This window comes from Legionella jamestowniensis, assembly GCF_001467745.1.
Lineage (GTDB): Bacteria > Pseudomonadota > Gammaproteobacteria > Legionellales > Legionellaceae > Tatlockia > Tatlockia jamestowniensis.
Genome location: NZ_LNYG01000013.1, coordinates 506,310 through 563,980 on the forward strand (window position 1 = coordinate 506,310; position 57,671 = coordinate 563,980).

Here is a 57,671-nt window from a genome sequence, read left to right on the forward strand (position 1 = left end):
GGTAAAAATGAACTTAAGGATTCTTGTTCTAAAGCATTAAATTATCTTGCCAACGAAGGATATATTGCTTGTGAAAGAACGATGAATGAGATTTATGAATATCAACTCACCGCAGGGGTTCATGATAAAGACACTGCTGATGTAGAGGATATTTCTACCGCACAGGAAAGCACGCCTCAAACTACTACTAAGGTTGAAATAGAATTAAACTCCACTCCCAATGCCGCAACTACTCTTAAAGTGATGGTCGATACCTTGGCAAAGAGTATTGAGAAGAAGGCTGGAACACGCTCCTCCTGGTTTACCTTGAATACAGAAACTAAAGTTGAAAAATTAAAGGCCATTTCACGATGGCTAGAAAAACATCCGCTTAATGAACAAGAGCAAGAGGCCATCGTTGCACTGATTAGAGATACATGTGCTATCAAACGCAATATCTTTGGTTTATTTGAACCTCACAGCCTGCAAGAGTTTCATACGCTACTGAAAACCTCTAATCTAAAACCTGCTTCTGCAAAAATTTCTTTTACCTCCAAAGAACTAGCGCAGATAAAAACCCATACTCAAGTGGCCAAATTAATTCAAGAAAAAATTACTCCTCAGCATGCAGAGAAATATAGTCTATGATCATTATCGTTACAGGGATTAGACGGGGATGCTTAAGCTATCATACTTTGCACTTTGTTCTTCTAAGACATCTATCTCATTATTACAAATATACTGCTTCAAGCCATTAAATTTCTCTCTATTCCATGAATAGATATCTAATTTTAGAAGACGTTCGATCACACTGTCAGCAAATCTTTTTTTAATTATTTTAGCTGGGCTACCAGCAACAATACTGTAAGGTTCAACATCCTGTGTAACCACGCTATTAGTCGCTATGACTGCACCTTCCCCGATTGTAATGCCAGGCATAATCACTGAGCGCATACCAAGCCAAACGCCATCTTTAATAATTGTATTTCCTTTTCCTTGATAAGATTGGACATAATTATCCGCAAATGGATATAGGCAGAACCAATCCATCCGATGATTATGATTACCTCCAAGCATGATAATCACCTCCGCAGCGATGCAAACGTAATCACCTATATAAAGTTGATCAATTTCCCACTGGGGTTCCCAATGTTTTAAACTGTACTCATCCCCATACAGATATCTCACCACCGTTTCTTCAAAACTTCCGGTCCAGGCATTGCTGTAATAACTATGTGTACCTTTAATGTGAATATTGGGATTTTTTACGTGTTCGTGAAGGTATTCCACGCGAGACCAATGTTTTTCAAAACCATTCATACAATTTAATTTCAAATAAACAACATTTTATTGGAAAAAAGGTAAAATTTGAATATAAATCCAATGGCAGCGATGCGATGAAGGTTTAGCAAACCTATTTTTATTAATGATTTGACATATTTACTATTGGTAAATAGGATTTAATCAATTTTTAAACGCAATAAAAACTAGCAACACGTAGAAGTAAGCAAGGAAGATTATGCTAAGCAAACATGAACAAGCTCCAAATGATATCAAACCAAGCGTGACAGCGTTATCGGTAGCAATGGCGTTCGTGCGTTCGCTTGATACTGGATATCTTTATTTATTCAGTAAGCAAGAATTAGAATTAATCAGGCATTTCGTTAATATTGGAAAACAGTCACTTTATGGCTTCAATTGGATTTTGTCTGAGGGTTTGTCTCGTATGCCTTACTCCATTCAGCAATCATTTTTTAATGCAGTCGTCGTTCCTGGCTATGATCATATTATCATGCTACGAAAGCTGATGATAAAGAATAAAATTGAAAGTGCGATTAAATCAGGCATAGAGCAAATTATTTTTCTTGGTGGGGGTTATGATATCCGTGCGTTAGTTACTTCTCTGACACATCCCGATATTAGTATTTATGAGTTGGACCGTGGACCAACACGCGAACATAAAATAAAAGCATTGAAGACACTTCCAGAAGACCTCAACCTAGGGGGTAAGAATATCACCGAACTTTCCGATGGCACAATCTTACTAGGCGAAAATCTACGGTACATTGAATGTGATTTAAGTGAGAACAATTTACTGGATACTTTAGAATCCCATGGGTTTAAACAAAAAAGAACCTTCGTTATAGGTGAAGGTTTAACCATGTATCTTAGCCAAGACGAAAATAAAGAATTACTAAAATCTATAGCGAAAATACTCAAAGAGAATGACGAGTTATTATTGAGCTTTCGCTCAGGAGTAATAAAACCCTCAAAAATTGCGGAAGCTTCTTTGGAGCGTTCAAAAGAGACTTACCGCTTTTCTTTGGCACCTCAACATGTTATTGCATTCGTTGAGGAATCGGGATTTACCGTGAGTGGAAAGTTTTTTGCAGCCAGTCTGTTAGAAGAAATAGGTGATTTCTCGGCTGCAGCCTATCATAAGAAAAATAAAAATAGCCCAAAGGAATACTATTATTCATTACAAAAATCTTCGTTAGAATTTAATGAAGACAGAAAAATAGAAGATGTAGCAGACATTAAACTGGAGATCCCCGTAAAATCAGAAGTTACGGAATCACCGTCAGAGTGTGTAACGATGTAGGACTAAAACGAGTTCTTGGAAAAACCCGCAATTGTCTAACCAAGGTTTTGAATTTGTGGTAAGTGTTTAGTGCTCAACCAATTCCTTAATATCTTTTTGATTGAATTTACTAAATGAAAGTTTTACTTCCGAAGGTGTTTTATCTGCTTTCTTAATTATATGCAAAATTTTATTTCACATATAATTCTCGCCACTCTATTTACCAGCTTGCTGCCAACTGGCTTTGGCACGAAATAAAGCCGGTAAGTCTGCTTGCGTTTTTTTAAAAGGTTTATTTAAGGTAAATAGGTCCCGTTCTTTTTGATAGTAAACCCCCAAAGGTACTGGAAAATCGGGAAATGTGAGACGAGCCAGGCGCATGGCGGCTATAAAATTACTTGAATCATGACAATAACTTGTTTCTCCGGCGGCTTTTCGTAATAACATTTCATTCTCTAGATCCAATGCCCATTGCTGTTCAGCGCCAAACACTAACGGTTGGCCATCATTCAAAATCACTGTTTGTTCCGCACGGTTTGCTTTTATCGCAAACGCATCAAAAGCACCGTTATTGAAAATATTGCAATCCTGATAAATTTCAACAAAGGAACACCCTTTATGTTCGTAAGCTTTTTTAAGTACACTTGCTAGATGGGCGGGATCTTTATCGACAGCACGTGCTACAAAACTGGCTCCGGAAGCAAGGGCAATGGTCAATGGATTAATGGGTTCATTATTTACGCCCTGTGGAGAAGTTTTTGTAACCTGCCCTTTTTGCGAAGTCGGTGAAAATTGTCCTTTGGTTAATCCATACACCTGATTGTTAAATAGTAAAATATTGACGTTGACGTTTCTTCGCAGACAATGGATTAAATGATTGCCACCTATACTCAATGCATCACCATCACCGGTGATTACCCATACGGTTATATCATCCCGCATGGCTTTAAGTCCTGTAGCAACGGCAGTGGCCCTACCATGAATCGTATGGAAACCGTAAGTATTCATGTAATACGGTAATCGCCCCGCACAGCCTATACCAGAAATAAACACATGCTTTTCAGGGGGTAAACCTAGCTCGGGTAACACTCGTTGTAATGCAGCCAGAATGGCATAATCACCACACCCAGGGCACCAGCGAACTTCTGTTGAATTGGCAAAGTCGTCACGTTTATAACTATTGTTCATGATTAATTTCCAATTTAATGGCGTTAACCAAATGACTGGCTGTAAAAGGTTGGCCATTACACTGATTGATTGATTGAGCATCTACCAAATAAGTAGCACGAAGTAACTGGCATAATTGGCCGGAATTTAATTCAGCCACTAAAACTTTGTTAAATTGACCCAGTAGTTCCCCTAATCCATGCGGTAAGGGGTTTAAATGTCGTAAATGAAGCAAGGCCAGGGGCAAACCTTCAGCATGGATCTGCTCAAGCGCCGATTTTAAACTACCATAAGTACTGCCCCAACCCACAATCAGAATGTCAGCGTTTTCATCACCCTCAATCTGTAATGCATCGTATTCACGTGCTATCCCAGCAATTTTATCGGCTCTAAGTTTTACCATCTGCTGATGGTTTTCAGCATCATAACTAACACGCCCTTCCTCACCCTGCTTTTCCAGGCCACCCAATTGATGGATAAAACCTGGCGTGCCAGGCACATTCCAACTGCGCGAAAGGATTTCATCACGCTGGTAAGGCTTAGGAAAACGGTTAAACGGAATTGTTGGGATATCCAAGGATTCCAATGACGGGATTTTCCATGGCTCTGCAGCATTGGCAAGGTAAGCATCGAGTAAGACAACTACCGGTGTCATGTACTTAATGGCCAAACTGAATGCTTCCAAAATTGTATTAAAGCAATCAGCAGGCGAACTTGCAGCTAGCACTGGCAGAGGTGCCTCCCCATGTCGTCCATAAAGTGCCTGACGCAAGTCACTTTGGCCGGTTTTAGTAGGCAAGCCAGTTGAAGCACCTGCTCGCTGTACATCAACCAATACCAAAGGCAATTCTGCCATCACGGCCAGCCCTAAACTTTCACTTTTTAAATCAAAGCCCGGACCTGAGGTACAAGTCAGTGCAAGACACCCTCCATACGAAGCACCTATACAGGCACAGATAGCAGCAATTTCGTCTTCCGCTTGCAGCAACCGCACCCCATAATCCTCCAAACGGGCACACTCATGTAAAATTGCCGAGGCCGGTGTAATTGGATACCCTGAAACCAGCAAGGGGGTTTTAGTGCTGGTAGCGATAGTGGCTATGCCCAGTGACAGCGCTTCAACGCCAGTTATCTGCCTGTATTCGCCATCAGCGCGATTCACTTGTCCTAACATGAATTGGCGCCTTGAAAGTTCTAACGTCATTGCATAATTAAATCCCGCCAGCAAAGTGAGTTCATTGGCCTTGGCAATGGAGGGATTGGTTTTAAATTTTTTTCGAATAAACTCAATGCAGCTATCCGTTGGTAAATCAAATAACCAAAGGACCAGTCCCAATACGTAGAAATTTTTCGCTTTCTTTGCTTGAGCATGGTTAATCTCTACGGAAGTGACAGCTTCCAATGTTTGAGTGATTAACGGCAAGGAAAGCAGTTGATAATGTCCTGCAGCATTATCAAGGAAGTCCTTATTTAACCCAGCCTTTTGCCAGTCTTTTTCCGTGAAGCTATCCTCATTGATAATCAACAAGCCTCCGACATTTAAGTATTGCAGTGAGTTTTTTAAAGCGGCTGGATTTAATGCAACGAGGACATCAAGTGTCTCACCCGCTGTAAATATAGCCTGTTCTGACATCGCTAATTGAAAACCGGAAACGCCTGCAACTGTCCCAGCAGGCGCTCTAATTTCTGCAGGAAAATCAGGGAGTGTTCTTACATCTTTACCGGTTAGAGCTGCAGTAATCGTCAGCTGCTCACCAACAAGTTGCACGCCGTCCCCTGAATCTCCGGTTAATCGAATAACGATTGCGTCAGTATTAGGCATAAGTTCTCGCTTCCAACATGAGTTGACGCATGTGTCTTACCGCCTCCTTTAACCCGCTAAACAAAGCACGGGCGATAATAGCATGGCCAATATTAAGTTCATGGAATTCTTTAATTGCAGCAATCGGTTTAACATTATGATAATTCAAACCGTGACCAGCATTAACAATTAAATTAAGACTGGCCGCATATTTTGCCGCTTCTGTAATGCGTTGCAATTCATGTGCCTGTTCTACTGGATTGGTAGCATCGGCATAGCAACCCGTATGGATTTCAATGGCTGGTGCCCCAGAAGCAGCTGCTGCTTCAATTTGTTTCATATCCGGATCAATGAATAAAGACACTTCGCTTCCTATCGCTTTTAAACGCTTGACCGCAGTGGCGACACCTTCATAATGTCCTACCACATCCAAACCGCCTTCCGTTGTCAGCTCCTCACGTTTTTCAGGTACAAGGCAGGCATGCTCCGGCTTAATCTCTTCGGCAAAATCAAGCATAGCATCGGTTACAGCTAACTCTAAATTCATACGTGTTTGCAAAACTGCTTTAATTAGTCGCACATCACGTGCCTGGATATGACGGAGGTCTTCGCGCATGTGCAAGGTAATTCCATCGGCACCAGCTTCTTCTGCTTCCATCGCTGCTTGTACAGGATCAGGATAGCGGGTACCGCGCGCCTGACGAACTGTCGCGATATGATCAATATTAACGCCTAGCAAAATGTTATTTGTCATACTTCACCATTAATAAAAATAAAGTGCAGGAATTATGACGTGAAACGTATTTTGCATCTATCATTTTTCTATAATTGTACAAATATAAGCGATTTATATGCCAAATTTTGGAGTATTTTATACCTGTCAGAATAAAATTTAAGAAATCTGTCGCTTCCAAGAATTTCCCTCTAAACAGAGTAAGTAAGAAGCTCTGCGGGATCGAGCTTTGCTTTGCAGGAGATCCTTCATGCAGCTAATGCTGCATTCAGGATGACGGGATTTAAACAACGCTCAAAAGGTTTCAGTACGTCATCCTCAAACCCAGTACGTCATCCTGAAAGCGACATAGGCGCTTGAAGGATCTCCTGAATAGGGCTAAGAACCATTCCTGTAAGCTTTTATTGATATAGCCCTAAGAGGCTGAGATGCTAAGAATAATGGGTTGGAGAGGCAACGACCCCATAAAAAATTTTGTTTGTGCCAAGCATACCTTTAACTGTCTTTTAAAGACAGCTGTCACGCGGTATAGTTGATTAAAATTAGTAACGTGCCAGAGTATGTCCTCTTTCCATCCCAAATTACCGCAACCGACCCCATGGCTTAAAAAGTCTGTAATTGCTGCTATTACATTATTTATCATTCTCCTTTGTAACCTGCAAAATATCAAAAACCTAGTTCATCATCAGTATTATGTCTATGAACAAGATGCTTACATGCATCTTGTAATTGCTTCTGATTTACTAAAAACAGGGGACTGGTATCAACATTTTAACCCACGCCTTAATGCCCCATGGGGAACGGATACGCATAGCTGGACACGGGCTATCACTGCCCTACTAGCCAGTGGCGCTTTGTTATTAAGTTTATTCATGCCGCTGACCACAGCCCTTTATGTGTGGAGCTTTTGGCTGCCTCTTATTTTTTATGCCCTCGCAGCCTGGACAATGCTATGGGTTCTTAAAGCATTAAAGCCATCCACATCACAGCAGCTTTTTGTGCTGCTTGCTTTCTTATTTAATCCATTTATCAATACTTTTTTTATACCTTTACGCGTTGACTATGATTTTTTACTCATTTTTCTCTCTATTGTTTATTGGGGGGTCTTGTTAAGATTCATACAAACAGGAGGAAGAAATTTTGCCATAATAACGGCAGTAGTTGCCAGCCTTGCCACATGGACTAGCATCAGCTTTCTATTGCCTTTATTTATTGGAATAGGTTTTCTTTTTTGGTTAGTGCTTGTTAAACAGAAAATTGCCCCTCAACCTGTCGCTATCCTACTTCTTGGCATTTGTATTGGTTTTGCCGTTGTTATTCGTCTTGAGCACCGACAGTTTATAACAGTAGCCTATGACATTATTTCCATTGTACACCTGATTTTTTTCCTTTTTCTAACCTTGAGTTTTACGCTCTATGTTAAATTTTTTAATGATAAAAAAATGACTTCTAAATTACTTTTTATCCTTGTCAATACAGTTATTTTTTTTGGCGCCATGAATGTTATATTTCCAGGATTTTATCGAGGACCCTACAATCAAGTTGATCCTTATTTGTTACAACATTTTTTTCCTACACTTTCTGAGTTTTATTCACCCTTTAGTATCGATCCATCCCTTACGCTGGCGATTATTAGTTATTTTTTAATCGGTGGGGGCTATTGCTATTATCTCTATTTGTCACGCCCACTTAGTATCGAAATATTATTTTTTTTGTGGGCTACCATAGTGACCACTTTACTTACGATTTACATGTACCGATGGGTTGGCTTTGCTATTCCTGTAAGTATTATTTTAGCTTCTTTGGTCATGAATGAGGTTAAGGATAAATCTCGAGGTATGCAATTCATATGGGTTGCCATAATGAGCCTTCTTCCATTCCTCATTTCTCTGACGATTAAAGACTACTTCATAGACCCACAGCAATTATGCCTTCAACAATTCCACTCAATGCTCAAGGATAAATTTTTAGAAAACCCCAGGTTCACTAATGACAAAACTATTTTTATCCATAGCAACTATGGTCCTTTATTACTTTATTCAACCCAATACTCTATCGTTGCAACCAATGACCATCACAATCCGCAAGGATTAAAGGATACTATTCGTTTTTTTAAAGCGAATGAAAAAGAAGCAAGACAAATCATACAACGAAGAAAAATAGATCTAATATTACTCTGCCCTTTAGAACATCCCACTCAATTTAATCCAAAAACCAGTCCCTGGCTTAAGCGAATTTCTCTGCCACCGACTTATTCGCAGTGGCAGTTATATCAACCGATAAGCTCTTCCAACTAGTCTGCTAGCTTGGCGACCTATGTTCAAAAGGACAAACCATTCCGGTCAGTTAAAAATTGGCCGGCCTGTATGCCGAAGCTTGGTTTTTTGCGAGGAAATACTATGACAGACACGACTCCTTCGCCCACTTAAGAATAAGAACTACCTGGCTCTCCATTCTGGAGAGCCATCGAGTAGATTGTCTCTTAACCCGAATTCTTCAATGCATACAAAGTACGTGACTTTAAAACCCTTCCATCCAATAAGGCCTCGATGGCTTGCCGCATAATATATTTGGCTGTTTTTAGAACAGAAACACTATTAAAGCATCCTTGGGACAAGGCTAATATATCTTTTCCTGACAACCCTGCTTCTGCAGGGATAAATCCTTCATTCACTTGAAAATGATAATATCTAGCTGCATCAATTAGTCTTCCTGAATGTGCTTCTTCAGTCAGTGAGATGGCCTGGCCACAAGCGATTAGTAATGACCATTCAAAACGTCTTAATAATGCTTCCATTACTAAATTATCAGTGACAGTTACCAAGCCTCGAAGCGTTTCGAGATAGACATCAAATAGGGCAGGATGAGGATCTGCAGGACTTAAACTGTAATAGAGTAATTCGTTAAGGTATAAACTGGCAAAAAGCGTATCCCCCTTAAGATTAAAGGTGCAGGAGGCAGTTTCAAACTGTCTCACATAATTACGGTCTTTTTTGCTGTCTACCGAAATCCATAAAGGCGTAAATGCTTGGAGGATGGCTTGCTTTTTAGGCGTTCTTCCTCCCTTGCATAAGCACTTAATGATCCCTTTTTCCCGAGTAAAAAAAGTAATGAAGACACTGGTATCCCCTGAAGGTTGTTTATGCAACACCCAGGCTTCCAGTGATTCAGTCGCCATAACCTAATTGCTTTAATAAACGCTCATCATCTGCCCAGCCTGATTTCACCTTGCACCAGCATTGCAAGAAAACTTTTTTCCCTAATAAATTTTCCATGTCCAAACGGGCACTGGTTGCCATTTCTTTTAGTTTTTTCCCTTTATCACCAATGATGATGCGTTTGTGATTATCTTTTTCAACCAATATTAAGGCATGAATACGTACCAGATTTCCTTCATCTTTATAAGACTCAATTTCTACGGTGGTTGCATAGGGTAATTCTTGTCCGCAAAGCCTAAAAACCTTTTCCCTTAATAATTCTGCGCACAGAAAACGAATAGGACGGTCTGTAAATTGATCGTCTGCAAATAAATGGGGGCCTTCAGGCAGATAATCTTTTATTGTATGTTCGAATTCATCCACTTGTGTTCCTGTCTTGGCGGAAAGAGGGATAATTTTAGCAAATTGGTGAAGGTTGCTTAATTTTTCGATAAAAGGCAATAATTGTGATTTATCAGCCATTTTATCCACTTTATTAATCAACAAAAGACAGGGGACGTCCGTCTGTTTAATCAAATGCAAAACATACTCATCTTCTTCCGTCCAATGGGTGCCGTCGACAATAAATGCAATCACATCCACATCTCGTAACACATTCTTAGCCGTTTTATTCATCATCCGGTTCATGACTTTCTTTGAACTTTGGTGAATTCCAGGAGTATCGACGTAAACATATTGATATTCATCAATTGTTTGTATTCCCAAAATACTATGTCGGGTAGTCTGAGGTTTCCTGGAGGTAATACTCAATTTTTGATGTAAGATACGGTTTAGTAGTGTTGATTTACCAACGTTTGGCCTTCCTACTAACGCAATATAACCGCAATAGCTTGTCATTAATGATCATTCCTGTTTATTTTTAAAACATTTTACCAGCCCGCCTGCCCAATTGCCAGCCACTGAAAATCACACTAACCAATAGTAAACTTGCAATCCCGTGTATTTTGCAAGCTAACAATGCAGATGTCCACTTGCAAAAAAACTATAAAGTTATGTAGTCTTGCTAAAGGATGAGCAAATTACAGTAGTTACTATGTATCCAGTGAAATTAATTGATGACCGGCTACAAACCATTATCCCCTTGCAAATTAAACCTTATGCTCATGAAGAAATACCTACCATTACCGGCTCGGCGATTAGCAGTCAGGCAGGGACAGTATTGTATGGCTACTACAATATGGAATATAAATTGCCAGGGAATGATTGCCTTCGTATTTTTGCTAACCACAATAAAAAGAATGTGCAGCTATTGTTATTAACCCGGAATCCTAATAAATTAAAAGCCTTACCCGGAACCCGCCCCTCTTCTTTAGTCGCGAATACTATTCAGCAAATAAACCGTTATCGCATTCGCTCTGATCATTATCAACGCCCGCGTACTAAAGCCCAGGTGAAAAAATATAAATTAGCGACTGCTTGCATCAACCAATTATCCCAACTTCTTGCAACAGAACGTAATCTAAACAGAAATGATTGGGAAGGACAAGAACAATTGCGTGCCAAAGTTATTGCCATTCTTAATGATGCACGTGCAAAGAATATACTGCTTGCTACAAATCCCCTTGTTTCCGAGGGAACCTTAGACACCCTGATTTATGAAAGTTGCCAAGCTGCGCAACATTATCAATTTAATCGCCTGCATCCTGTATGTAAAATGGATCAGCTTGATTTTAGTGAAGAGAAGACTGGAAAAATTTTTGTATGGGATAGTGAATTGCATATTGGGCAAAATGAAGAAGCATTAAATGATACTATTAGGATTATTTGCCAGCAATATGAACTTGTTTCTCCTGTCTCGCTAAGCAATATCCCGGCAAATCGTTTTAAACGGTTACAATTGTTTTTGCGAAAACTCTGGCTCGATGGACGCGATTGGATGAATCATTTAGCCTATCCGCAAAAAGCAAGCCCAGAAACAAAAATTGAAACGAGAGCCGACGGATTATCTATTACGAAAATTAAGCCTTATTACCACCTTGACGGGCTTGCTCAAATTGGCTATTCAACATTGGAAGCCTTAATAACCGGTATCAGCAAACACCAAAAAGCCATGTCTACCAAAGCTTCTTCAACGCAGGAGGCAGTGCAATGGTTAGTATGTCGTCCAAATGGTAGCTGGGTTGAGTTAAACAACCAGATATTGTTGCGATTAAATAATGAAATAGTTACCGTTTCTTTTTTTGAAGAGCAAGGTTTATTTTTCCCACTCCCCTGCGGGGAAGATTTATTTATGCTAAGCCAGTTAGGAAAGCATCACCTTTACCTGCCTGAGCGGGCAAGTCTGCAACTAAAAGCCTTTTTTTCACGTTTGCCTGTTTTCTTTAACGCTTTATTTTATAGTATCAAACAATTTATTCAGGATTTGTCCCAAGAATTTATTAACCATATTCATTTAAACCATGGTCAACCGCCCTTCTCCAAATTATTCGTTGCTGATAAAAAAATTCATCGCTTAAGTTACTTACAAAAAGCCCTGCATGAACACGGTTTATTAACGAATGGATTAACATTAGAAGAATTTGTTAGAACTGAACTTCAAAAAAATAAATATATCCTTGTTCGTGAAAAAAATCTTCCCAGCCCTCCGCCCTATGAAAATCCACTTCATCGTTTTTTAGGGGTACTACGCCATATTGGGGGTTTTTTTGTGGACACCAGTGAAAAAAATCCAATACTTGGTACTTTAGCGATAGCAGCTTATCTTTATGGCGCGGGCGCTGTGATTGCACCTGAAACATTGAGCTCTGTTTTAATGAAATTACGTCTTGGTGGACTTATTAAGGGGATAAAACCCACGCAAGAAATGGCTAAATGGATGAGCCACGGTACAACTTCAGAGGCTATTTCTGCAGCAATGACTTACTGGCAAGGCATTGTTGTTGGAGGTGACCTGGATAAATTTTTTATTAAAGCGGTCGACTTATTAAAGGAAGAACCTGCTGAGGTTGCCATCGTCATTTCCCTGGCAATTATCCTAGGCTATAGTCTTTGTGAAACAGTACCGCCCCTTGCAGAAGAAATAGGACAGTTCCCTTATATTAATTATGCAGCACTCGGAGCAAAAGGCGGTGCTGCCATTTATGATACTATTATGCATCCCGGAGAAGACTGGTTGCTTGGATCAATCAAATGGTTTCTTCGGGGAATGCTTAACCTTGTTAAGTTAGTGGGTGGTCCATTTGTTGAGGCTTATTTTTATGGTTATCACAATGGCTTTCTTTCTGGTTTAAAAAAAAGCCAGAATCTTTTTATCAAAACCACTAAACAATGCTTTGCCGCCCTTACTGATCTTCTTTTAGAAATCATCACCATTCCTTTGCTAGAGCTTAGTTCTTTATTAATCCATGTCCCCTTTCGAGGAATCACCAAACTTTTAAGTAAGACTTTAGCTGTCTGCGGAAATTGGGAGCTGTTTGGCAATCATCTAATGAGATTTGCTACCCGTGCCAACAGTTGGGGTTATTTGCCTGGCTTTCGGTTATCACCCTTATATGGTTTTAGTTCGCCTTTTGGAGATTATGCAAAAAATAAATGGGCTAATTTAGCATTGAATTTGCTCATGCTCTTTCTTCTACCTCCTGTAATGCTTCTTAAAAACTTGATTATATTGCCTGTTGCTGATTCGGTATCATTTTTGTTGCGATGTCTATTAACGGTGCTTGATCCTTTAAGCCGAGGCGTCGCTTATGGTATTGGATTGTTTTTAAAAGTTACTGGTATTTTTTGGGATAATTCTATAGGCCTCTTATTTAATCTGACCGCTTATACCATTACTTTGGGTTGCAATAAATTGGATAACTGGGCTGGGCACTTTAAGCAAAAGGCGGTAGCAAAAATACAAGTAGGGCGGCGAAGTTTGTATCATTGGGCTTTTTCTGAGGAAGAAGAAGCTTTCCATAAAACCCATAATGATGTAGAGCATTTTCTTGACCCAATGAAATTTGAACGTCTACCCCACACATCAACAGGTTGTGTACTTGAGAATCTGTTAAGCAACGTGGTACAAAATCTACCAGATGAAGAAAATCCTAAACATACCACTTTATTTCATTCAATACCTGGTAAACATTTAGGAAAGGTAATACCATCGCAAGAAGATGCTGTTTTGTATAAACAAACACTTACTCATTAGACTATGTTAAACAAAGGTTTTACATTATTTGAGTCACTTCTAGTACTTTTTTTGTTAGCTATTTTTACCTGCCTAGGTTACCCAAGTTACCTTTCTCATTTGCAGCATGCGAGACGGTACGACGGACAAGCCGCATTACTGGATTTAGCTAACCGGATGGAGCATTTTTATGCGGAAAATCATACTTATGAAACCGCCACCCTCGCTACTGGACAAACCACTGATATAAAAGAAACCAGTCTATCCAATGAAAAATGGTATCGTTTAAAAATAATGTCACAAACTCCCCACGGTTTTATTCTCCATGCCATTCCTCGCGACGCACAAAGCAACGATAAAGCATGTCAAACCCTCTCCTTTGACCAGGCAGGCGTTAAGGGAATTTCTGCAGGACCTATAAATAAGCCTACTGCTACTGTTATTAAATGTTGGCAATAAATGACCAACTCTAAGCACCTTCATGATGTCCAAAATCGAGATAGTATTAAACTGTGCTATTTTAGTTCTTTTGGAGCTCATTTTGGCTATTGTATAACCAATCAAATGGTGTATACTTAAGTATTGTTTTTACTTGAGGGATGGGTTATGGCAAACAGCACTAAAGTTGATTCAAAAGATATATTAGAAGCATCCTCTGAAATAAATAAAGAGCGCTTTGAACCAACAAAAGAACCTGTTCTTACAGCCAAATCCACCAATAAATCTGATGAATCCATTGAGATTAGAACCAGCCAAAATAAAATAGCTAGTCTAACAGCATCACATCTGGAACAATGGTTTGCCAACCTTGAAGCAAGAAACCAAAAAGAGAATCAAAAGGACAAACATGTGCCTGACCCGCACGATCCAGAAGTTCACCCTTCTTATCTGGCAACTATTTATCTAAGTCGTTACGGTCTTAAAACGCCAAAAGATGTGATTACGTTCCTTAAATCGCCTGCGGGCCGTGATGTTGTTTCCATGATTGGTCAACAATTGGCAGAAATCGAATCAATTAAAGAAGCTATTCAGCTAGAACAAAAAGATCATGAAATTCGACGACATCGCGCTTTAGCAGCTTTGCTTCTAGGATTGCTCTATGAAAAGGAAGCCAGGGCCAAAGAAAAAAATACCGAAATACAAAAAGAAATCGATAAAAAATTACATAAATCCTCTGATAATGCTGCATCTGATGTCAATTCAGACTTAGCCAAAGCTCAAGCGCAACATGCTGCCTATACAGAATCTATCAATGCCCTGCAGAAAACTCTCTCAGATAAACTTGAGGCATCAGAAAAGCTTGAAGAAGAGTTGGAGTTGGAGTTACAGACACTAAATGAACAAGATGTCATTATTGAAAATCGTTACGATCTTTTTGAAAATAATCTCGATGCGCTCGATCAATATGCCCTTCTTCTTAGATCACCTTCCATGAGCCCCGAAGAGCGAAACCAAACCTTAGTACAGTTGGAACAAAAAATAGCCCAGTTACAAGAGCAACTATCTACAACAGATGATAAAAGCATTAAACATCAACTGGACAGCTTACAAACAACCTATTCCATTTTGCAAAAACAAACCGAAGCGCCTGAATCCACAACTGAACATTTAGAATTCAAAATTAATAAAATTGAAGAAACCCTGAAAAAACAGGCTGGAAAAATTAGTGACTTAATTGCAGGGGGACAAGAGGAAAAAGCAAGAGCACTACTGCACAAGCATAATGGGTTGCATGTTCAATACGAAGGCCTTAGAGATATGGTTGCTGTTTTAAAAGGGAAAAAAGTACTTTGGAGTGTGGATGGTCAACCCATGTCTACCACTGATTTTGGCGAATCTGGTTTTATTCTTTCTAAAGAACAATCAATCGTATTACATAATGGGAAATATTATTTGTTGGGGAAAAATCAGTCGCCTGAAAATTTTCCTTTTATGAAAGAAGAAGAAAAAAGAGAAGCGCAAAAGAATTTTGAACGTGCACGCCCCAGTATTAGCAACTTAAAAACATTAGTTCATCATAATAAAACCCTTGAAAAAGGGTTACAGTCTGAAAAGAGAGAGGCTATCAATGCCCGTAGCGAAGCAATGCAGAAGGAGATTTTACTCATCTCCAACCAACTTACAAAACTTCAAGCTGCACGAGCTGATACAGAATTGGCAATAAAACAGTTAAATAAATTGGCGCCAGAGATAGCTACAGATCCTCGCTCAACTACCCCGGTTCCTTCACCTAAACCCAGTACGAGTAAAAGCACTCAGACAGCCAATACACAGGTTATCGCACAAAGTTACAGACATATTTTATTATTGATGAAGGCGAATCCTACACCTCAATCTGTATCTCGATTGGAATCTATTCTAAGAAGACCTGACGGTACAATTGATTCTTCAACACAAGCTGTTCTAGCTAGCATTCGCTATGGCCAGCCTATACCACAACAAACTATGAATAGTTTGTTAAAAAACATGGAACGACTTGGTATATCTGCTTATAAACCTAACGTAACAAGAATTCCACGTCCTAGGGAAACAGCTCACGACGATCAGCCGGCGCCAACTCCTTTTTCAAAAACACCCTATCCAAAACCATAATCAATACTTGCTAAGCGGCTTCAACTCTTCTAACATGGACAGATATTGCAGCCGTTAGCGAATGAAACTATGATGACTGACAAATTGTTTGATAATCAATCAATTATTGTAACTTTAGATGTTGATGCTTTTTTATTTGACAGGCTAAAGCAGATTGCCAGTGCGGGCTTTGCTGTGGTTGAAATTAATACCAGTGAACAGGACATTCTGAAAAAAGTTTTGCAGGATTTTCCATCTTTACGTATTGGTGCCGGAAATATCACGACAACCCAACAATTGGAAGACGCTTATCAAGCGGGCGTCCATTTTGCTTCAAGCCCTGGATTTCTACCCGCCATTGCTCAGACAGCAGCCATTTATTCCATGAATTACCTTCCTGGTATTGCTACAATTTCTGAGGCAATGCAAGTCATGGCTCTCGGCTATCATCAAGCAAGACCTTATCCTGCAAATCTAACCTTCTGTGCCTCATTAAATAAATGTTTACCGATGCTTAGATTATTTCCCGCTGAAATTGAATGGGATGAGGCTGAACATTACTTAAGCTTACCTGCAGTTGCAGCAGTTAGCATTGTTAATCCTGAGAGCAAACAACTTCAGGCATTATCGGCTGGGGTTCTTGCATAAATCAACCAGTAGCAAAAAAGCCCCAATGCAAATTGCGCTATCAGCAAGATTAAATACGGGCCAGTGGTGATTTTTATAGTAAAAATCAATAAAATCAGTTACTTGACCAACAACCGCTCTATCGTATAAATTTCCTACCGCACCCCCTAGAATCAAACCCAAAGCGCAAGATTGCAGTTTAGCTTTTGCAGGTAATCGCATCAGCCAAACGATTAAGAAAATACTCATTAATAGGCTAAATCCTGCAAAAAACCAGCGATGCCATTCACCAGTACCACTAAGAAAACTAAAAGCAGCCCCTGAATTATAGGCCAGCGTAAAATTAAGCATGGGAAGTAACGGAACAGGTTGGTAAGGAATCAAATTTGTAGCAGCCCAGTATTTAGTTAACTGATCAGCTACAATGATTGCAATACTTAATAAAAACCAGGGCCATTTCTTCATGCGTAGTGTCTCACTTCATCACGACCGCTGATATTTCCTACACACCGTTGGCATAATGTTGGATGGGCACTGTCCTGGCCGACATCTTCTCGTCGATGCCAGCACCGCTCACATTTTTCATGACTACTGGGATGTACGACAATAACCACGCCCAATTCAGAGTCAGCCTTAGCTTTTTCAGGACAATTTTCCAAATGCTCTATGTTCGCTGCAGACGTTATTAAAATAAACCTTAATTCATCACCTAATTTATGCAATAGAGAAAACATTTTTTCATTTGCATAAATGGTTACTTCCGCTGCCAATGCTGAACCAATTAAGCCTTCTTTTCGCTGATTTTCCAAAGCCTTGTTCACTTCATCTCTGACTTCCTGCAAACACTGCCAGAATTGCATATCAACATCGGCTATTGCCGACCATTTTTCATACCACCGTTCTTCAAACACGGAACTACTTGTTTTACCAGGAATAACTTGCCAAATTTCTTCAGCGGTAAACGATAAAATGGGGGCTAACCAACGTGTCAAAGCATGAATAATGTGAAACATCGCTGTTTGGCAAGAGCGTCTGGCAATGCTATTGGTTGCCGTTGTGTATTGGCGATCTTTAATGACGTCAAGATAAAAACTCCCCATGTCCACTGCGCAGAAATTATGTATTTTTTGATAAATTACATGGAAATTATAATTTTTATAGGCATCCAGAATTTCTTCCTGCAGCTGCTGGGTACGCTTAATCGCCCAACGATCTAGCTCAACTAACTCTGTTACATCAACAGTATGTTGCTCTGGCATAAAATCAAACAGATTCGCCAATAAGAAACGGGCTGTATTACGTATGCGCCGATAAGCATCCGAATTACGCTTGATAATTTCTTCGGAAATACTCACCTCATGGCGATAATCCGTGGAGGAAACCCATAAGCGTAAAATATCAGCTCCGTGTTGATTGATAAGTTTGTCCAGTGCAACATAATTACCCTTGGATTTTGATAATTTTCGCCCCTCTGCATCAACGGTATAACCATGCGTCAATACACTTTTATAAGGCGCATGGCCGTAAATAGCGACCGCTGTGGTCAATGAAGAATTAAACCAGCCCCGATGTTGATCTGATCCTTCAAAATAAACATCAGCAGGAACGCCTAATTCTTCATTTTGTTTTAACACACAATAATGGGAAACACCCGAATCAAACCATACGTCCAGTGTATCTGTTACTTTCTCATAATTGACAGCGTCTTTCCCTAAAAACTCTTCAATCTTTAAATCAAACCAGGCATCGATACCATGCTGCTCGACCCTTGTTGCAATTTTTTCAATCAGCTCTACCGAGGCTGGATGCAATTCGCGTGTATTTTTATGCACGAACAAAGTCATCGGGGTACCCCAGGCACGCTGGCGAGAAATACACCAATCAGGTCGGGTTTCTATCATGTTGGCTATACGAGCTTTTCCCCACTCCGGAATCCAGTTTACTTCGTTAATAACCGCAGATATTGCATTGCGTAAGCCATTTTTATCCATCGCGATAAACCATTGTGGCGTGGCTAAAAAAATCATCGGGGTTTTATGGCGCCAACAATGTGGATAACTATGGCGAATTGACTCACTATGCAAAAGTACTTGGCGTTCATTTAAAACTTCAAGGATTTTGTCGTTGGCTTTTAATACGGAAAGCCCCGCAAACAATGGCACCTCTTCACTGTAGCAACCATTCGTTAAAACAGGGTTAATTAATGGCAAATTATAGGCTAAGCCCACTTGGTAATCATCAGGACCATGGGCAGGGGCAGTATGAACACAACCTGTACCGGCATCAATAGTTACATGATCCCCTAAAACAATGGGAACTAGTCTCGCATTGAAAGGATGCTTTAAGGAAATCTTTTCGAAATTTTTGCCCTTGGCTTTTCCAGCAATGGAATAATTATCTATTCTATAACGACTCATTACTGATTCTGCAAGCTCAGCGGCAATCAAAAAATAGCGATCCGAGGTCTCTAATAATAAATATTCCAATTCAGGATGGAGACAAACTGCCTCATTAGCGGGTAAGGTCCATGGCGTTGTAGTCCAAATGGGTACAGTTATGGGCTTAACCGCTAAATTATCCGCCATTTTGTCTAAAATAATTTGTGGATTTTCCGCAACAAAAGCCACATCAATCGAGGGGGATGTTTTGTCTTCATAATCCACTTCTGCTTCCGCCAGTGCAGAACCACAGTCGATACACCAGTGAACCGGTTTAAATCCTTGTTGTAAATGGCCATTCTCAATGACCTTACCTAGTGCGCGAATAATATTGGCTTCATAAGAATAATCCATCGTCACATAGGGATGCTCCCAATCACCAAATACACCTAAACGTTTAAACTCATCTCGCTGGATATCAATTTGACTTGCAGCATATTCTCGGCATTTTAAACGAAACTCGCTGGCAGTAACTTTAACACCCGCCTTGCCTATCTTTTTCTCTACATTCAATTCAATGGGTAAACCGTGGCAATCCCAACCAGGTACAAAGGGGGTATCATAACCACTGAAGGATTTGGATTTATTAATAATATCTTTCAAAATCTTATTAAGTGCATGGCCGCAGTGCAAATGTCCGTTCGCATAAGGAGGGCCGTCATGAAGGACAAATCGTTCAGCACCCTTGCGAGCTTGTCTCATTTTGTGATAAATACCTTTGGATTCCCAATCCGCCAACATCTGTGGCTCTCGCTGTGCAAGATTAGCTTTCATCGGAAAAGTTGTATCTGGTAAATTTAAGGTATCTTTATACTCTGCCATTTCATCTACTCTGTTAAAGCGTTAATTTTGTTCAATTAAGCGTGACTAGCAAAAAAAACTCTAGCTGCATTAATATCATCATGAATTTGTTTTATTAAAGCATCTACTGAAGGAAATTTAATCTCATCTCGCAGCTTGTGCAAGAAAAATACTTGTAAAATTTCCCCATATAGACTTTCATCAAAATCAAAAAGGTGAACCTCTAAAACATTTTTCGTTCCATCTAGGGTTGGCCTACTTCCAAGGTTTGCTACACCTGTCAACCACACATTCTTTCTTTTAACCTGGATACAGAATACGCCTTTTAATGGCAAAGCCAGTCTGTGGGTGCTTAGATTAGCCGTAGGAATTCCCCATTGCCTTCCTCGTCCATCGCCTCTTATAACTCGCCCACAAAGACTATAATCCCTACCCAACAATAAAGAAACTTGGGCGAGGTCATCATTCGCTAAAGCCGTTCTAATTTTTGTGGAACTTACTCTTTCACCTTCAATGGAAACGTCAGGAAATGTTTCAATCCAAGCCCCATAATCTTTAGCCACTTTCTCAATTAAATGGATATCACCTTGTCGCTGTCTGCCGAAACGAAAATCTTCACCGACCAACAAATATTTTACTTTCAATAGGGAAAAAAAATAACGTCGTGCAAAATCTTCCGCTTCCATTAAAGCAAGCTTTTTATTAAATTTTAAACAACAGACATAATCAACATTACATTGCTTAAGTGCTTCCAGCTTTTCGCGCAGTGTTGCCAGCCTTGCCGGCGCTTGCGAGCCACGAAAAAATTCACCAGGTTGCGGCTCGAATAATAAAACGACCATCGGTAATTGCATTCGGTCAGCCTCAAGACGTAATCTGGCTAACAATGCCTGGTGGCCACGATGTACCCCGTCAAAATTACCAATCGTTGCAACAGTGCCGTGTGAAAAATAAGGAGTGTTTTCTAATCCACGTAGCAGCTTCATGCGTTATTAATAGTAAAAAGAAATAATTATACCGAGTTTACAAGCAGATTGCGAAATTAATCTAGGTTATTCACCGAATGGTGTGATTTATCGCCTCCTCTTAATTCATTAAAATACTATTCTTTGGTATCTCTAGCCAATCGCCGGTGAATAACCACAAAAAATACTGGGACAAAGAAAATGGCGAGTACTGTAGCCGTAAACATTCCGCCCGCTACCCCAGTACCCACAGCATTTTGGGCACCCGAACCTGCCCCTGTACTCAACACTAAAGGTAGCACGCCGAAGATAAATGCCATCGAAGTCATTAAAATAGGGCGTAAACGCATCCGTGACGCTTCCAAAGTTGCTTCAATTAATCCCTTCCCTTCTTTTACCATTAAATCTTTGGCAAACTCTACTATCAAGATAGCATTTTTGGCCGATAAGCCGACGGTTGTTAACAATCCGACCTGAAAGTAAACATCATTGTTTAAGCCGCGGAAATAAGTTGCCAATAAGGCACCGATGACTCCTAAGGGAACCACTAGCATCACCGAAAAAGGAATAGACCAACTTTCATATAACGCTGCCAGGCATAAAAACACTACTATGAGGGAAATGGTATAGAGCAATGGGGCTTGAGCGCCTGATAATCGCTCCTGATAAGACATGCCAGTCCAGTCATAACCAATCCCTTTAGGTAATTTGGCAGCTAACTGTTCCATCAAATTCATTGCTTCACCAGTACTTTTCCCAGGAGCAGCTTCTCCAAGAATTTCCATAGATGGCAAGCCATTGTATCTTTCAAGACGAGGCGAGCCATATTCCCACTGCGATTCAGTAAATGCTGAAAAAGGTACCATCTGACCATCTTTTCCACGGATATACCAGGTCTTTATGTCATTAGGTAGCATACGGAATTTGGCATCAGCTTGCACATATACTTTTTTGACGCGCCCTCTGTCAATAAAATCATTGACGTAGGTACTACCGAGATTAGTGGCGATTGCCTGATTAATATCCGCTATAGAGACACCTAAGGTTTCAGCTTTTTCCTGATCAATTTTAAGTTTAAATTGTGGCGCATCCTCCAAACCGTTAGGCCGTACACGAACAAGTGTCTCAGGATGCTTGGTAACCATTCCTAAAAGTTGGTTTCGCGCTTCCGTCAACTTTTCATGCCCAAGATTTGCTCTATCGATTAGCTCAAAATCAAATCCTGTCGCTGTACCCAGTTCGATAATCGCAGGCAAGTTGAAAGGAAAAACTAGGCCGTCCTTGATTTTTGCGAAGGCTTTAGTTGCCCTGTTAATGATACTTTCGACTTTATTTTGGGATCCTTGCCTCTCATCCCAATTTTTTAAGGTAATAAAAGCAATACCATTATTTTGTCCTTGGCCATTAAAACCAAAGCCAACTACGGTAAAGATTGAAATAACATTATTTTTTTCTTGAGTGAGATAATAATCCGTGATCTGATCAGCTACTTTTTGCGTTCTCTGTTGCGTCGCTCCGGGAGGTAACTGAATCATAGTTAACAACATCCCTTGATCTTCCTCAGGCAAAAACGAAGAAGGCAATGTGAAAAACAAATAGCTCACCCCTAAAATAATTGCTAAATAAATAAGAAGATAACGTCCTGTTTGAAATAAAATTTTCTTAACGCCATCATGATAAAGATGCTGCGCGCGCTCAAAGTTACGATTAAACCAACCAAAAAATCCTTTCCGATGACTTACTTCGCTGGGTGACATCGGTTTTAGCATGGTGGCACACAATGCAGGCGTTAATATTAATGCAACGAGAACAGACAAAATCATTGCCGAGACAATGGTAATAGAGAATTGACGATAAATTGCACCCGTTGACCCTCCAAAAAAAGCCATCGGTACAAAAACCGCCGATAATACGGTTGCAATTCCCACTAAAGCGCCTTGAATTTGCCCCATAGAACGGCGGGTCGCCTCTTTGGGATTTAAGCCTTCTTCAACGATGACGCGCTCAACATTCTCAATGACTACAATTGCATCGTCAACCAGTAGGCCTATCGCCAATACCATGCCAAACATGGTAAGCGTATTAATGGTATATCCAAAAACCGCCAATATGGCAAAAGTTCCTAACAAAACAACAGGGATAGCTATCGTTGGGATTAACGTAGCACGAAAATTTTGAAGGAAAAGATACATCACTAAAAAAACAAGTATCATTGCTTCAAATAGCGTTTTTACGACCTCTTCAATCGAAATTTTTACAAAAGGCGTCGTGTCATAAGGGTAAACAATTTTGAAACCCGTTGGAAAAAAGGGCTCCATTTCAGCGAGTTTTTGCTTAATCGCTGCCGCAGTATCGATAGCGTTTGCGCCTGTCACAAGTTTTACACCCAAGCCTGCGGCTGGCTTTCCATTGTAACGAGAAATTGTAGTATAATTTTCACCACCTAGTTCTATGCGGGCCACATCACGCAAACGCACAAGTGAGCCATCTTTATTAACCTTTAATAAAATGTTGCCAAATTCTTCTGGGGTTCGTAAACGTGTTTGAGCAATAATCGGGGCATTTAGTTGCTGACCCTCTACAGCGGGTGTTCCCCCTAACTGTCCTGCTGCAACCTGGTTATTCTGTGCTCTTATCGCCAGAATTACGTCACCCGGTATTAGTTGATAATTATTTAGTTTATGAGGGTCTAACCAAACCCGCATTGCATATTGTGCACCAAATAATTCAACATCACCCACACCATTAAGACGGCTAACTGGATCCTGAATACTTGAAGCTATATAATCAGCAAGATCATATTGATCCATGCTTCCATCTTCTGAAATAGCGCCGATCACTAACAGATAACTGCTACTTGATTTTTTGACATTAATTCCTTGAGTCTGAACTTCCAGAGGGAGCCTAGGCATCGCCAATTGCAACTTATTCTGGACTTGAACCTGGGCAATATCCGCATTAGCACTTGCGTCAAACGTAAGCGTAATGGTCACCATACCTGAAGAATCGCTTTGAGCCGACATGTACATCAAGTTATCCAGGCCACTCATATTTTGTTCAATAACTTGAGTTACTGTATTCTCTACTGTTTGTGCATCAGCGCCAGGATAGGTTGCTTGAATTTCAATGGCTGGTGGTGCAACACTTGGGTATTGAGCTATCGGTAAATTAAAGATAGCAATAATGCCTGCCAAACTGACAAGAATTGCCAAAACCCAAGCAAAAATAGGTCTGTCTATAAAGAAATTAGACATCTTTTAACTTACCTTGTTTTCTTTGGTTGGATAGCAGCTGAATTGTCTTTTTCATCAGCCTTAACCTCAATGAATGTAACCGTCATACCCGGCTTAACCTTCATATGTCCAGATACGATAATTTTATCCCCTTCTTGCAAACCACTTGTAACAAGCCATTTATCGCCCACAGCCTGCACTGCTTTAACATCACGTAATACTACTTTGCTATTGGCATCAACGACTAAGGCAGTGGCGTCGCCACGAGGATTACGCGTAATCCCCTGCTGCGGAGCAAGAATTGCTTTTTCTTTCACGCCCTCTTTTAAACGGGCACGAACAAACATACCAGGAAGAAGCTCATTTTTGGGATTAGGGAAAATAGCCCGTACAGTAATTGTTCCTGTCGTTTCATCAACAGTGACATCGGAAAACTCCAGGGTACCCTTTTCATTATAAAGCGTGCCATCTTCCAGGATTAATTCAACTGCCACATTATCCTTGCTTTTTTTAAATGTCCCTTGGGCGTAATCTCGCCTTAGGCGCAAAAAATCTGTAGTTGATTGAGTCACATCAACGTAAATAGGGTTAAGTTGTTGAACCGTAGCTAAAGGGGATGTCTGATTTTCCGTCACCAAAGCACCTTCAGTAACATTTGATCTACCAATGCGCCCGCTAATAGGAGAAATAACTTTCGTATAAATAAGATTAATGTGAGCAGTTTTTAAAGAAGCCTTGGCCGCTATTACTGTTGCATCAGCCTGTTTGGCATTGGCAACGGCAGTATCATAATCCTGACGGCTTACAAATTTGGATCCCAACAAAGGTTTATAGCGTTTTACTGTTAGATGGGTAATTTCTGCGTCCGCTTCGGCTTTTGCCAAATCCCCCTGGGCACTATCATAAGCGGCTTGATAGGGGGCAGGATCAATTTGGTATAAGGATTGACCTTCCTGTACATCACTCCCTTCAATAAATTGTCGTTTTAGTATAATACCACTCACCTGCGGTCTTACTTCCGCTACGCGAAAAGGACGAGTTCGCCCTGGTAGTACTGCTGTTAAAATAAAAGGTTCAGCCTTTAATGTTACAACACCCACCTCGGGCACGGTTGGTTTTGATTCTTTTTTGTCACTGCAACTGAAAAGTAGAAGCGATGTACTAATGAATAGTATTTGAATGACGCTACTTTTTATATTCATCGCCTCTAGGGTTCCTGTCTTCAATCCACTTATACATTTTCTTAACTATAGCATTAGAACAGTCAATTTGGAGTACAACGCAAGTTTATTATTAGATAGCAAAAAAATACTAATAGTTGGGGTAAAGGCTATGTAAAGTCCACCTTTGCGCTCGCAACAACTCCATAAAAAATCTGTCCTCTTAAATGAGATGCTCACGATAGCTACACGAATCTAATAGTATTAATCTATCGACAAATAACTTTAAACAAGTAAAAATGAAAACCCATCTATTTTAAAGGATTATTATGAAATTATATTTTACAAAAGGAGCCTGTTCTCTTGCGGTGCGAATTCTTATCAATGAACTTGGTGTTGAATGTGAATATGAATCAGTCAATCTAAAAACGAAACGCACTGAAGAGGATCAAGATTACTTACAAATTAACCCTAAAGGTGCCGTACCAGCTCTGGAATTGGAAGATGGACAAATACTTACTGAAAATGCTGTAGTTCAACAGTATTTGGCTGACAAATTCAATAACCGAGAATTGCTGGCACCTGTGGGCGACTTTAAACGCTATCGAATTCTTGAGTGCATGAATTTCATCACTACAGAATTGCACAAAAATTTTTCAAATTTATTTAATTCTACCATTCCTCAGGAAATGAAGGAGAAAGTGTATATTCCACTCATCAAAACAAAATTAGGATTTATTGACAAGCAATTAAAATACCCTTATCTCATGGGTGAGCAATTTACGCTACCTGATGCTTATATGTTTGTCATGTTGATGTGGGCAAAAAACTATAAGATTGACTTGACAAGATGGGATCACTTACCCCGTTACTTTGCGACCTTACAGAAGCGTCCCGCTATTATAAAATCGCTTGAAGAAGAAACGCTGGAAATTGCTTAAAAATTTATGCCTACCTCTCATGAAAGTTAGTTGGGCCAAGGCCCAACTAACTTTCAATTAATCAACCTTGGGTCGAACAATAAGAACATCACATTCGGCGCCATGCAAAATAGCGTTTGCTGTTGAGCCCAAAAGAAGCGCCAACCCATGTTTTCCGTGGCTTCCAGTAACAATTAAATCAATTTTCTTTTCTTTAGCGACGCGCAAAATTTCATTTTTAGTAGAACCAAATTCAATCATGCAATGTGCACTGTCGACACCGAGTTTTTTTGCTAAAGCTGCTAATTCTTTTTCAGCCTGCTCCCGAATTGAAACTTCAACCTCAGCAAATCCGGCAAAACCAGGATACGCATAAGCAGGAATGGGCTCGACCACATGGACTAAGAGTAAATCCGCTCCATTTTCGTCAGCAATTTTTTTCGCTTTATGAGCTGCTTTTATCCCTACCTCATCAAAATCTGTCGCGAATAACACTCTTTTGTACATAACTCTCTCTCCTTGACCACATCAGTTCTAAATAGTGTAAAATTCTATTTTCCATAACTAGCAGTTTACTATAAAATTTGTTTCTCTTAAATTCAAATTACTTGAATTATAGGACAGGGCAAAAGCATACTCCATTCAAATAACTAAGTTATTATCTCTGTTTCTAAAAAGTTCTTTATTCGGGACAATACCATCATTCTGAACAAATGAAGAATTCCAATAAGTATTTCCTATGTTTAAGGAGGGGATCCTTCGCTATGCTCAGGATTGACGTGAAATAACACATGAGGCATGAAATATCTCAGACACCGTTAAATAGTCCACGATGACGCAAACTAATTCAGAAGATGATGTGAATTTCATGTTGAGGTAATTTTGTGCATATGGGCGGTATTAAATTAAGTCAAAATAGTGTAATCTTGTCCTGGATTATTAAGAAATTAGGGGTGCCCTTTTAAGACGAACTTCATATTTGTCTCGAAAGGGCTGAGAAAATACCCATTGAACCTGTTCGGGTAATGCCGTCGTAGGGATAATTTATGTTTTTAGATGTCTTAGGAACTGTAGCCTCCTTATTGGCTACTTATTATTTTATTCAAATCAGCAATAGAGCATGGCCTGTTAGCCTGTTAGCAACCTTAGTTAACGGTTCACTATATTGGCAAAAGGGAATTTATGCAGACATGGCGCTTGAGTCAGTTTATTTTTTAAGTACTTGCTACGGTTGGTATTTGTGGCGAAACCCAACCACCAGTACTACTCAAGTGATTACCAGATTAACACCAAAGCAGTGGTTAACACTTGTAAGCAGCACGTTTACTCTTTTTTTGCTAATTTTAAACTTACTTAACTTTTTCACCCCTTCGGATATAGCAATTCTCGACAGTCTGACAACCGCATTAAGTTTGGCTGCACAATGGTTAATGTGTTACAAGAACATAACAACATGGATTTTCTGGTTTTTTACAGATGCAATTTACAGCTATATGTATTTTCAAAAACAACTGCCATTTCATAGTATGTTAATGCTTTTGTATACAATAATGGCCATTATAGGTTATCGCACCTGGGCTAAGCAGCAAGATAAAACGCCACTTAGCCTGAATAAAAATCAATTACCCCAGAGCTGCAAGCCCTGATGTGGAACGAATCCAGGGTTTATATTGGGTGAGATTAGTAGGTAAACTGCTGGCAGCCTGCTGTGCTTGTTCAAAACGACCAAATTCTCCCATTGTCAGCACATACCAATTGATGCCTTGCCGTTTAGCAAGGCGAATTTTTGTATTCGTTAAATGATGACTGTTTATAAAACGTTTGATATCTTCAAGGTTCTGGCTTGCCAATAATTGTACAGTATATTGTCCACGTGGGATTTCATACTTCGATGCTTTTGAGGCGATCGCCATGTTCGTGGGAGAAAAAGCAGGCTCCAGCAGGGGTTTGGGCGCCTCTCGGATTGACACAACATCTCTTTCTAAATTAGCAACTGGCTGTGTAGGAGGAAGTTCTTTCCCAATAGCTTTTGGAATAACTAAAACCCTATCCATTACCACCAGTGAACTATTTTCTTGGCCTTCTTCATCGAGAACCACTTCCATCGCACGTTTTAAAGGTGATGGCTGTGTATCCTGTCTTATAGCTGAAATGGTTAAGGCAGGAATATAACTTTCCATGCGTTCGCTATAACTGGGTATTTGACTAATTAAAGCGGATTCCTCACCCGATATTTGCGGTACTGTTGCGAGTTGTGAAGGTAATTGTTGATCGACAGCAATCAACATCTCAGGTTTTTTTTGAGGATAGTTTTTCTTATTTATCAATAAATCCTGGTTTTGCCAAATGTATACTGAAGCCAATAAGGCTACTGCACAGGTTGCCCCTAGACCAATGTATTTTGAATGGGAAGACCTCTGCAAATCTTTAGAACGAAGTGATTCAGGACAAAAATAACTCATCATTTGTTTATTGATGCGCGCAATATTACCACCAGTTAATTGATAAAATTGCTCTAATCTTTTATCAGACATGGTGAGGTCGATACGTTTTGGTGAAGAAAGTTTACTTAATACATAAGTCTTGGTTTCCATCTCTGTTAAAGCACCTGGCTCTATGCGATGAATTAAATTGTCCAAAGAAGCAGCTTCTAGTTTATTTAAGCTGGCTACCAGTGAAAAATCAGAAACCAAACAAAGATGAAAAAAGCATTGCTCCCCTTGCTGTTTTAATTCTGTTAAGAGTTCATATAAGAAATTATCTGCCACATGCTGCGCATCGTCAATAATAACGACAACATGCGCTTTTCTTTCATTAACTTGCTGTATTAGATTTGCAAAAGAAAGTTCCGTATCAGTTCGCAAATGCAGTAACGTTGCTAGTTGGGCTAATACGTCAGTTTGAGAGAAAGGCGGCGTTGCTTTTAGTAGATGGGACTTTATTTGAGAATCCAGACTAGTTTGCAGCAACTCACAAAAAGTTGTTTTTCCTCCGCCTTCTTCCGTTAAAACTGTTATTAAGGCATTGTTAAATAAAATCAAGTGATTGATAAAATCAATTTTGGTAAGCCAGGCGCTTGGTTTAAAGATGTTTTGGCTGCTTGCTGTTTCTTTATTTTCTGATTCTTGCACTGAGTTTTGCATCGGTTAATCTCCTTCAACTGCAGCTTGCAATATTGAGCGCAACAAGTCTTCTGATACCTTATCTTCAATGTAACAATTTCCTGGTGCTCTCATTAATATGAAGTGCAAATTTTTGTTTTTTATTTTTTTATCCTGGGCCATTGCTGTACGCAAGCGATCAAGATCGATATCTTTTGGAATTCGTCGTGGCAATTTAGCCTTTAACAACATCTTATCAACTAAATCAACTGTTCTTCTATCAAGTTGAGCGCACTGTTCCGAAAGTAGTGCAGCGCAATAAAGTCCAATCGCCACTGCTTCACCATGTAACCATCGATTATATTGAGTATACGCTTCAAGTGCATGCGCAAAAGTATGTCCCAGATTTAGAAAAGCACGCAGACCACTTATTTCCTGTTCATCCTGCTCAACATAATCTCCCTTAATCCGACAACAGTAGCCAATGACAGTTGCCAGATCAGGGGAACTGTTCATTCCATCTTGCAAGACATTGTACACCAGTTCAAGAAACTCGCCCCCTGCCAGCAACGCATATTTAATAATTTCAGCGAATCCGGCACGAAACTCACGATCTGGCAAAGTATTTAATGTATTTAAATCAATAATTACTGCAGCAGGTTGATGAAAACTGCCAATCATATTTTTGGCAAAGGGGTGATTGATAGCTGTTTTACCACCGATGGAAGCATCAACCTGCGCTAACAAGGTCGTAGGTATTTGTAAAAATCTTACCCCTCGCTGATACGTTGCCGCAGCAAAACCAGTAATATCACCAATTACACCACCGCCCAAGGCGATTAAAGTTGTATCTCGATGATGACGCTTTGCAATTAATGTATCGTAAATAACAAATAAACTTTGCTGATTTTTAAACTCTTCGCCATCTTGAAGAACAACTACATCACACTGTTTATCCGCAAATGCTATTTGTAAATAACTAAGGTAAAGCGATGCAATCTTTTCGTTGGTTACTATAAGAACCTGCTCGCCCGCTAAATAACGATTCAGTATTTCCTTATCATTTAGAGCATTATACCCTATAAGAATAGGATACGCCTGACTCGGTAAATGAATTACTACTTCCTTATATAAGTCAAACTTCGCCATAAATGTATTTTATAATATTATTTGCTACAGCTTTGACAGTTAATTTATCCGTTTCAAAACTGATGTCAGCCAACTCATCGTAAAATGGCTCTCGCTCATCCCGCAGCATTTCTAATCGGCTTTCCAAGTCTTCAGTTTGCAGCAAAGGTCGTTTAGTATCTCGTTTAGTACGTTCATATTGCTGCTGTAAAGATGTTTTTAGATAAATAACCGTTCCTCGTCCTGCTAGAGCATTACGGTTTTCAGGTGTCATTACCACACCACCACCAGTTGCCAACACAATATTTGTTTTTTGCGTTAATTCGTCAATTACTTTTTGCTCTCGACGGCGAAAACCTTCTTCTCCCTCAATGTCAAATATCCAAGAGATGTCAGCCCCTGCACGCTCTTCTATTACTTCGTCAGAATCATAGAACTCAAGTTTGAGCTCTTTTGCCAAAGTACGGCCTATTGTGCTTTTACCTGCTCCCATCGGCCCTATTAAAAATATGTTTCGTACTTTAACTATGCTCATTTTTAATTACACACCCCTTCAACTGAGACATGAGAGAAACACCCATGTACATGATTAAACATAGTACACTCCAGAAAAATTAATGATATTTTTCTAATCGCCTACCAAATTTCGTTAATTTTACACCTCTCATCCCGTATTGCTTTTGGTTGCTAAAGGATTTTAACGACAAATTGTTTGATATTATCCTAGGAGTAATGAAAATGAGCAACTCCTCATTTCTTGTTGATAAAGAACGACTCCTGAATAAGTTCCTCACAACCGGCAAATTACCTAGGAAAGGTGTTCGATTAATTTCATTATTTTTATCTTGTTTATAGATACCCCCCAAGACAATTGTACGACCATTCTCTACCAAAACACTCGTTTGAATTTCTTTTGTCAGAATTGTAGGTACACCATTAAAAACTTTTGGAGACGGTATATCCTGATTAATTTTTAGATCCATTAAAATCTTACTATCCGGGGTAATTTGCGGCGTCACTTTTAAACTTAACACCGCTTTTTTAAATGCCACGGCGGTTGCTCCACTTGAAGTAGCTTCCTGATAGGGGATTTCTTCCCCTGATTCAATTAACGCTGGCTGTTGATTGGTTGCTATCAACCTAGGACTGGATATTACTTCTCCCCGCCCTTCACTTTCAAGTGCTGATAATTCCAAATCCAAAAGTATATGATTACTCAGTTTAGCTAATGCTATTCCTACTGACACAGGCGAAGCTGTTGTAGGCAAACTCTCAAAATCAAAGTTTAAGCGGTCTGTTAATGAGATAGCTGCGGTCTCTGAATTTTTTTGGGAGGAGTCATATTTTTTTAAAGTTTTCAGGTGCGCTGGCCTTGCCACTGCAAACCGCAATCCTAAATCTTGAGCAAATTCTTTCGTAACATTCACAATACGGGCTTCAATTAACACTTGTTTTACTGGAATATCAAGTTGTTCAATGAGTTTTCTCATCATTTTTAATCGATTACCGCTGTCTTGCACCCATAAACTGTTGGTTCTTACATCAACGGCAATTCGACCTCGAGTTGATAAAAAAGCCTCACTTTTTTCTTGTAAAACATTAGCAATATCAGTCGCTTTCGCATACTTAATTCGAAATAACAACGATTGTAATGGTTTAAATTTATTCGTTTCCAACTCTGCCTGCCGAATTTTTTTCTCGCGGTTAGTAAATTCTTCTGCAGGTGCGATAAATAAAGTATTACCCATGCGTTGTTTCTCTAAAGATTGGGTTGTTAAAATAATACTCAAAGCTTGATTCCAGCTTACATCATTTAAACTCAATGTAATTTTACCTGTTACTGTATCACTTACAACCATATTTGTTCCAGTAAATTCCGCCAATAACTGTAAAACAGCCCTTACCTCAATATCTTGAAAATTTAAAGAAATCCGCTTGTCGCTTAATTTACTTTTGCTAATTCTATCTTTTGTTACACTTTCTATTTCGCTTTTTAATGTTGGGTGTGGTGAAATAGTTTGAGCTATACCAATCATGTTGAAAAGAATTAGGAGACATAAGGTGATGAGCATTTTATGCAATTTCAACTCCTATCCTTATTTTTTAAAAGTATCTTAACAATATGTTGTTGCCACTTTCCTTTTGAATAATAGTGTGTTTTGAATAACAATACTTCGTTCTTAATTTTAATTAATTCTACATTTTCTTTTCCGATATGATCACCTGGCTTGACGACCAGGACTTTTCCATTAGGTTCCTTCACCAATACCCAACTTTTTGATGAGGAATGCAATAAACCAACAAACATTAAAGAATTAAACATGAATTTATTTAAAATTTGGTTTGAAGAGTTTTCGTCACCTTCTCTATTTTTTTCTGCACCGTAAATAAAGGGATTTCTTTTATTGGTTAATGGATAACTAAATTTTTCTAGCGACTTGTATAAAGGAGTATCTTCATGAAACACGGTTTTCCTATTTTTTATCATCTGAAAATAGTGGGTTAACTTATAATCAGCATCACTACAAGAGGTCGTCATTAAAGCAAATGCGATTAGCATCATTGTTTTTTTAAAAATCATTTTACTGGTAATCGGTAAAGTTTAAGCGTAACTTTCATTAATAATTGGCCAGATGATTTTTGAATTTTATCAACTGGTATTTTTGTTATTTTAAAATCCCCAAAGGTGATTAAATAAGGAAGTTGAGTTACTTTACTCAAGAAAATTGCTAATTGTCTGTAATGCCCTGATATCATTAAATGAATGGGTAACTCAATATAAGAATTATGTTTTATTTCACGCACTGGTGCGAAAAAATTTACAATTAATTGATTAGATTTTGCCAGATTAAAAATTTCTTGCGGTAAAAAAGAGATATCTTTCTTGTCAGAAAATAGCTTAAATATCTTATTTAAGGTTGTATTAAGCTTTTCTCTCTGTTTTTTATAATTATCGATAGTTGCAACCACGCTTTGCTTTTTTTCAAACTCCGCTTTTAACTTTATTTCTTGAGCCTTTAATGCATAATATTGTTTTTTTGCTTCACTAATAAATAAAAAATAGTTAATACCAAACATTAAAATGACAACTAACATTGTAATTAAATATTTATTTAATATTATCCATTCGGCAAATACTTGAACAGTTACTTCCTTATATTTTTTACTCAAGACCATTTTGAATTTCCATATCAGCTTGCATTTTAAATCGGTTGGATTCCTCTTGATCATGTCTTTTAACTATCTCAACTAACTTGGCATTTGATACCCATCTGTTCCTTGTTATATTCCTCATCATTTTTCCAATATCAACGTGATTTTTTGATTGACCTTTAATAATCATTTTATTGTTTTTTAACTCCACCAAAATTAAACGAATATTATCTGGGGTTTCTTTTGATAAACAATCAAAAAAACGAATTACAATGACGGGATTATTTTGCATTTTCAACAAGTTTATAATACTTTCTTTTATTGACCTTATATCGCTTTTTATTTTTGATATTTCTCTAATCTTTTCATTTAATAAATTGATCTCATTCTTCAGTAAATAGCTTCTATTGATTTGATTTGTTAAAATATTTTTCACCAGAAAATTGACTATAACGATGAAAGATAAAGCAACAAAAAAGCCAAGAGTTATTACGAGTTTAAATTTTCTTTTACCTTCTATTTTTCTTAACCTTCGCCATGGAAGTAAATTAATCTCAGTCATGGCTGAACTTGCAATCCTCTAAGTGCCAACCCACAAGCTACTAATAAAGACGGTGCTTTTTCGATAACTTGACGAGAGCAAATAGGGGCGGAATAGAGCATTTCCGCAAAAGGATTAGCAATAGAAACGTTAATCTTCACTTTATCTGGCAACCGTTGACAAAGTTTCATTAATAATTCTCTTTCTCCTGCTAAAAAAAGATGCTCAATAGATTCCGTTGCATGTGTAGAATAAAAAAACTGTAGGGTTTTCTTTATTTGACGAATTATAATTTCCAGATTTTCAATTGTGGTGATGGAACTGGATTGATAGTGAGCATTCCAGCCCGTTAAAGACTCCTTCCTATTCAACAAATTCTGCTGTAAAGCCAACGTTGCAATCCATTGGTTATTCCCTAAACTTTCCTCGTGTATAAAAATTATCTTATTTTCTTTTATTACATACAATTGAATCTTTAATAACACAATTTTTAAAACAGCAATTGTTTTTTTCGTTTCGTGATGTTTAATTGATTTTGTAAGCAAAAAAATTATTCTTTCTAAAGCATTTGATTCTGGTTCGATGACTTGCGCAGATAATCCCGCACATCTCATTGCTTCACTACGCTGATTAACCTGCTCTGCCCTGCATGCAGTAATCAAAACATCCTTTTTTTCCTTATTTTTTATGGATAGTCCTTTTATTACATAATCCAGATTGACTTCGTGCAAAGGGTAATTAAATTGTTTGGCTGCTTCTAAATAAACGGCTTCCTCAATTCTTTCTTCAGATAAATTCGCGTTAATTTGAACCAATTTATTCACAATCGCCGAATCGGGTATAGCCAACACGACTTGATTCCCTGACAACGACGTGGTCGATATAATTTTTTTTATACAATGTATAATGGCATCTATATTTTTAAATTGATTATCAATAACTGTATTAGGGGGCAATTTTTCTGTAGCAAAGCTCTCGATGCACCAATTATTTTCAATCTGCGAAATTTGTAAAATATTAATTTCTGATGGGGTTATATCCATGCCTACAACAGGGCGATGGCGTGATCGAAAACGCTTTAACACTGTATTTCCTTATTTGTTTATTGGACTTGTTGTTAAGTTGTTTTTATTCCTGCAACTTAAGCGCGACAATATAGCCTAACATTTAAGAAAAATAAACATTTTCCTTAATCAAAACATTCACTTTTGCATAGGCAACATTTTTTATGAGAGCGTTGCGAACAAAGTGAATAATTTTTGTCGGTTGAAAATTTGACGTATTAACTTTCACCTTACCCGTCTGTTCAACGCTTGCACTCATCGTTTTATTTACATATAGTGAATTAGCTAGGTTAGCACCCACTAATTGTAAATGTTAAAAGGAGTTACTATGTCACGTCTGCAAACTATCGTTTATTCCATAGCTCAAGTTATCGTGGAGTATGGCGAGCTTCAAAAAGTTAAAACAGAACCGTTAAAAACTTTGTTAAAAAAATCCCACTTAGACTTTATAGAAGCATTACAAACTATAATTAATGATGCTACTAAAGTATATGAAGATAGACTAAGTTTACTTAATTATTTGCTTTTTGAAATTAAGTTATTAAAACCATTAGTGGAACAACCTACGCTCGGTTTGGAAGAGTCAGAACTTATTAAACAAGAATTACAATCCTTTATTTTAACTATCTATAAATTAATTAAAACTTCTAAGTCTGAGAAAATTTCCGTTAATTACGATAACGAAAAGGTAGAGATTCCTGGCTTTATTCGAGGATTTACCGAGGGTTATTATCCTTGTGCTTCAGGTCAAATTATTAAAGAAAAGTTTGTTAAACCGCTTTTATTACAAGATCATGAAGAGTCTACTGTCAAAAGATTTGTAGAAAATCTCGTCACAGCACATCAGCGAGAAATAACCATCCCCAATGAAAATATCAGCTTAAAAGAAGAGCTGGTTCGTTTAACCCAAAAAATAGAAGAACTCGAAAGGAACAATTCAATCTTAGGTAGTGAAAATAAACAGTTGGGAAAAGAAAAAGAACAACTGTTTCTGGAGAAAGAACAGTTAATAACAGAAAAAAAAGAGAGTTGGGAAGCGCAACAAGCATTATTAGCCCAGGTAAGCGATTTAGAATCAGAAATGACAGCTCTAAGAAAAGAGATGGCTGTCTTGCGTGTTAAAGGGATGACAAAGCCCACTAACGTGCGCCCCTATCCTTTTTTTGGGGTGGTCCCCACAGGTTTGGCTACTCTACTGCCATCAACAGATGAAAGGAACAGCTCACCTACCTTTGGGTTTTCTTCACTTACGGATGAATAATCCTCTCCTCTTTTAATGCTAAATCCTCTACCCACCTCTAAAAATGCAGTCCAGTTCTACTTTCCGACGCCCCGCGGCTTTGTCCGCGGGCTCCCAAAATATGCGCTAAAACACTAGATCCCGCGGACAAATCGCGGGTGATGATATGATCAAGATTCAAGGGTAAGCAGGAATTTGATTACAAGACAGCTGATAAACAAAATTTTGTGCATATCTCGCATCAGTTTGCTTAAAATTTTAAAATTAACAGCCAACCTTCCAAATTGTCAAAAAATATCAAATAAAAGAGCAGAAGAAGTCGCCAAAAGCCATTAAATAGCGCTATAATCCGCAAATTATAGTAAATAAAATTTAAAATTATCAGATGAGAAAATCGGCATACTTTTGGCGTAAAGGCTTATGGGCTTTATTTAGTCTCTTTTTCCTCCTCATTGTGTGTGCAAGCTTCCTTTACCTTTACCTTGAAAGTCAGCTGCCTAACGTTGATTCTCTAAAAACCGTTAAACTTCAAGTTCCTTTACGTATTTATACACAAGACGGTTTACTCATTCAGGAATATGGGGAAAAAAGGCGAATACCCCTTAGCTATGAAGAAATTCCTCCTACACTTGTTCATGCCATTCTCGCCACTGAAGATCAGCGTTTTTTTGAACACCCAGGTGTTGATATTTTTGGTTTAGGTCGAGCCACCGTTCGCATGATCCAAACTGGCACCAAATCTCAAGGCGGTAGTACAATTACGATGCAGGTAGCTCGTAATTTCTTTTTAAGTCGAAAGAAGACTTTTTTACGCAAATTTAATGAAATTTTATTGGCGATCAAGATTGATCGTGAGCTAAGTAAGGAAAAAATCCTTGAACTCTATCTAAATAAAATATACTTAGGCAATCGTGCCTATGGTGTAGGTGCTGCGGCGGAAGTTTACTATGGAAAGCCGCTAAATGAACTGGATTTAGCAGAGTTAGCCATGATTGCAGGCTTGCCACAAGCCCCATCTACCCAAAATCCAATTGCTAATCCTCTTGCTGCCAAGAAGCGGCGCGATCATGTGTTAGAGCGTCTTTTAGAAGAAAAATATATTACAGAGAAACAATATCAAGAAGCTATTAATCAACCTATCACTGCCAAATACCATGGAACTAATATTGAAGTGAGTGCGCCTTATGTCGCAGAAATGATTCGCCAATCACTTTATGATCATTTTGGTCCCAAAGCGTATACGAAAGGTTATAAAGTTTATACGACTATCAAAGGTCCCCTACAAATCACAGCTAATAAAGTAGTGACTGAAAATCTTCTGGCTTATGATCGCCGTCATGGCTACAGAGGTCCAGTTGCCAAGATAAGCGGTGTCGATAGCAAGTCGCCTGACTCTATACACAAGCTGCTAGCGCAGTATCCTGTCATCGGTAGTCTTGAACCTGCTGTGATTTTAGCGGTAGGTGAAAAAGAAGCCATCGCAGCCACGCGGCATGGACGTAATTTTACCATTCCATGGGAAGGGTTATCCTGGGCAAGGCCGGCTCTTAAACATGGCTGGATGGGCAGAGCACCCACTAAAGCCCAGCAGGTAGTCGCTGTAGGTGATATTGTCTATGTCCATAATCAGGATAACCAATGGCGTCTGTCGCAAATTCCACAAGTCGAAGCTGCGTTAGTTGCCTTAAATCCCAATGATGGTGCACTGGAAGCACTCGTTGGTGGTTTTAATTTCCAGAAAAGTAAATTCAATCGAGCCACCCAATCTGAACGACAACCTGGCTCAAGTTTTAAACCGTTTGTTTATGCAGCAGCATTAAGCAAAGGTTATACGCTTGCAACGCTGGTGAATGATGCTCCCGTTGTAGTAGATGATCCAAGCCAGGCAAATTTATGGCGCCCTCATAATGTGAATCTAAAATTTAATGGTCCTACTCGTCTTAAAGATGCATTGGTTCATTCGCGCAATCTGGTTTCTATCCGAGTTTTAGATGATATTGGCTTTGATTATGCCATTGACTTTATTTCCCGCTTTGGTTTTCGTAAAGACAAATTGCCAAAGGCCTTATCGTTGGCTTTAGGAAGTTTATCAGTCAGTCCTTTAGAGTTGACTGCTGCTTATGCAGTTTTTGCCAATGGTGGTTTTCGTGTTGAACCTTATTTAATTGATCATATTACAGACAACAATGGGAACATTCTGCTGCAAGCCAAACCCTCTATAGCCTGTGAGAATTGTAAGTTGGATAAGGTTGATCCAGCTACGCTGGCTCCCAGAATCATTCCCGCCGATATTGCCTTTTTAATGAATACAGCACTTCAAGACGTAATCCAGCATGGGACAGCCCACGCTGCAAAAGTATTAAATCGCCCTGATTTAGCAGGGAAAACTGGGACAACGAATGATCAAGTTGATGCCTGGTTTTCTGGTTTTAACTCAGATTTAGTAGTAACCACCTGGATTGGCTATGATAATCCACAATCTTTACATGAATATGCTGCGGGTTTAGCATTACCCATGTGGATCGATTTCATGAAGGTCGCATTGGCTAACCTGCCCCAGAAAGAACTGCCTCAACCTGAGAACGTGGTTGCTGTGCGCATTGATCCAGTAACCGGTTTACTTGCTAAGAACAATCAACCCAATGCGATTATTGAATACTTCCGTGAACAAGATGTGCCAGGGACTGAATCATCTGCATCTGATGATACCGAAACATCCATGGAAGCAGACACCCAGGAGAATTTATTTTAGATGCGTTGATATTTTGATTGTTTTATTCTTTAAGCTAGCGGTGGGCTATGAAACGCATCCCACCTAACTTTCCTTTTGTAAATAGGTCAACGTAAAATGCGTAAGTTTCATCCCATTGCAAATAGTACTCTTCCCCAAATTTTTTAATCGTATGCTCTTTTAAACTTCGATACATTTTTAATCGTTCTACTAAAATATTCATCCAATGAATAGATAAATCCTCTTTTCTACTTAAGATAAAATTTCCGCGTTTAATTTCATTTTCATATTCATTCGCTGTAATTAAACCATAGCAGGCCATTTCTTGCTGGAGTCTTAATAACTCCTGTGACGTTAAATCGTTTGTAACAATAACATCAGTAAAACCTAACTTGCCTTCAGGTTTTAACACCCTTCTACATTCATTAAATAGAGATTTTTTGTCAGCAATATGTACCCAAGCTTCCTGCCCGATAATCCTATCAAATTGGTGATTTGAAAAAGGCATAGAAGTGGCATCACCTTGTTGAAACTTTACCAAATGACTTAAGCCACTTAATTCAGTAAGTTTAATTGCCGCCTCAATACGCGATTGAGTAATGTCTAAACCAAAAACCTGGCAACCATAATGATATGCTAAGTATCGAGACGCTCCTCCAACACCACATCCAATATCAAGTACGTGGTGATTTTGTTTAATATCAAGAGAGTGAGCCAATATATCAATTGCCTCAGAACCATCATAATGATCTTGATCAAAATCAGATAATTGTTCCTGAGTGATATTTTTCAACTGTTTGTACTTGTTTTCTAGACTGGAAGTGATTTGGTTATAATTAATTGGGTGTAAATCGTAAAATTGAATAATTTTATTGTGCATTTATCAAAACCTCAGCGAGATAATTATCTCTTGCACTCTACTGGGAGAGTAAAAAGAGATAAATTATCTCTAATATAATATAACTATAATTTTATATCATATTTATTCTCTAAGTTAATTGTTTACGGATAACCACAAGGTTTTCATTTACACAATTAACTTGCTAAGGCCTCCGCAGCTTCAATGTATTCATAACCAAGATCGCGAGCTACAGCTTCGTAGGTAATCATACCTTTATGGACATTCAATCCATTGAGTAGATGCCCATCACTAAGTAATGCCAATTTAATACCTTTGGTCACCAAACTGATCACGAAAGGTAAAGTGGCATTATTGAGTGCAAATGTTGAGGTTCTAGGAACAGCACCGGGCATATTCGCCACACAATAATGCACTACATTATCAACCACATAAGTAGGTTCCTGGTGTGTAGTTGGCTTACTTGTTTCAAAACACCCCCCTTGGTCAATTGCCACGTCTACAACGACTGAACCCGGCCTCATGGATTTTAACATTGCTCTTGTAACTAACCTTGGCGCTGCAGCTCCTGGCACTAAAACAGCGCCAATCACTAAATCCGCCTCCTTTACATAGTGTTCAAGAGACTCCACCGTTGCATAAATCGTATTTAATTTGGAACCAAACTGAAAATCAAGTTCACGCAAACGAGAAAGAGACTTATCAATTACGATAACACGTGCCTCCATACCCATAGCCATGCGTATCGCATTACTACCTACAACACCACCACCAATTACAACCACATTAGCAGGTGCGACTCCAGGTACCCCTCCTAATAAAACCCCACTACCTCCTTGGGCCATTTCCAGACAGTGGGCTCCAGCTTGAATTGACATACGCCCAGCTACCTGAGACATAGGGGTTAGTAAAGGTAGTCCCCCATCATTTTGTGTTACGGTTTCATAGGCAATTGCCGTTGCACCAGATTCTTTAAGAAGTCGTGTTTGCAGTGGATCCGGTGCTAAATGCAAATAGGTGAATAATGTTTGTCCTTCTCGCAGGCGTTTGCATTCGATAGGCTGAGGTTCTTTCACTTTAACGATTAACTCAGCACGCTCAAACACTTCATCTGCAGTAGCAACTATCTCTGCACCAGCAGTTATGTATTGTTCATCACTTATCCCAATACCTAAACCCGCTCCTTTTTCCACCAACACATGGCTACCTGCTCTTATAATTTCTCGAACACTTCCGGGAATAAGGCCGACCCGATTCTCTTGAGGTTTAATTTCTCTTGGAACACCTACAAACATAATTTTTTCCTTATAAAGCTATCTGATGGCATTGCTCAAGGCAATGCAGCATATACTTTTAAGTAGAATTTGAGAATTCTCGCATAAAAACTCTCACTATCGCTAGGGCGTATCTTTATAGAATTAGCGACTAGCTTTTAATTGCTCAATAAACTCAGGCACTACTTCAAATAAATCACCCACTAAGCCGTAGTTAGCAATTTGAAAAATGGGGGCATCTTCATCCTTATTGATAGCAACAATAACCTTAGAATCTTTCATGCCAGCCAAATGTTGAACTGCCCCAGAAATTCCAACTGCTATATAAAGTGATGGAGCAACAATTTTTCCAGTTTGCCCAACCTGATAATCATTAGGAACAAAGCCTGCGTCAACAGCGGCCCTTGAAGCGCCCACAGCGGCACCCAATGCATCAGCTAACTCTTCAATTAATTTAAATTTTTCAGTACTTTGCAAGCCTCGTCCACCCGAAACCACTATTTTTGCACTCGCTAAATCAGGACGCTCAGATTGACTGAGTTCGTGTTTAACAAATCTAGTACTGCTTTCCTGGATAGATTTGTCAATTCGCTCTATACAGCAAGGGGATTGACTCTCTGTAATCGCATCAAATGCTGTTGTACGAATAGTAAGAATTTTTGTGGCATCCAGAACTTTTACTGTTTCAATAGCATTACCCGCGTAGATAGGATGCTCAAAAGTATCCTTCTCAATGATACGGCTTACATCTGATACTTGAGCAGTGTCCAATTTAGCAGCAACACGCGGCAATAGATTTTTACCAAATGTAGAGGCTGGCGCCAAAATGGCCGTAAATGAACCAGCGATAGAGGTAATTAGCTCCGCCATATTTTCAGCAAGTTGATGTTCATAGACTGCATTATCAACTAGCCAGACCGCGTGAGCACCAGCTATGGCAGCAGCCTCTTCAGCGACAGCCTGGCACTGATATCCCGCAACTAAAAGTATGACATCCTGTTTTAGTGCTATTGCTGCAGAAAGCGTATTTCGCGTCGCAGAATGTATGAATTTATTATCATGTTCAACAATTACTAAAGTGCTCATCCTGCCTCCCTATTAAAGCACTTTGGCTTCAAATTTTAATTTATTGATCAACTCACTGACAGAGGTTACTTTAATACCCGCACTTCTCGATGCAGGAGCCGTAGTAGAAATGACTTGAACATGCTCCTTCAACGTTAATCCAAGTGTGTCATATTCAGTGATATCCAATACTTTGCGCTTTGCTTTCATGATATTTGGTAAGCTCGCATAACGCGGTTCGTTTAAACGTAAATCTGTGCTGACAACTGCGGGTAATGACATTGTCAAGGTTTCAAGGCCACCATCTATTTCCCGAGTTACTTCAATCGCTTTTTCCTGAACAGTCAATTTTGAAGCAAAGGTTGCCTGAGGCCAATTCAGTAATGCTGCTAGCATTTGTGGTGTTTGATTGTTGTCACCATCAATGGATTGCTTGCCCATCAATACCAATTCCGGTTGTTCCCTTTCCACAATTTTTTGTACTATTTTGGCAATGTTTAAACTGCAGAAATGTTTCTCTGTACGAACCAGAATTGCTCTATCAGCACCCAGGGCAAGGGCATGACGTAAGGTTTCCTGGCTTGCATCGGGACCGACTGTGACGGCAATAATTTCATGATCGTTATTTTTTTCTTTAAGACGAACCGCTTCTTCAACTGCAATTTCATCAAAGGGATTCATAGACATTTTAATATTTTGTGTTTCAACCCCAGTATTATCTGCTTTAACCCGAATTTTAACGTAAGGGTCTATCACCCGCTTCACTGCAACCAGAATTTTCATAGTTCCTCGCTGGAATATCAACCTGTCAGCATCTTGCCAGAGATGTTGATCAAAGTTCAAGTTTATCTTTATTGTTTTTATTTTTAAACCTTTAGGGTTTACACAGAATCACGTCGTTGCGAGCGTCAGCGAAGCAATCCACTACGAACTTTAAACAAAATATGTTTTGGTTGCTTTACTGCGTTCGCAACGACGATATGAAATTTTTTGTTCTGGGTAAGCTATTAGTCATTAGCTAATATTTGTAAATAAGCTTTAAATTCTTGTCCAATTTCAGGGTGGTTTAAACCTAACTCGACGGTGGCTTGTAAATACCCCAATTTTGAACCGCAATCATAGCGTTTTCCCATAAACTGATAAGCTTGCACTTTTTGTTCAGTCAATAAACTTCGGATACCATCCGTTAATTGAATTTCGCCACGCTGATCAGCAACCGTTTTCTTCAAACAGGCAAAAATTTGCGGTGTAAAAATATAGCGCCCCACTGAAGCAAGATTAGAAGGGGCAAGTTCTCTTTTTGGCTTTTCAATCATGCCGAGTATCGTTGTGTAATTTTCACCAGCATCAACAACACGGACTACCCCATATTGGGGAACATCGTGCCAGGGAACAGGTTGTACCGCTAACACGGATAATTTGTCTCTATTGAAATGCTCCGTCATGGCGGAAAGGCAGGGTAATCTAGAATCATCAATTAAATCATCAGCCAGTAATACGGCAAAAGGATCATCCCCTATAACATGTTCAGCACAAAGCACCGCGTGTCCAAGTCCTAAGGGTTGATTTTGTCTTACATACGTAAATTGAATACCCGGGGGCGAGACACTTTTTACCAACTCTAATAGATTTTCTTTTCCCTGTTCTTCAAGACGTTTTTCCAATTCAAAATGATTGTCAAAATGATCTTCAATTGCTCTTTTACTCGAACTAGTGATAAAAATCATGTGCGTAATGCCTGCACGAACGGCTTCCTCAACAGCATATTGAATAAGTGGCTTATCAACGATTGGTAACATTTCTTTAGGATTTGCCTTCGTGGCTGGTAAAAAACGAGAGCCTAATCCTGCAACTGGGAAAACAGCTTTTTTAACTTGCATCCTTTGTATACTCCTATTGGATAACGGAATCACCAACTGTTGGTCGCCCTACCGAATAATACGTTAATTTCGCAGCAGCAATGCTGTCTAGTTCAAAACAATTACGCCCATCAATAATTGGCGCATCGTTTAACTTCTCTTTTAAGAGCGATAAATTAAACGTTTTAAACTCTGCCCATTCAGTCACAATCACTAATGCATCCAAAGCATTATCAAGCACCATCTCTGCAGAGTTACACCAATGAATCGAACCATTATCAGGTAAAATTTTTTGCGCTGCAGATATTGCCACAGGATCATAGACATGCAGTTTTACTTCAGCTTTTAGTAAGGCCTTAATAGCAATTAGGCTGCTTGCCTCACGCAAATCGTCGGTTCCTGGTTTAAACGACAACCCCCAAATTCCGACGTTCAAACCTTTAAGAAAGTGGTTAAAATGATTTGCCAAATGATTAAAAACCCAATTTTTTTGAACATTATTAATGCTATCAATAGATTGTAAAAGACTTGTATCGATATTATTTGATTTGGCAATCTGAATGAGCGCACGAACATCTTTAGGAAAACAAGACCCCCCATAACCAATACCAGCTTGTAAAAAATGCGGGCCTATACGATGGTCAAGCCCAATACCCTCTCGGATATCATCAATGTTTGCACCAAACTTTTCAGCAATTTGACTGATTTGATTTATAAAACTGATTTTACAAGCAAGCATTGCATTTGCCGAATATTTGGTTAATTCGGCAGAACGAAGACTCATTGTCAGAAGAGGAATTTTTTTATCCACCAACGGTTGGTAGATTCTTTTTAAAATCTTCAACGCTTCTGTGGGGCCACCAATAATGATTCTGTCGGCATTTAAAAAATCATAGACAGCCGTTCCTTCACGCAAAAATTCAGGATTAGATGCTACTGTTATAGTAATATCTTTACCATTCGTTGCAAGTTCTTCATTAACAAGGCGCTGAATAGCGTCCCCTGTTCCTACTGGAACGGTTGATTTAGTGACCAATATTCCATTTTCTTTTGCTTCTTGAGTCACTTTTTTAGCGACTGCAAATACTTGTGACAAATCAGCGCTGCCATCTTCCTGACTGGGCGTTCCAGTAGCAATAATATGCACCTGAGCGGCCCCTATGGCTTCACCAGTATCAGCAGTAAATCGAAGTCGCTTCGATTGCAATTGTTCTTGCAATAGCTCCGGAAGTTCCTTTTCATAAATAGGACATTTCCCCTTAGATAGGAGAGCAATTTTTTGCACATCAATATCCGCACAAATAACTTCATGTCCAAGTTTGGCAATACAGACTGCAGATACCAGACCTACATAGCCTGCACCATAAACAGAAATAATCATGACGCTCTCAAAAATTTAAATGCCAGCATTATCGGCAAAATCTGACTGAATGAAAATAGCCTCAAGTAGATTTCTCAGGGTAAACCTCCAAAAGATAAATCGCAATCGTTCAAGGGGGCCCTTCCTCTCACGTTGTTTGGAGTAAGAACGACGCAATTTGTGCAAGATGGAATCCTTCAATTAATTCAATTGGATTCTTATGCTATTAAACCGATATCGCAAGCCGGTTTTGTATTTCTTGTGCATCAGAGTTCCGTAACAGTTCCAGAAGGGTTTTAGCCATAGTAATCGTTTTTTCAGTTCTGCTTCCTTTGACATTCACTCTTTTATTGCTTTCCAGTAGCGCAATAATTGCAGCTGCTTTTTCTAACTTTTCCGGTACTGAGAGATTGCTTCTATCAATTACACGTAGTTTTCGAAGCGCTTTTTTGATGGTCTCATTTTTATAATTACCAGCACGCCAGTCTAAAAACCATTGATCCTGCAACTGCCTGGACTTTTGCTCCAAACTCATTGCCAATATTTTTAATTCAAAGGTTTTAAAACGCATGCCACCAAACAAATCTTGTGGTGCCAATATTAGCGCTTTGCTTTGATCACCGGGCTGTGGGCTATTCATACCATCGGCAACAGGAGCGGCCAATAATTTATAAATGCCACCACTGGCATCAATACCTAAATTGATGGCTCCCCTGACCATAAAAATATTCAGCTCCGTTAAGCGGGCAACCAGTGTGGTTACTGCAGTAAAAATGGTCTCGCCAAAGACTCGCATGATGCGTCCAATGGTTTGTCCCTGGCTTAAGGATGATTGTTCAAGTAAACGCCCTCCTTTTGATAGGGTATACGTCACTGCGTAAAGCAACGCCAACTCCTCAATGAAAAAGCTTAAACAATACCCTGTGGTCAAATAAGGCATTAATTGTGTTAGTCGCTGTGCCCAAATAATAGAAATATTGTTATTTAATTGGTCATTATAAGCTTCGGCGGAAGTCAACATGGCCAGTATGCTGTCTAATAGAGCGCGTTGCGTGTAGGTTTTAGCATTTTCCCTGTCCCTTTTAATTCGGGCTTTTAACGCTTCCATGGTTAAAATGTTGCCGTAATGAAACTCCGGGGCTTCAGGATTAGTCAATTTTTTTTCACATAATGCAACAAGGTTAAAGCAAACAGCCTCTTTAATAACACCCGAACTTAATGTGCTTTGAAGCCATTTATTTTGAGGTGAACTTACTGGATATCTGTCTGGATGAAATAAAAGATGCAATTTTTTGGTATGGGAGCGTATCGCTTCGGCAGTTAACCCATCCTGGGAGAGGTATTGGCAAATTAGAGCAATGAGACCTGCTTCAATTTTTTGTTTTATCTCGAAGGTAATAGTGGCCTTATTTTCATAGGTAAAACGTTCCCTGTCATAATCAGCATAGTCAGCAATTAATTGTTTTAAATGCGCTTCAAAATCCATGATTCTGCTCCCTGCTCTAGTTAAGAAATTCTTAACTTTTCATGAGTTATCTTTTACAGATTAAAATAAGCTTTAAAAAAAACCAACAATAGACTTTAATTTTTTTCATTTTGTAAAAAAGATGGAAAATTTCTTTTTTTATTGCTGAGTCTGATAGCTTAAGATGCATTTTTTTAGGATAATTATTGTTTTATGTACTTGCTTGGATAAAATTTAAGCAATATGGGTATTCAAACTAAGAAAACTGAATTTTGGCTTGGACATCCTGCAATTAGCCTGTTCTTATTGGTGAGTGTCATTTTATTTATAAGAATCCTATTACGTGGCCCAGTGCTTCTACTCGATGAGTCTGAACAAGTTGTACTAGCACAACATCTTTTACCAGGTTACCCCAACCAACCGCCCCTTTATAGCTGGCTGCAATATGTCTTTTTCAAGTTGTTTGGAGTAAATTTATTCAGCCTAGCCCTTCTAAAATGTATTTTATTATTTGGGTGCTTTTATCTTTTTTATTTGTTAAGCCAGCATCATTGCCAAAATAATTTATTGGCGTGGTGTGCCCTTGCATCCTGGGCTCTAATTCCCTCCATAGGCCTGGATTTAATAAAAGACAATACCCACTCTGTATTAGTATTGTTTTCGGCCTGTTTAACCTGGTACTGGTTTCATATTTATCATCATTGTTCCAAAATTTTTTGGTATTGTGGTTTTGGATTTATTATTGGCCTAGGTTTGCTGGCAAAATTTAACTATTTATTATTTTTTATTATTTTTTTTATCAGTTCTTTAACCATTCAAACCTATCGCAAGCGGTTAACTCATCCCTTTATGCTGCTATCCATAATAGTTATAATAATTATTACCAGCCCTTATGCCTATTGGCTTTTAAAGTATTCTGACCTAGGCTTTGCCAGTGCTTATAAATTAAATCCTTCAGGAGTTACTTACTTACACGGGCTTGTTCAATTATTCAAAACGAGCCTACTTTTCGCTGCCCCTCTCTTTATTGTTGCAACCCTTTTTTTTCACGGAAGTCAGTTTAAACAAAAGAGCGATTTGCTGTTGTATCGTTATCATTTACTATGCTTACCCATTCTTGCTGCAATTGTTATCTTAGGCCGATTTAGTGAATTTGAAACACGATGGCTAATTCCGATATTATTTTTGTGTCCCGTCTTATACTTTAGTCAGCTTAAATACAGCCCCGCTTTAAAAATCAAAGTTATGCTATTTCTTGCCTTATGTGCAGCGACCCAAATCATTTATTTTCTGATTTTAATTTACAACAGCCATTCAGAACAAACACAACGCAAGCAAGTGCCATTACATCAAATACTAGAATTCATTAAGGCTGATTCTAACATGCGGGATTTTATTGTTTCTGATTCTTATTGGCTTTTGGGAAATATTGCTACAACCCTTCCCACAAAAAATGTATGGCTGATTCAACCTACAAAAGAGTATTTACCCAAAGGCAGATCGCTTATTGTGTGGACAACTCCCCAATTGCCTTACTGGATTAACCTTTTTGCTTCTTCCTCTTTATTAACGGAGATAAAACTGCTTGTAAATCCAGAAACAAAACAGATTGTCGGGGGACAAGCCTTTGGCTACATTGCCCCCGAAGAACCAGTGGCTTTTTAGTATGAGTCATCGCTAAAGGCCAAAGGCTCGAAATTGTTTTTTCTCTGTAGCTACTTCCTCAGATGGGGAAAATAAACTATTCTGGCGCGGCGCGCATAATGTCTCTGCTTCCAATGTTGCATTTTCGGCAGTTAACCTGCAATCCAATAATGTTTCTAATAACTGCGGTGTGGGGGTCTGATGACTCTCGTGTAATCCAAAAAGTAGTTTTAATTGATTATTCGTTATCGTGAGATCTTCTCTAAGTGAAACAGTGTCACCGAGTAGATGGTTAATCAGCAATACACCAAGGCGGTTAGATAGGTCGCGAGGGATATAGTTATAAGTTAAGCTTTGCACACGGTGCCAAAGTCGGGTAATGACTTCAAGACGGGTAGCACAACCTTCTACTTCTCTCCAATACTGAGATACCAAATCAAGCAATTGCACGATAGCCACCCGACCTACATTATTATCAGTGAAATCTAATTCCATTAATAGTTCATACAAAGGATTGAGGTTGAATGCGGAGCCAGTTTTTTTAATACGGCGTTCAAGTTGCTCAATAAGAACTTTAGTCTGCGGAAAATGGTTAAGATCTCTATTGCAAAATTGCTCAAATTTAAATAATTGTTGTGAGTCATAAATAGGGGCAGACTCTAGTCGTTCAAGAAGTCTTTTAACATCCCAATTTATTACTAGGAGACTATATTGGGGAAAGTCTGAGGAAAAATCAGTCTTTAAACCGTATCTAGCATCGTAAAGATGTTGTGCCGCAAGTCGACGATAATAAACTGATTTCCATGTATGATCCGGATAAAACTTAGATAAATCATATTGTGCCTTTTCGTTACCACCCTTGGCAGCTGCCTTCAGTAAATCCTTTATTTCGATTGTCCTTCGATAATTATCTTTTTGCTTGAGTTGGACCAGTTCATATTGAGCAGGGGGAAAATATTGACTTGCGGAAAATTGATACCACTTTTTTGCCTGCGTCAGATTGTTTTCAACGCCAGATCCCGAGTGATAACATAGCCCCAATTCGTACATAGAGGGTGCAAAACCTTGACTTACTGTCCTTTTATATAAATTTATTGCTTTAGAAAAGTGTCCGTTTTTAAAATAGCTACGTGCAAGATTATGTAGAGCTAGGTTATATTGACCGTCAGCAGCCAATCTATAATAGTAATTTGCTTTTTCCGTGTCTCTTTGAACGCCACAACCTATTTCATAGAGATAACCTAATAGATTTTGAGCAGTACAGGAATTTTTTTCTGCCTCGAATAAATGCTCAACAGCTTTGGTAAGACAACGCTGAACTCCCAACCCTAGGAAATAACGCATGGCCAAAATTAATGGCTCATGAGAATCTTCAATATGTGTGACCTCAGATTCAATATTTTGTAAATAGGTTCTGTTCCGTAATTCATAAACACCATCCCCTTCACAAGCAAAGAGAGAGAACAAATATTCTTGTGTAGTTATATTTCTAATTTCGGTAAGCGCTCTATGATATCCCTTATCCAGCAAGTCAATAAAAATCTCTGCAGCAGTATTATAATGCTTTTTTTTTATAGCTTCCTCATAGGATTTCCAAGCTGTAACCATAGTCCTTCCCTTTTGAGAACAATAAAAATTCTGCTCAAATTTATTTAAGTCATGAAACGTTTCTTCTACGGGGAAGCAATTGTTTTCGATGAATTTTTTAATTTTTGCTTGGTCAAGCATAGAATCATTCTCCTCAAGTAATTTTAAATAATCTTCAATAGGCATCAATGCCGCTACTTTCCAGTGAATTGAGGAAAAGAGGAGACGTTATTGTTCGCTGAATTAAAGATACAGTTATCCCGTTCTTTTCCTCAGCGACCAACCCGTTTATTCATGAAAACTTGGTAAGTAAAACCAGTTCTTCTATTATCCTGGCGAAGAAGACAGGTCGCATTTTTGCGATTTAATCACTTATTAAAATCGACAAAATTTAGGCAGCAGGCTATCAAAATAGGCTCAAGTTGTCAAAATTTATACCTCGATTTAAGCGATGGTTTAGCAGGAGCCTGATAACACAGCCACACTCGGGTTCCAAATAAATACGCAAAAATTGCAACTGTTGAGGTAAGGCGAACAATAGTGGACTTGGTGCATAACAGCCCTATAATTTTCAATGGTACTGGTACCCTTCTATACATGTGCTTTCTTTCGGCAAAGATGTTTTACTCAAAATCTCGACGTGGTCTTGGTTCCGGAATTGTACGGGGCTCACCCTGGCAAGGCCTAGCTGGAAATACATCACAGCGTCCTCCTGAAATGTCCTTTAATTTGTCTTTATTAACTTTTTCTTTGGTTTCTTTTTTTGCAGAAACGGGAGAAGGCTTTTTCATGATTTTTGCCCTGTAGCAAGAAGGTCTTTTAAAGTATAGTTGAATTTTTTTCGATGGATTGATTAGGCAGCAGGAAAAATACGGCATTCGTTTAATTATTAATGGTACTACCCCGACATACAAAGTACGTATTAAAGAACGTCAAATTTGATTTCGAAAAACAAAAGCAGCTATTTTTGCAGCTGAAGTATGCTCGCTTTTTATAAATATTTTTACATGGTCCTGACATTCTAAGTACGACTGACTCTTTTGGCATCAATAAAAATGATGGAGTTTTAAAGAATATTATCAAGAAATCCGCAATAAAATAGATCCATTCTATAGACCCAAGAGAAAATAAGTATTTATTTTACTCCACTCACAGAATGAACAGTATTGCACAGGGTCAATATAAAGCGAATATTGCAGAAGATGACGTTTTAACCCATAAATGTGAGATGTAAAGATTTGACCGGAATTTGAAAATGGAAATCTCTGTCAGGCACACAAACTGGGTGAAGTTAATTACTGCTACATTTATTTCTCTTCTCACAATGAGTAATAATAAATTGCGGTCCGAGTTGTAAAAATAACAAGCCACTTATAATAAGAGTCCTTCATTTTCCTCTGGAGGTGAGATTTTGACCAAAGCCTCACCTTTTGTCGCCGTGCCGAAGAAAAAGCTCAATTTTTTTTCTTCTTTAACTGCCATAAGAGTAGAAGCCCCATCTTCCCCCGATTCTTTAGAAACCTTGGTTTCCAGGGTTTTTTGTGGTTCAGGACTTAACAAAATTTCTTCTGTACTAGTAGCAACAGGTAGAAACTGTTTATTTTCTGCAGTGCGGAATTTAGTCAAGGACTCTTGAATGTCTATCCTGTTACTGGGATCAAAAGCAGTCATTTGTTCTATAGTACGTCTAATAATTGCTGCAGACTGTAGATTAAGTTTATAAATTCCTCTGAATAATTTGGAGTAATTGTTCTTTCTTGCAAAATTAAGTATTTGCTCTTTTCTCAGACCACGCTGATAACTGCTGAGTTCTATATGCCATAGCAAGGCAAGAATACGCCCCATGGCATATACATCACTTAATTTAGTTGTCCCTTTTCTTAAGTAAACTTCAGGGGAAATATAAAAAGAGGAACCTACCGCATCATTTTTAACTGTTTCCTCACCAATTTTAGCCAGACCAAAATCAATGACTCCCACTGAGTTTTTAGCAATATCAACAATAATATTTTCTGGTTTTAAATCGCGATGAACCAAGCCCGCATTAAAGACCTGAGTCTGCAAAGCTTCCAGTAAACGAAGACTTAATTTATATCGCTGCTTAAGTGTTAATACGGATTTACCTGCTAAATCATCATTGATAATGCTAAGTAAATCACGTCCTTCCATGCGTCGCGACACACTGTAGATAGACCTTTCATAAGCCACTGGATATTTAGGGTGAGAATGAGAGGTCATGTTTGCCATAATATATTCAGCGACTGCGTTATCCATATTTGTAGGGCTATATGGATATTCTTTAACCACCCGGCGTTTACCGTAAGGTTTCTGTTTGATGATTAAATTGCTATCTGTAATCTTTATAGTCACTACAATGGGATAAACAACCCCATAAGTTCCCTTACCTAAAGGATTAAAGTCAATGACTTCATAGCGATGGCCTCCATGCTTACTTGGTCGTTTAATGATGGTATGAGTTAAACAAATTTGAACACAAGTTAGTACATAATAAGATTTTGATTTATACCAAGCTTGTCGAGCTTGGTCGTATTCGTCAGTCTGTTGAAACAACGCGAGAAGCATCGGTATGTCTTTTTCTTCAGGATGAATAACATCAATTCTTTGCATGGTGACCGTGTTCCTATTTATTCTTATCGGGCTTAATTGACAGGGTAGCTCTCCAGGATAAGTTAAACTTAAACCAATATCCTCGATCAATAGGATGATCGATACTTTCATCGCTAAGAAAGCACCCTATATAAAAATTTACTTCTTTAGTAGTTAACCTTACTTAATACTTGGAATTACAATCTTGTGCATCAATTCATCTCTTCTCAAACTTCCTTGTTTCTTAAAAAAAAGACAATTTTGTGCCATTATTTCTTGATCAGGATGAATTTCTGCCTCTTTTAATGAATTTAAAACTCCGATGTAGGTTATATTTTTATCATCACATAACATTGCATGTCTAAATGTGTCGATAGAACATAATTTTGCTTGTAATTTAAATGCTAAAGGAAAAGACGCTAAAAACTCTTCTTGATTAAAATTTTCTTTTAAAGCTTGCTTTGCATTTTCAAATCTTGGTTCATTATCATTCAAACTCGTATTTGTTTTTACGTATTTGTTAGATAACCATTGATCATTTACAGAATTAACATAGTTTTGAACATAAGGTATTTGAAACGCTATTAATATACCCTGAAGACAATGAAAACCAGTTTGTTTTTCTCCGTCCATTTTGGGTCTTACTGGGCTAATGTCACGTCTGGCCGCATATTTCACTATATCCATATAATTTTCTATAAATAATTGCTCCATTTCTTTCCGATGAAGTTCTAATTTTTCTGCGAATTGTTCTTCCTTTATTTTAGGAGATATATTATTCATTAAATCTGAGGAAACAGAGAAGAATCTATTTATTGCTAATTCAGCTTGCGCAAACCGTTGCTTATCATATGGAACCCCCCAGGACAACCATTGCTGTAAAATTTGGGTGGTTTTTAAAGCTTGATCTTGATTATGAAGTCTGAAACATTCAAATTCTACATTACGTTTAGCGAGTGATTCTGCAGATGGCAGTGTGGTTTCTGTAATACCGTAAGGCTCGCCTACTCCTCTCCAATGAATGATTTTATATATACTTTCCTGTTTGTTCACATGGGTGACTACAGCGACATGACGATAAAAATTATGTACTTTATCTTTTAGAACTAAAATGTCAGCCACTTTCAAGTCACTGGCCTCAATTGCCATGATATTTCCTTATAAATTTCGAAAAAAATTTAAAATAATCAGCAACCTAAGATCAGTTTTCGGTTCGCAAAATATTAATTGTTGTTAGAACTTTTAGGGACGTTGCCCCTAGTATATCCAAAAATATAAAGAGGCTAGGATAAGCCTCTTTCGCCGACTCGATTTAGCTTTGCAAAACGAGAAGCTCTTTCCCGTTGTATTAAGTATAAATTGCGGGCATATATGAACACACCTGTGGATTGACCCAATATAAATACGGGATCACGCTTGTAAATTGAATACACTAAAAGTGTTAATCCCCCAAATAAGCTTAAGTACCAAAAGGCCACAGGTATAATACTTTTTTTCTCTTTCTCACTGACTAGCCATTGAACTATAAAACGGGCAGAAAAAATTCCCTGGCCAATTAAACCAAGGCCAAGCCAAAGATACTCAGTGTTCATAGTTAGAAACCTCCGGTGAACAAGGGCGTTTTAATAACCAACGCACACCGATTAAATCATGGATACCCACAAACAAGCGGTTCATAACGCCATATTTGGAAACGCCATGCCAACGTGGACGGTGGTTAACAGGAAGATTAACTAACTTAAACCCTGCCCTCTTAAAAAGCGCAGGCAAAAAGCGGTGCAAATGATTAAAATGCGGTAAAACCAGAAATGCATCTCGAGGAAACAGTTTTAAACTGCAACCGGTATCCGGGCAATCATCATTGAGCAGACGCTGCCGTATACCGTTGCCAATACGGGAAGAGAGTTTTTTCAAGGTATTATCATCTCTTTTTTTACGATTGCCGAAAACCACGGTACGCGAATCATGCAGATGCTCAAAAAGGCGTGGTATATCGTTAGGATCGTTTTGGCCATCACCATCCAAAGTGACCAGCATAGAATACTGTGCAGCACGAGCCCCGCTCACCAAACCGGCACTTTGGCCAAAATTTTTCTTATGGTAAACCACTTTTAAATTGCTATAAGATTGTGATAATGCCTTTAGGCACTCCGTAGTACCATCTGTACTACCGTCATCAACAAAAATAATTTCATAGATAAAGCGTTCACTAGGAAGGGCTGCCACGATTTCTTTATAAAGCCCTTCAACATTATCCACCTCATTATAAACTGGTATAATTATTGAAACATCTTGCTGCATGTTTGAAAGCATTCTTTTTATCCAGGTTAAATCAAATTTTTGCTATTATACTGCATGTCCCCAAGCGGGTGCCAGCCACGATTTGCGACGCAAAAAGCAAAGTAAAATTCCTATTTCGAGCAGACTTAAATAAGCAGCAGTCAACACATCGCTTAAGTAATGATGGGTCAGTAAGACACGGGACAACGCAACGGTAATTCCAGTTAACATAAAAGCATAACAATATCGGGGAAATACAATACTTAAACCAAAAACAACACTCATAATCGTGGTTGTGTGGCCAGAGGGAAAAGACCAAAAAGGTGCGTGCAGTTGTAAACCGTAGAACCCATACACATCATTATGTATCCATAAATTAGGGCGAGCACGACCAAAAAGTATTTTTAAAAAACCACAAACCGCATTTGGTATAGCAACGCACATAAACAGGAACCAAGCGCGGGCTGCCCACTCCCTGTTAACCACAATATAACGAAAGACTACAGCCAGAATAAAGAAAGTAGGCATATAGACCACGCCCAAACCTAATTTGGTTATCCAACCAACTAGCGCTAAATGCTTCCTTACATCAAGGTTATAGAAATATTCAGCCACAGCTTTGTCAAAATACATGAAAGACAGCACAATCAAACCCACATAACTTATCATTACGACAGGGTTGGTCATCACTCTTAGCAAGCGATCGAATGGTGACATTTATTTACTCTCCTTTTGTTGTGTTACTAAAACAAGCTCAAGCCAACGTCCTTTTGTATAATTATATCCTGCGACATGGGCTTTAATGGATAATCGCAGCCCTTTTTTTTCCCAGTCTTTTAAAACTGTGGAATTAACCAGTGCCGCCCGGGAGGAATCAGTTTTTAATAGTTGCTCGACGCTGGCACTATCGAGGAACTTTACTAGTTTGGTATTTAAATTAAACACCAAACTAGGTTCCTCAAACCCGGCTACCAATAAAGGTTTTGCAACTGTAATTTCTTCTGCTTTTACAAGTTCAATTACATTACGTGTCAGCCATGCAGGCTTTAATTGAGGAAGCAGTTGCCCGAATAGAAGAGGATAAGTAATTAAGGCGGCAGCTAATATCGCGATACTTGATTTACGATAGGCACCGTACCATGAAAAATAGACACTGGCAACGGTCAGTATTACTATTCCGCAAAAAAGGACAATGCTTACAGCAGGAATTTTTCCTAAAACTAAATACGGAAGAATCATAAAACTACTGGCCAAACCTATTGATAAAACACCCCACATAATTTGTAAGAAATGCAACCATTTACCAGGAAGAGGCTCTTGTTTACTAGAATCAATGGCTAGTGCACAAAGTAAAGCAATTGCAGGAAAAGTGGGCAATACATATTGTGGCAATTTCGTTGGCATGATTTCAAAGAAAAGCCAAGTGGGTATTAACCAAGCTAAAAGAAATTTAACTGTTTTTTCATGATGCCAGCGACTGGCATAAACACCAGCATGCCATAAAAATAAAGAGGCAGGCCAAAACGTTAAAGGTAAAATTAACAAATGAAATAAAGGAGGTTTTCCATGGGACTCATGTCCTCCCTGCAATTTGGGTAATAAATCCCTATGTAACATTTGCATGAGGTAATTGCTATGCTCTGCGTTATTGACCATATAAACCCAACCCAGAGTCAGCAGCAAAAATAATAAAAAGCCGCGACAAAGACGCAGCCCTTGTAACCAAGCAACGCGCCTTTCAAAAAGACAAAGTGCGCTAACTGTTAAAAAACCCACTAAAGGCGTTACTCCCTTTAATACCATTCCAAAAGACAGGGCAAGCCAAAAACAAAATGCCCATCCCCAATGGACACGCTCACCCACGATGCCCTTTTCATAACAGTGCCACAAAGCCCCTTGCATCAATAAAACAGAAAATAATAAAGAGGCATCAATAACTGCCATGTGTGTTTCAACAATTAATAGCAATGAGGTTGTAAATAAACCTGAGGCTAATAAAGCTGTACCTTGGTTTACAAAATGACGGGCAAAGAAATACAACAATAAAACAGAAAATAACCCCCCTAATAGGGAAGGAACGCGATAAGGCCAAATCGTTGTAGCATCAGCATTACTAAATAAACGAACACTGGCCGCTTGGAGCCAGTTTATACCCGGTGGTTTTTGAAAACGGGTTTTATCTTGAAATCGAATTTGAAAATAATTGCCCGTTTGCAACATTTGTCGACTGGCTTGTGCAAAATGAGCTTCATCTCTGTCAATCACTGGTAAGTTGGCAATCCCAGGAAGAAAAAGCAACAGTGATAACAAAGTTAACGGAAGAATTGATTGTAACTTAGACAAACGATTATGCCCGAATGAAAAAGTATCGATAATATAGGAAGCTTGGATAAAATTCCACCTTGAAC

The 57,671-nt window shown here is 38.8% G+C and carries 47 protein-coding genes and 1 riboswitch (2 of these 48 cut by a window edge); of the genes, 12 read left to right on the top strand and 35 right to left on the bottom strand.

All coding sequences use genetic code 11. The features are described 5' to 3' along the window. Positions 1-627: the 3' portion of a DUF1810 domain-containing protein gene (locus Ljam_RS06640; RefSeq protein WP_058449336.1), read on the top strand. It extends 348 nt beyond the left edge of the window; only the last 627 of its 975 coding nucleotides appear in the window; its start codon lies beyond the left edge, outside the window; it ends in the stop codon at positions 625-627. Between the two features lie 18 nt (positions 628-645). On the opposite strand, the gene Ljam_RS06645 is transcribed toward Ljam_RS06640, so the two are convergent. Beyond that, positions 646-1,299 (bottom strand): CatB-related O-acetyltransferase, encoded by a 654-nt coding sequence (locus Ljam_RS06645; protein ID WP_058449337.1) that lies wholly within the window; start codon positions 1,297-1,299, stop codon positions 646-648. Positions 1,300-1,498: 199 nt separating this feature from the next. Here Ljam_RS06645 and Ljam_RS06650 point away from each other — a divergent pair, with 199 nt between their 5' ends. Further along, on the top strand, positions 1,499-2,581 hold the full coding sequence (locus tag Ljam_RS06650) for a class I SAM-dependent methyltransferase (protein ID WP_058449338.1): 1,083 nt from the start codon (positions 1,499-1,501) through the stop codon (positions 2,579-2,581). 195 nt (positions 2,582-2,776) lie between these two features. Here Ljam_RS06650 and Ljam_RS06655 read toward each other — a convergent pair whose 3' ends face one another. The 3 genes from Ljam_RS06655 to pdxJ are packed head-to-tail and all read right to left on the bottom strand — an operon-like array spanning position 2,777 to position 6,282. Further along, a complete protein-coding gene (locus Ljam_RS06655; RefSeq protein ID WP_058449339.1) occupies positions 2,777-3,748 on the bottom strand; it encodes a 2-oxoacid:ferredoxin oxidoreductase subunit beta in 972 nt (323 codons plus the stop codon). Next, positions 3,738-5,549 (bottom strand): 2-oxoacid:acceptor oxidoreductase subunit alpha, encoded by a 1,812-nt coding sequence (locus Ljam_RS06660; RefSeq protein WP_058449340.1) that lies wholly within the window; start codon positions 5,547-5,549, stop codon positions 3,738-3,740. The genes Ljam_RS06655 and Ljam_RS06660 overlap by 11 nt, the downstream gene beginning before the upstream one ends. Then, the gene (gene pdxJ / locus Ljam_RS06665) at positions 5,542-6,282 is read right to left on the bottom strand and encodes a pyridoxine 5'-phosphate synthase (protein WP_058449341.1); all 741 of its coding nucleotides are present in this window, start codon (positions 6,280-6,282) and stop codon (positions 5,542-5,544) included. Before pdxJ ends, Ljam_RS06660 begins: the two co-directional genes overlap by 8 nt. 539 nt (positions 6,283-6,821) lie before the next feature. Here pdxJ and Ljam_RS06670 point away from each other — a divergent pair. Then, a complete protein-coding gene (locus Ljam_RS06670) occupies positions 6,822-8,558 on the top strand; it encodes a hypothetical protein (RefSeq protein WP_058449342.1) in 1,737 nt (578 codons plus the stop codon). Positions 8,559-8,743: 185 nt separating this feature from the next. On the opposite strand, the gene recO is transcribed toward Ljam_RS06670, so the two are convergent. Together recO and era are read right to left on the bottom strand one after the other, a co-directional pair. Beyond that, entirely contained in the window at positions 8,744-9,439 is a 696-nt protein-coding gene (recO, locus tag Ljam_RS06675) for a DNA repair protein RecO (RefSeq protein WP_058449343.1), read from the bottom strand. Next, positions 9,429-10,316, bottom strand: coding sequence for a GTPase Era (gene era / locus Ljam_RS06680; protein ID WP_058449344.1), 888 nt, complete (start codon positions 10,314-10,316; stop codon positions 9,429-9,431). Before era ends, recO begins: the two co-directional genes overlap by 11 nt. Positions 10,317-10,512: 196 nt before the next feature. On the opposite strand from era, the gene Ljam_RS06685 reads away from it, so the two are divergent. The 4 genes from Ljam_RS06685 to Ljam_RS06700 all read left to right on the top strand — a co-directional run bounded on the left by Ljam_RS06685 (position 10,513) and on the right by Ljam_RS06700 (position 16,809). After that, a complete protein-coding gene (locus Ljam_RS06685) occupies positions 10,513-13,611 on the top strand; it encodes a hypothetical protein (protein ID WP_058449345.1) in 3,099 nt (1,032 codons plus the stop codon). Positions 13,612-13,614: 3 nt separating this feature from the next. Beyond that, positions 13,615-14,049, top strand: coding sequence for a type IV pilin protein (locus tag Ljam_RS06690; RefSeq protein WP_058449346.1), 435 nt, complete (start codon positions 13,615-13,617; stop codon positions 14,047-14,049). 147 nt (positions 14,050-14,196) lie between these two features. Next, complete coding sequence (locus Ljam_RS06695; protein WP_058449347.1) at positions 14,197-16,182, top strand: hypothetical protein; 1,986 nt, start codon at positions 14,197-14,199, stop codon at positions 16,180-16,182. 69 nt (positions 16,183-16,251) lie between these two features. After that, positions 16,252-16,809, top strand: a complete 558-nt coding sequence (locus Ljam_RS06700) for a bifunctional 4-hydroxy-2-oxoglutarate aldolase/2-dehydro-3-deoxy-phosphogluconate aldolase (protein WP_058449348.1) — start codon at positions 16,252-16,254, stop codon at positions 16,807-16,809. Here the strand turns inward: Ljam_RS06700 and lspA are convergent. The 5 genes from lspA to Ljam_RS06725 all read right to left on the bottom strand — a co-directional run bounded on the left by lspA (position 16,786) and on the right by Ljam_RS06725 (position 25,427). Then, positions 16,786-17,253 (bottom strand): signal peptidase II, encoded by a 468-nt coding sequence (gene lspA, locus Ljam_RS06705; protein WP_058449349.1) that lies wholly within the window; start codon positions 17,251-17,253, stop codon positions 16,786-16,788. The genes Ljam_RS06700 and lspA overlap by 24 nt on opposite strands. Beyond that, positions 17,250-20,048 carry an isoleucine--tRNA ligase gene (ileS, locus tag Ljam_RS06710; protein ID WP_058449350.1) on the bottom strand — a complete coding sequence of 933 codons (2,799 nt, stop codon included), beginning with the start codon at positions 20,046-20,048 and terminating at the stop codon, positions 17,250-17,252. Before ileS ends, lspA begins: the two co-directional genes overlap by 4 nt. Positions 20,049-20,083: 35 nt before the next feature. Continuing rightward, positions 20,084-21,013: a bifunctional riboflavin kinase/FAD synthetase gene (ribF, locus tag Ljam_RS06715; protein WP_058449351.1), complete on the bottom strand. Its 930-nt coding sequence runs from the start codon at positions 21,011-21,013 to the stop codon at positions 20,084-20,086. A gap of 116 nt (positions 21,014-21,129) precedes the next feature. Continuing rightward, positions 21,130-24,246 (bottom strand): efflux RND transporter permease subunit, encoded by a 3,117-nt coding sequence (locus Ljam_RS06720; RefSeq protein ID WP_058449352.1) that lies wholly within the window; start codon positions 24,244-24,246, stop codon positions 21,130-21,132. Positions 24,247-24,254: 8 nt separating this feature from the next. Further along, positions 24,255-25,427: an efflux RND transporter periplasmic adaptor subunit gene (locus Ljam_RS06725; protein WP_058449353.1), complete on the bottom strand. Its 1,173-nt coding sequence runs from the start codon at positions 25,425-25,427 to the stop codon at positions 24,255-24,257. A 287-nt stretch (positions 25,428-25,714) separates the two neighbouring features. On the opposite strand from Ljam_RS06725, the gene gstA reads away from it, so the two are divergent. Further along, on the top strand, positions 25,715-26,326 hold the full coding sequence (gene gstA / locus Ljam_RS06730) for a glutathione transferase GstA (protein WP_058449354.1): 612 nt from the start codon (positions 25,715-25,717) through the stop codon (positions 26,324-26,326). Between the two features lie 57 nt (positions 26,327-26,383). On the opposite strand, the gene Ljam_RS06735 is transcribed toward gstA, so the two are convergent. Then, positions 26,384-26,812, bottom strand: coding sequence for a universal stress protein (locus Ljam_RS06735; protein ID WP_058449355.1), 429 nt, complete (start codon positions 26,810-26,812; stop codon positions 26,384-26,386). A 432-nt stretch (positions 26,813-27,244) separates the two neighbouring features. Next, a riboswitch (TPP riboswitch) is annotated at positions 27,245-27,363 on the top strand. On the opposite strand from Ljam_RS06735, the gene pnuC reads away from it, so the two are divergent. Next, on the top strand, positions 27,352-27,951 hold the full coding sequence (gene pnuC / locus Ljam_RS06740; RefSeq protein WP_058449356.1) for a nicotinamide riboside transporter PnuC: 600 nt from the start codon (positions 27,352-27,354) through the stop codon (positions 27,949-27,951). It overlaps the preceding riboswitch by 12 nt. On the opposite strand, the gene Ljam_RS06745 is transcribed toward pnuC, so the two are convergent. The 8 genes from Ljam_RS06745 to pilM all read right to left on the bottom strand — a co-directional run bounded on the left by Ljam_RS06745 (position 27,928) and on the right by pilM (position 35,313). Beyond that, positions 27,928-29,448, bottom strand: a complete 1,521-nt coding sequence (locus Ljam_RS06745) for an AAA family ATPase (RefSeq protein WP_058449357.1) — start codon at positions 29,446-29,448, stop codon at positions 27,928-27,930. The genes pnuC and Ljam_RS06745 overlap by 24 nt on opposite strands. A 3-nt stretch (positions 29,449-29,451) precedes the next feature. Next, complete coding sequence (aroB, locus tag Ljam_RS06750; protein WP_058449358.1) at positions 29,452-30,555, bottom strand: 3-dehydroquinate synthase; 1,104 nt, start codon at positions 30,553-30,555, stop codon at positions 29,452-29,454. Further along, on the bottom strand, positions 30,542-31,069 hold the full coding sequence (aroK, locus tag Ljam_RS06755; protein ID WP_045106431.1) for a shikimate kinase AroK: 528 nt from the start codon (positions 31,067-31,069) through the stop codon (positions 30,542-30,544). Before aroK ends, aroB begins: the two co-directional genes overlap by 14 nt. Positions 31,070-31,148: 79 nt before the next feature. Further along, entirely contained in the window at positions 31,149-32,621 is a 1,473-nt protein-coding gene (locus Ljam_RS06760; RefSeq protein ID WP_058449359.1) for a type IV pilus secretin PilQ, read from the bottom strand. After that, on the bottom strand, positions 32,618-33,115 hold the full coding sequence (locus Ljam_RS06765) for a pilus assembly protein PilP (RefSeq protein WP_058449360.1): 498 nt from the start codon (positions 33,113-33,115) through the stop codon (positions 32,618-32,620). The genes Ljam_RS06760 and Ljam_RS06765 overlap by 4 nt, the downstream gene beginning before the upstream one ends. Further along, positions 33,112-33,711, bottom strand: a complete 600-nt coding sequence (locus Ljam_RS06770) for a type IV pilus inner membrane component PilO (protein ID WP_058449361.1) — start codon at positions 33,709-33,711, stop codon at positions 33,112-33,114. The genes Ljam_RS06765 and Ljam_RS06770 overlap by 4 nt, the downstream gene beginning before the upstream one ends. Continuing rightward, positions 33,698-34,249, bottom strand: a complete 552-nt coding sequence (locus Ljam_RS06775; protein WP_058449362.1) for a PilN domain-containing protein — start codon at positions 34,247-34,249, stop codon at positions 33,698-33,700. The genes Ljam_RS06770 and Ljam_RS06775 overlap by 14 nt, the downstream gene beginning before the upstream one ends. Continuing rightward, on the bottom strand, positions 34,246-35,313 hold the full coding sequence (gene pilM, locus Ljam_RS06780) for a type IV pilus biogenesis protein PilM (RefSeq protein ID WP_058449363.1): 1,068 nt from the start codon (positions 35,311-35,313) through the stop codon (positions 34,246-34,248). The genes Ljam_RS06775 and pilM overlap by 4 nt, the downstream gene beginning before the upstream one ends. A gap of 307 nt (positions 35,314-35,620) precedes the next feature. Between pilM and Ljam_RS06785 the strand changes: the two genes are divergently transcribed. Both Ljam_RS06785 and Ljam_RS06790 read left to right on the top strand, forming a co-directional pair. Continuing rightward, entirely contained in the window at positions 35,621-36,553 is a 933-nt protein-coding gene (locus tag Ljam_RS06785) for a hypothetical protein (protein WP_058449364.1), read from the top strand. A gap of 364 nt (positions 36,554-36,917) precedes the next feature. After that, positions 36,918-39,284 (top strand): penicillin-binding protein 1A, encoded by a 2,367-nt coding sequence (locus tag Ljam_RS06790; protein ID WP_058449365.1) that lies wholly within the window; start codon positions 36,918-36,920, stop codon positions 39,282-39,284. A gap of 34 nt (positions 39,285-39,318) precedes the next feature. Here the strand turns inward: Ljam_RS06790 and Ljam_RS06795 are convergent, their stop codons facing one another. From Ljam_RS06795 to Ljam_RS06825, 7 genes are all read right to left on the bottom strand, one after another. Then, on the bottom strand, positions 39,319-40,143 hold the full coding sequence (locus Ljam_RS06795) for a class I SAM-dependent methyltransferase (RefSeq protein ID WP_058449366.1): 825 nt from the start codon (positions 40,141-40,143) through the stop codon (positions 39,319-39,321). A 155-nt stretch (positions 40,144-40,298) separates the two neighbouring features. Next, the gene (gene ald / locus Ljam_RS06800; RefSeq protein ID WP_058449367.1) at positions 40,299-41,417 is read right to left on the bottom strand and encodes an alanine dehydrogenase; all 1,119 of its coding nucleotides are present in this window, start codon (positions 41,415-41,417) and stop codon (positions 40,299-40,301) included. Between the two features lie 123 nt (positions 41,418-41,540). Beyond that, a complete protein-coding gene (locus Ljam_RS06805; protein ID WP_058449368.1) occupies positions 41,541-42,482 on the bottom strand; it encodes an electron transfer flavoprotein subunit alpha/FixB family protein in 942 nt (313 codons plus the stop codon). Positions 42,483-42,494: 12 nt separating this feature from the next. Further along, complete coding sequence (locus tag Ljam_RS06810; protein ID WP_058449369.1) at positions 42,495-43,244, bottom strand: electron transfer flavoprotein subunit beta/FixA family protein; 750 nt, start codon at positions 43,242-43,244, stop codon at positions 42,495-42,497. Positions 43,245-43,468: 224 nt separating this feature from the next. Beyond that, positions 43,469-44,341, bottom strand: a complete 873-nt coding sequence (galU, locus tag Ljam_RS06815) for a UTP--glucose-1-phosphate uridylyltransferase GalU (protein WP_058449370.1) — start codon at positions 44,339-44,341, stop codon at positions 43,469-43,471. A gap of 13 nt (positions 44,342-44,354) precedes the next feature. Further along, positions 44,355-45,701 (bottom strand): UDP-glucose dehydrogenase family protein, encoded by a 1,347-nt coding sequence (locus Ljam_RS06820; protein ID WP_058449371.1) that lies wholly within the window; start codon positions 45,699-45,701, stop codon positions 44,355-44,357. Between the two features lie 205 nt (positions 45,702-45,906). Next, positions 45,907-47,166, bottom strand: coding sequence for a hypothetical protein (locus Ljam_RS06825; protein ID WP_058449372.1), 1,260 nt, complete (start codon positions 47,164-47,166; stop codon positions 45,907-45,909). A gap of 222 nt (positions 47,167-47,388) precedes the next feature. Between Ljam_RS06825 and Ljam_RS06830 the strand changes: the two genes are divergently transcribed. Next, positions 47,389-48,810, top strand: a complete 1,422-nt coding sequence (locus Ljam_RS06830) for an ArnT family glycosyltransferase (protein ID WP_058449373.1) — start codon at positions 47,389-47,391, stop codon at positions 48,808-48,810. 12 nt (positions 48,811-48,822) lie between these two features. On the opposite strand, the gene Ljam_RS06835 is transcribed toward Ljam_RS06830, so the two are convergent. From Ljam_RS06835 to Ljam_RS06870, 8 genes are all read right to left on the bottom strand, one after another. Next, on the bottom strand, positions 48,823-50,562 hold the full coding sequence (locus Ljam_RS06835; protein WP_058449374.1) for a tetratricopeptide repeat protein: 1,740 nt from the start codon (positions 50,560-50,562) through the stop codon (positions 48,823-48,825). A 437-nt stretch (positions 50,563-50,999) separates the two neighbouring features. Further along, positions 51,000-51,167 (bottom strand): hypothetical protein, encoded by a 168-nt coding sequence (locus Ljam_RS15160; protein WP_156411917.1) that lies wholly within the window; start codon positions 51,165-51,167, stop codon positions 51,000-51,002. 580 nt (positions 51,168-51,747) lie between these two features. Continuing rightward, positions 51,748-53,115 (bottom strand): protein kinase domain-containing protein, encoded by a 1,368-nt coding sequence (locus Ljam_RS06845; RefSeq protein WP_082651592.1) that lies wholly within the window; start codon positions 53,113-53,115, stop codon positions 51,748-51,750. A 48-nt stretch (positions 53,116-53,163) separates the two neighbouring features. Then, the gene (locus tag Ljam_RS06850) at positions 53,164-54,132 is read right to left on the bottom strand and encodes a hypothetical protein (RefSeq protein ID WP_058449377.1); all 969 of its coding nucleotides are present in this window, start codon (positions 54,130-54,132) and stop codon (positions 53,164-53,166) included. Between the two features lie 134 nt (positions 54,133-54,266). Further along, the gene (locus Ljam_RS06855) at positions 54,267-54,575 is read right to left on the bottom strand and encodes a lipid-A-disaccharide synthase N-terminal domain-containing protein (RefSeq protein ID WP_058449378.1); all 309 of its coding nucleotides are present in this window, start codon (positions 54,573-54,575) and stop codon (positions 54,267-54,269) included. Continuing rightward, a complete protein-coding gene (locus Ljam_RS06860; RefSeq protein WP_058449379.1) occupies positions 54,565-55,296 on the bottom strand; it encodes a glycosyltransferase family 2 protein in 732 nt (243 codons plus the stop codon). Before Ljam_RS06860 ends, Ljam_RS06855 begins: the two co-directional genes overlap by 11 nt. Before the next feature lie 33 nt (positions 55,297-55,329). Next, positions 55,330-55,980 (bottom strand): phosphatase PAP2 family protein, encoded by a 651-nt coding sequence (locus tag Ljam_RS06865; RefSeq protein ID WP_058449380.1) that lies wholly within the window; start codon positions 55,978-55,980, stop codon positions 55,330-55,332. Next, on the bottom strand, positions 55,981-57,671 hold the 3' portion of the coding sequence (locus Ljam_RS06870; RefSeq protein ID WP_058449381.1) for an ArnT family glycosyltransferase. Its footprint extends 16 nt past the window's final position; only the last 1,691 of its 1,707 coding nucleotides appear in the window; its start codon lies beyond the right edge, outside the window — the gene reads right to left on this strand; the stop codon is at positions 55,981-55,983.

Excerpts from the sequence above, each read along its gene's own strand:
- Ljam_RS15160 (WP_156411917.1), bottom strand. The coding sequence starts at position 51,167 with ATGAAAAAGCCTTCTCCCGTTTCTGCAAAAAAAGAAACCAAAGAAAAA.
- Ljam_RS06865 (WP_058449380.1), bottom strand. The coding sequence starts at position 55,980 with ATGTCACCATTCGATCGCTTGCTAAGAGTGATGACCAACCCTGTCGTA.
- Ljam_RS06725 (WP_058449353.1), bottom strand. The coding sequence starts at position 25,427 with ATGAATATAAAAAGTAGCGTCATTCAAATACTATTCATTAGTACATCG.
- Ljam_RS06695 (WP_058449347.1), top strand. The coding sequence starts at position 14,197 with ATGGCAAACAGCACTAAAGTTGATTCAAAAGATATATTAGAAGCATCC.
- Ljam_RS06770 (WP_058449361.1), bottom strand. The coding sequence starts at position 33,711 with ATGGTCTTGAGTAAAAAATATAAGGAAGTAACTGTTCAAGTATTTGCC.
- era (WP_058449344.1), bottom strand. The coding sequence starts at position 10,316 with ATGACAAGCTATTGCGGTTATATTGCGTTAGTAGGAAGGCCAAACGTT.
- Ljam_RS06795 (WP_058449366.1), bottom strand. The coding sequence starts at position 40,143 with ATGCACAATAAAATTATTCAATTTTACGATTTACACCCAATTAATTAT.
- ribF (WP_058449351.1), bottom strand. The coding sequence starts at position 21,013 with ATGAAGCTGCTACGTGGATTAGAAAACACTCCTTATTTTTCACACGGC.
- aroB (WP_058449358.1), bottom strand. The coding sequence starts at position 30,555 with ATGGCGAAGTTTGACTTATATAAGGAAGTAGTAATTCATTTACCGAGT.
- Ljam_RS06855 (WP_058449378.1), bottom strand. The coding sequence starts at position 54,575 with ATGAACACTGAGTATCTTTGGCTTGGCCTTGGTTTAATTGGCCAGGGA.
- Ljam_RS06765 (WP_058449360.1), bottom strand. The coding sequence starts at position 33,115 with ATGATTTTTAAAAAAACAATGATGCTAATCGCATTTGCTTTAATGACG.
- Ljam_RS06845 (WP_082651592.1), bottom strand. The coding sequence starts at position 53,115 with ATGAAAGTATCGATCATCCTATTGATCGAGGATATTGGTTTAAGTTTA.
- recO (WP_058449343.1), bottom strand. The coding sequence starts at position 9,439 with ATGGCGACTGAATCACTGGAAGCCTGGGTGTTGCATAAACAACCTTCA.
- Ljam_RS06685 (WP_058449345.1), top strand. The coding sequence starts at position 10,513 with ATGTATCCAGTGAAATTAATTGATGACCGGCTACAAACCATTATCCCC.
- aroK (WP_045106431.1), bottom strand. The coding sequence starts at position 31,069 with ATGAGCATAGTTAAAGTACGAAACATATTTTTAATAGGGCCGATGGGA.
- Ljam_RS06810 (WP_058449369.1), bottom strand. The coding sequence starts at position 43,244 with ATGAAAATTCTGGTTGCAGTGAAGCGGGTGATAGACCCTTACGTTAAA.
- Ljam_RS06860 (WP_058449379.1), bottom strand. The coding sequence starts at position 55,296 with ATGCTTTCAAACATGCAGCAAGATGTTTCAATAATTATACCAGTTTAT.
- Ljam_RS06745 (WP_058449357.1), bottom strand. The coding sequence starts at position 29,448 with ATGCAAAACTCAGTGCAAGAATCAGAAAATAAAGAAACAGCAAGCAGC.
- gstA (WP_058449354.1), top strand. The coding sequence starts at position 25,715 with ATGAAATTATATTTTACAAAAGGAGCCTGTTCTCTTGCGGTGCGAATT.
- ileS (WP_058449350.1), bottom strand. The coding sequence starts at position 20,048 with ATGGCAGAGTATAAAGATACCTTAAATTTACCAGATACAACTTTTCCG.
- Ljam_RS06790 (WP_058449365.1), top strand. The coding sequence starts at position 36,918 with ATGAGAAAATCGGCATACTTTTGGCGTAAAGGCTTATGGGCTTTATTT.
- Ljam_RS06660 (WP_058449340.1), bottom strand. The coding sequence starts at position 5,549 with ATGCCTAATACTGACGCAATCGTTATTCGATTAACCGGAGATTCAGGG.
- pdxJ (WP_058449341.1), bottom strand. The coding sequence starts at position 6,282 with ATGACAAATAACATTTTGCTAGGCGTTAATATTGATCATATCGCGACA.
- Ljam_RS06670 (WP_058449342.1), top strand. The coding sequence starts at position 6,822 with ATGTCCTCTTTCCATCCCAAATTACCGCAACCGACCCCATGGCTTAAA.
- Ljam_RS06700 (WP_058449348.1), top strand. The coding sequence starts at position 16,252 with ATGATGACTGACAAATTGTTTGATAATCAATCAATTATTGTAACTTTA.
- Ljam_RS06775 (WP_058449362.1), bottom strand. The coding sequence starts at position 34,249 with ATGACTGAGATTAATTTACTTCCATGGCGAAGGTTAAGAAAAATAGAA.
- Ljam_RS06805 (WP_058449368.1), bottom strand. The coding sequence starts at position 42,482 with ATGAGCACTTTAGTAATTGTTGAACATGATAATAAATTCATACATTCT.
- galU (WP_058449370.1), bottom strand. The coding sequence starts at position 44,341 with ATGCAAGTTAAAAAAGCTGTTTTCCCAGTTGCAGGATTAGGCTCTCGT.
- lspA (WP_058449349.1), bottom strand. The coding sequence starts at position 17,253 with ATGAAGAAATGGCCCTGGTTTTTATTAAGTATTGCAATCATTGTAGCT.
- Ljam_RS06735 (WP_058449355.1), bottom strand. The coding sequence starts at position 26,812 with ATGTACAAAAGAGTGTTATTCGCGACAGATTTTGATGAGGTAGGGATA.
- Ljam_RS06650 (WP_058449338.1), top strand. The coding sequence starts at position 1,499 with ATGCTAAGCAAACATGAACAAGCTCCAAATGATATCAAACCAAGCGTG.
- Ljam_RS06690 (WP_058449346.1), top strand. The coding sequence starts at position 13,615 with ATGTTAAACAAAGGTTTTACATTATTTGAGTCACTTCTAGTACTTTTT.
- Ljam_RS06850 (WP_058449377.1), bottom strand. The coding sequence starts at position 54,132 with ATGGCAATTGAGGCCAGTGACTTGAAAGTGGCTGACATTTTAGTTCTA.
- Ljam_RS06825 (WP_058449372.1), bottom strand. The coding sequence starts at position 47,166 with ATGGATTTTGAAGCGCATTTAAAACAATTAATTGCTGACTATGCTGAT.
- Ljam_RS06720 (WP_058449352.1), bottom strand. The coding sequence starts at position 24,246 with ATGTCTAATTTCTTTATAGACAGACCTATTTTTGCTTGGGTTTTGGCA.
- Ljam_RS06820 (WP_058449371.1), bottom strand. The coding sequence starts at position 45,701 with ATGATTATTTCTGTTTATGGTGCAGGCTATGTAGGTCTGGTATCTGCA.
- pnuC (WP_058449356.1), top strand. The coding sequence starts at position 27,352 with ATGTTTTTAGATGTCTTAGGAACTGTAGCCTCCTTATTGGCTACTTAT.
- Ljam_RS06785 (WP_058449364.1), top strand. The coding sequence starts at position 35,621 with ATGTCACGTCTGCAAACTATCGTTTATTCCATAGCTCAAGTTATCGTG.
- Ljam_RS06835 (WP_058449374.1), bottom strand. The coding sequence starts at position 50,562 with ATGCCTATTGAAGATTATTTAAAATTACTTGAGGAGAATGATTCTATG.
- Ljam_RS06655 (WP_058449339.1), bottom strand. The coding sequence starts at position 3,748 with ATGAACAATAGTTATAAACGTGACGACTTTGCCAATTCAACAGAAGTT.
- Ljam_RS06645 (WP_058449337.1), bottom strand. The coding sequence starts at position 1,299 with ATGAATGGTTTTGAAAAACATTGGTCTCGCGTGGAATACCTTCACGAA.
- ald (WP_058449367.1), bottom strand. The coding sequence starts at position 41,417 with ATGTTTGTAGGTGTTCCAAGAGAAATTAAACCTCAAGAGAATCGGGTC.
- Ljam_RS06830 (WP_058449373.1), top strand. The coding sequence starts at position 47,389 with ATGGGTATTCAAACTAAGAAAACTGAATTTTGGCTTGGACATCCTGCA.